Annotated in this window: 42 protein-coding genes and 1 pseudogene; 24 read left to right on the top strand and 19 right to left on the bottom strand. The window is 70.3% G+C overall.

The genetic code is table 11. The annotated features are described in order from the left end of the window. Nucleotides 1–297: 297 nt before the first annotated feature. Nucleotides 298–1,320, bottom strand: coding sequence for a glycerophosphodiester phosphodiesterase family protein (locus IEZ27_RS50705; protein ID WP_229825079.1), 1,023 nt, complete (start codon nt 1,318–1,320; stop codon nt 298–300). Between the two features lie 355 nt (nt 1,321–1,675). Between IEZ27_RS50705 and IEZ27_RS50700 the strand changes: the two genes are divergently transcribed. Further along, entirely contained in the window at nt 1,676–1,981 is a 306-nt protein-coding gene (locus IEZ27_RS50700) for a hypothetical protein (RefSeq protein ID WP_189653837.1), read from the top strand. A gap of 31 nt (nt 1,982–2,012) precedes the next feature. Continuing rightward, nucleotides 2,013–3,524, top strand: coding sequence for a hypothetical protein (locus tag IEZ27_RS50695; protein WP_189653836.1), 1,512 nt, complete (start codon nt 2,013–2,015; stop codon nt 3,522–3,524). Between the two features lie 452 nt (nt 3,525–3,976). On the opposite strand, the gene IEZ27_RS50690 is transcribed toward IEZ27_RS50695, so the two are convergent. Beyond that, on the bottom strand, nt 3,977–4,882 hold the full coding sequence (locus tag IEZ27_RS50690; RefSeq protein ID WP_189653835.1) for a LysR substrate-binding domain-containing protein: 906 nt from the start codon (nt 4,880–4,882) through the stop codon (nt 3,977–3,979). Between the two features lie 75 nt (nt 4,883–4,957). Here IEZ27_RS50690 and IEZ27_RS50685 point away from each other — a divergent pair, with 75 nt between their 5' ends. Genes IEZ27_RS50685 through IEZ27_RS50670 form a run of 4 tightly spaced genes read left to right on the top strand, consistent with a single transcriptional unit; the run spans nt 4,958 to nt 8,927 of the window. After that, nucleotides 4,958–6,136 carry an acyl-CoA dehydrogenase family protein gene (locus tag IEZ27_RS50685; RefSeq protein WP_189653834.1) on the top strand — a complete coding sequence of 393 codons (1,179 nt, stop codon included), beginning with the start codon at nt 4,958–4,960 and terminating at the stop codon, nt 6,134–6,136. Next, the gene (locus tag IEZ27_RS50680) at nt 6,133–7,323 is read left to right on the top strand and encodes a CaiB/BaiF CoA transferase family protein (RefSeq protein WP_189653833.1); all 1,191 of its coding nucleotides are present in this window, start codon (nt 6,133–6,135) and stop codon (nt 7,321–7,323) included. Before IEZ27_RS50685 ends, IEZ27_RS50680 begins: the two co-directional genes overlap by 4 nt. 28 nt (nt 7,324–7,351) lie before the next feature. Continuing rightward, nucleotides 7,352–8,095: an enoyl-CoA hydratase/isomerase family protein gene (locus IEZ27_RS50675; protein ID WP_229825078.1), complete on the top strand. Its 744-nt coding sequence runs from the start codon at nt 7,352–7,354 to the stop codon at nt 8,093–8,095. Then, nucleotides 8,088–8,927 (top strand): 3-hydroxyacyl-CoA dehydrogenase family protein, encoded by an 840-nt coding sequence (locus tag IEZ27_RS50670; protein WP_189653832.1) that lies wholly within the window; start codon nt 8,088–8,090, stop codon nt 8,925–8,927. Before IEZ27_RS50675 ends, IEZ27_RS50670 begins: the two co-directional genes overlap by 8 nt. A gap of 214 nt (nt 8,928–9,141) precedes the next feature. Here IEZ27_RS50670 and IEZ27_RS50665 read toward each other — a convergent pair whose 3' ends face one another. The 7 genes from IEZ27_RS50665 to IEZ27_RS50635 are packed head-to-tail and all read right to left on the bottom strand — an operon-like array spanning nt 9,142 to nt 16,630. Beyond that, nucleotides 9,142–10,950 carry a glycoside hydrolase family 15 protein gene (locus IEZ27_RS50665; RefSeq protein WP_189653831.1) on the bottom strand — a complete coding sequence of 603 codons (1,809 nt, stop codon included), beginning with the start codon at nt 10,948–10,950 and terminating at the stop codon, nt 9,142–9,144. Beyond that, nucleotides 10,947–11,459 carry a hypothetical protein gene (locus tag IEZ27_RS50660; protein ID WP_189653830.1) on the bottom strand — a complete coding sequence of 171 codons (513 nt, stop codon included), beginning with the start codon at nt 11,457–11,459 and terminating at the stop codon, nt 10,947–10,949. The genes IEZ27_RS50665 and IEZ27_RS50660 overlap by 4 nt, the downstream gene beginning before the upstream one ends. Beyond that, on the bottom strand, nt 11,456–12,802 hold the full coding sequence (locus IEZ27_RS50655) for a molybdopterin-dependent oxidoreductase (RefSeq protein ID WP_229825077.1): 1,347 nt from the start codon (nt 12,800–12,802) through the stop codon (nt 11,456–11,458). The genes IEZ27_RS50660 and IEZ27_RS50655 overlap by 4 nt, the downstream gene beginning before the upstream one ends. Nucleotides 12,803–12,839: 37 nt before the next feature. Continuing rightward, nucleotides 12,840–14,312, bottom strand: coding sequence for a glycosyltransferase family 87 protein (locus tag IEZ27_RS50650; protein WP_229825076.1), 1,473 nt, complete (start codon nt 14,310–14,312; stop codon nt 12,840–12,842). After that, nucleotides 14,309–15,319, bottom strand: coding sequence for an NAD-dependent epimerase/dehydratase family protein (locus IEZ27_RS50645; RefSeq protein WP_229825075.1), 1,011 nt, complete (start codon nt 15,317–15,319; stop codon nt 14,309–14,311). Before IEZ27_RS50645 ends, IEZ27_RS50650 begins: the two co-directional genes overlap by 4 nt. Then, a complete protein-coding gene (locus tag IEZ27_RS50640; RefSeq protein WP_189653829.1) occupies nt 15,316–15,969 on the bottom strand; it encodes a TIGR04282 family arsenosugar biosynthesis glycosyltransferase in 654 nt (217 codons plus the stop codon). The genes IEZ27_RS50645 and IEZ27_RS50640 overlap by 4 nt, the downstream gene beginning before the upstream one ends. Before the next feature lies 1 nt (nt 15,970). Further along, the gene (locus IEZ27_RS50635) at nt 15,971–16,630 is read right to left on the bottom strand and encodes a glycosyltransferase family 2 protein (protein WP_189653828.1); all 660 of its coding nucleotides are present in this window, start codon (nt 16,628–16,630) and stop codon (nt 15,971–15,973) included. A gap of 342 nt (nt 16,631–16,972) precedes the next feature. Between IEZ27_RS50635 and IEZ27_RS50630 the strand changes: the two genes are divergently transcribed. Continuing rightward, nucleotides 16,973–17,584 (top strand): methyltransferase domain-containing protein, encoded by a 612-nt coding sequence (locus tag IEZ27_RS50630; protein WP_189653827.1) that lies wholly within the window; start codon nt 16,973–16,975, stop codon nt 17,582–17,584. Nucleotides 17,585–17,988: 404 nt separating this feature from the next. Here the strand turns inward: IEZ27_RS50630 and IEZ27_RS50625 are convergent, their stop codons facing one another. After that, nucleotides 17,989–18,462: a hypothetical protein gene (locus tag IEZ27_RS50625; RefSeq protein WP_189653826.1), complete on the bottom strand. Its 474-nt coding sequence runs from the start codon at nt 18,460–18,462 to the stop codon at nt 17,989–17,991. A 177-nt stretch (nt 18,463–18,639) separates the two neighbouring features. Here IEZ27_RS50625 and IEZ27_RS50620 point away from each other — a divergent pair, with 177 nt between their 5' ends. The 8 genes from IEZ27_RS50620 (at nt 18,640) to IEZ27_RS50585 (ending at nt 33,979) form a co-directional block, all read left to right on the top strand. After that, a complete protein-coding gene (locus IEZ27_RS50620) occupies nt 18,640–21,165 on the top strand; it encodes a TPR end-of-group domain-containing protein (RefSeq protein WP_189653825.1) in 2,526 nt (841 codons plus the stop codon). A 135-nt stretch (nt 21,166–21,300) separates the two neighbouring features. After that, entirely contained in the window at nt 21,301–21,870 is a 570-nt protein-coding gene (locus IEZ27_RS50615) for a hypothetical protein (RefSeq protein ID WP_189653824.1), read from the top strand. Nucleotides 21,871–21,964: 94 nt separating this feature from the next. Beyond that, on the top strand, nt 21,965–24,826 hold the full coding sequence (locus IEZ27_RS55405; RefSeq protein WP_308427372.1) for a helix-turn-helix transcriptional regulator: 2,862 nt from the start codon (nt 21,965–21,967) through the stop codon (nt 24,824–24,826). A 201-nt stretch (nt 24,827–25,027) separates the two neighbouring features. Further along, complete coding sequence (locus tag IEZ27_RS50605; protein WP_189653823.1) at nt 25,028–28,966, top strand: S8 family peptidase; 3,939 nt, start codon at nt 25,028–25,030, stop codon at nt 28,964–28,966. 142 nt (nt 28,967–29,108) lie between these two features. After that, nucleotides 29,109–29,420, top strand: a complete 312-nt coding sequence (locus IEZ27_RS50600) for a hypothetical protein (RefSeq protein WP_189653822.1) — start codon at nt 29,109–29,111, stop codon at nt 29,418–29,420. A gap of 262 nt (nt 29,421–29,682) precedes the next feature. Next, nucleotides 29,683–29,979, top strand: a complete 297-nt coding sequence (locus IEZ27_RS50595; protein WP_229825074.1) for a hypothetical protein — start codon at nt 29,683–29,685, stop codon at nt 29,977–29,979. A gap of 657 nt (nt 29,980–30,636) precedes the next feature. Next, on the top strand, nt 30,637–32,529 hold the full coding sequence (locus tag IEZ27_RS50590) for a CocE/NonD family hydrolase (RefSeq protein ID WP_189653821.1): 1,893 nt from the start codon (nt 30,637–30,639) through the stop codon (nt 32,527–32,529). 208 nt (nt 32,530–32,737) lie between these two features. Continuing rightward, on the top strand, nt 32,738–33,979 hold the full coding sequence (locus IEZ27_RS50585; RefSeq protein WP_189653820.1) for a serine hydrolase domain-containing protein: 1,242 nt from the start codon (nt 32,738–32,740) through the stop codon (nt 33,977–33,979). 278 nt (nt 33,980–34,257) lie between these two features. Here the strand turns inward: IEZ27_RS50585 and IEZ27_RS50580 are convergent. Beyond that, nucleotides 34,258–34,533: pseudogene (locus IEZ27_RS50580) on the bottom strand (integrase core domain-containing protein); the annotation flags it as partial. A 693-nt stretch (nt 34,534–35,226) separates the two neighbouring features. Here IEZ27_RS50580 and IEZ27_RS50575 point away from each other — a divergent pair. Together IEZ27_RS50575 and IEZ27_RS55200 are read left to right on the top strand one after the other, a co-directional pair. Continuing rightward, nucleotides 35,227–36,135, top strand: coding sequence for a helix-turn-helix domain-containing protein (locus tag IEZ27_RS50575; RefSeq protein WP_189653818.1), 909 nt, complete (start codon nt 35,227–35,229; stop codon nt 36,133–36,135). A 103-nt stretch (nt 36,136–36,238) separates the two neighbouring features. Continuing rightward, nucleotides 36,239–36,370: a hypothetical protein gene (locus tag IEZ27_RS55200; RefSeq protein ID WP_268246136.1), complete on the top strand. Its 132-nt coding sequence runs from the start codon at nt 36,239–36,241 to the stop codon at nt 36,368–36,370. 282 nt (nt 36,371–36,652) lie between these two features. On the opposite strand, the gene IEZ27_RS50570 is transcribed toward IEZ27_RS55200, so the two are convergent. The 4 genes from IEZ27_RS50570 to IEZ27_RS50555 are packed head-to-tail and all read right to left on the bottom strand — an operon-like array spanning nt 36,653 to nt 41,786. Beyond that, nucleotides 36,653–39,412 carry an ATP-binding protein gene (locus IEZ27_RS50570; protein WP_189653817.1) on the bottom strand — a complete coding sequence of 920 codons (2,760 nt, stop codon included), beginning with the start codon at nt 39,410–39,412 and terminating at the stop codon, nt 36,653–36,655. Between the two features lie 16 nt (nt 39,413–39,428). Next, complete coding sequence (locus IEZ27_RS50565) at nt 39,429–40,301, bottom strand: alpha/beta fold hydrolase (RefSeq protein WP_189653816.1); 873 nt, start codon at nt 40,299–40,301, stop codon at nt 39,429–39,431. A 13-nt stretch (nt 40,302–40,314) separates the two neighbouring features. Continuing rightward, complete coding sequence (locus IEZ27_RS50560) at nt 40,315–40,950, bottom strand: VOC family protein (protein ID WP_189653815.1); 636 nt, start codon at nt 40,948–40,950, stop codon at nt 40,315–40,317. A gap of 5 nt (nt 40,951–40,955) precedes the next feature. After that, on the bottom strand, nt 40,956–41,786 hold the full coding sequence (locus IEZ27_RS50555; RefSeq protein WP_189653814.1) for an alpha/beta fold hydrolase: 831 nt from the start codon (nt 41,784–41,786) through the stop codon (nt 40,956–40,958). A 168-nt stretch (nt 41,787–41,954) separates the two neighbouring features. Here IEZ27_RS50555 and IEZ27_RS50550 point away from each other — a divergent pair, with 168 nt between their 5' ends. After that, nucleotides 41,955–43,289 (top strand): dihydrolipoyl dehydrogenase family protein, encoded by a 1,335-nt coding sequence (locus IEZ27_RS50550; RefSeq protein WP_189653813.1) that lies wholly within the window; start codon nt 41,955–41,957, stop codon nt 43,287–43,289. 1 nt (nt 43,290) lies between these two features. Here IEZ27_RS50550 and IEZ27_RS50545 read toward each other — a convergent pair whose 3' ends face one another. Further along, a complete protein-coding gene (locus IEZ27_RS50545; RefSeq protein ID WP_189653812.1) occupies nt 43,291–43,632 on the bottom strand; it encodes an SbtR family transcriptional regulator in 342 nt (113 codons plus the stop codon). Nucleotides 43,633–43,749: 117 nt separating this feature from the next. Here IEZ27_RS50545 and IEZ27_RS50540 point away from each other — a divergent pair, with 117 nt between their 5' ends. From IEZ27_RS50540 to IEZ27_RS50530, 3 genes are all read left to right on the top strand, one after another. Further along, a complete protein-coding gene (locus IEZ27_RS50540; RefSeq protein WP_189653811.1) occupies nt 43,750–44,655 on the top strand; it encodes an NmrA family NAD(P)-binding protein in 906 nt (301 codons plus the stop codon). A 1,027-nt stretch (nt 44,656–45,682) separates the two neighbouring features. Then, entirely contained in the window at nt 45,683–46,042 is a 360-nt protein-coding gene (locus IEZ27_RS50535; protein WP_189653810.1) for a hypothetical protein, read from the top strand. Between the two features lie 455 nt (nt 46,043–46,497). Then, complete coding sequence (locus tag IEZ27_RS50530) at nt 46,498–47,109, top strand: LysR substrate-binding domain-containing protein (protein ID WP_189653809.1); 612 nt, start codon at nt 46,498–46,500, stop codon at nt 47,107–47,109. Here the strand turns inward: IEZ27_RS50530 and IEZ27_RS50525 are convergent. Together IEZ27_RS50525 and IEZ27_RS50520 are read right to left on the bottom strand one after the other, a co-directional pair. Beyond that, nucleotides 47,097–47,456 carry a hypothetical protein gene (locus tag IEZ27_RS50525; RefSeq protein WP_189653808.1) on the bottom strand — a complete coding sequence of 120 codons (360 nt, stop codon included), beginning with the start codon at nt 47,454–47,456 and terminating at the stop codon, nt 47,097–47,099. The genes IEZ27_RS50530 and IEZ27_RS50525 overlap by 13 nt on opposite strands. Nucleotides 47,457–47,584: 128 nt before the next feature. Then, the gene (locus IEZ27_RS50520) at nt 47,585–47,884 is read right to left on the bottom strand and encodes a putative quinol monooxygenase (protein ID WP_189653807.1); all 300 of its coding nucleotides are present in this window, start codon (nt 47,882–47,884) and stop codon (nt 47,585–47,587) included. 150 nt (nt 47,885–48,034) lie between these two features. Here IEZ27_RS50520 and IEZ27_RS50515 point away from each other — a divergent pair, with 150 nt between their 5' ends. From IEZ27_RS50515 to IEZ27_RS50505, 3 genes are all read left to right on the top strand, one after another. Continuing rightward, complete coding sequence (locus IEZ27_RS50515; protein WP_189653806.1) at nt 48,035–48,901, top strand: helix-turn-helix domain-containing protein; 867 nt, start codon at nt 48,035–48,037, stop codon at nt 48,899–48,901. 106 nt (nt 48,902–49,007) lie between these two features. Continuing rightward, on the top strand, nt 49,008–49,604 hold the full coding sequence (locus tag IEZ27_RS50510; protein ID WP_189653805.1) for a cadmium resistance transporter: 597 nt from the start codon (nt 49,008–49,010) through the stop codon (nt 49,602–49,604). A 119-nt stretch (nt 49,605–49,723) separates the two neighbouring features. Continuing rightward, entirely contained in the window at nt 49,724–50,245 is a 522-nt protein-coding gene (locus tag IEZ27_RS50505) for a hypothetical protein (RefSeq protein WP_189653804.1), read from the top strand. Nucleotides 50,246–50,293: 48 nt separating this feature from the next. On the opposite strand, the gene IEZ27_RS50500 is transcribed toward IEZ27_RS50505, so the two are convergent. Continuing rightward, a complete protein-coding gene (locus tag IEZ27_RS50500; protein ID WP_189653803.1) occupies nt 50,294–51,055 on the bottom strand; it encodes a hypothetical protein in 762 nt (253 codons plus the stop codon). Between the last annotated feature and the right edge of the window lie 135 nt (nt 51,056–51,190).

Here is a 51,190-nt window from a genome sequence, read left to right as displayed (position 1 = left end):
TCTGCCTCCGGCCTTCGACGACTTCTCCCGAAAGGCCCGGAAACGCCACCGCCGACGTCCCGGAAATCCGCAATCGTCCGAATTATTTCTCTGAGATCACCTCACTGGATGGCTCACCGTCTGGTTGAACGAGACGGACTTCTGGATCGCATGGTTGAAGCTCCCGGCAGGAGCTGTTCGGAGAGTGAGGGTGCGGCCGACGGGGGTTCTCCGCGCCGGCCGCGGACCGGCACGATGGCCTGACAAGGCCTCGGGCGAGCCACCTGCTTCGCGAGACCGCTGAAGGGCGGTCGACGGTTACTTGGCGTAGGACTTGGGCAGGCGCATGCCGCGCTCGGCCATGATCTGCCGGACCCGGTCCGGGTAGTCGGTGATGATGCCGTCGATGCCCATGTCGATGAGGGCCGCGATGGTGGCCGGGTCGTCGCACGTCCACGGGATGACCTTCAGACCGCGCTCGTGCGCGTCCGACACCATCTTCTCGGTGACGTAGAAGCGGAAGGCGGGATCGCTGATCGTGCCGTTCTGGGGGAAGCCGTACACCGGGGACAGGGCGGTGACGCCCGGGATGCCGGCGGCGGCGCTGACGAAGTCGCCGCCGAAGTCGTCGGCGTCGATCCCGCCGAGCCAGGGGGAAGCGCCCGGCTTGCCGATCTGGAGGAAGTCGTAGTTGGTCAGGGCCACCAGCGGCCATTCCGGCGCGAGCCGGTGCATCTCCATCAACGCGCCCCAGTCGAAGGACTGGATGGTGACCTGGTCCTCGATACCCGAGGCGCGGATCTCCTCGAACACGCGGCGTACGAACAGCTCGCGCGGCGCGGTCTGCTGCGGTGCGCCCGCTTCGACCTTGGTCTCGATGTTCAGCTTGACCTGCTTGGCCCGGTGAGCCCTGACGAGGTTCAGCACGTCCTTGAGTTCGACCATCCGGAAGCCGTCGACCACCTCCTGTTCGGGGAAGCCGGGCAGCTGCCGGTACCCGCAGTTCATGGTCTTGATCTGGGCCAGGGTCAGGTCCTTGATGAACTTGCCGACGTAGGGGAACATCGGGTCCCCGGGGGTGAGGGGCGCGGTGTCCTGGCACTTCTGGGCGCTGATCTGCCGGTCGTGGTTGACCACCACTTTCAGGTCCTTGGTCACATGGGTGTCCAGCTCAAGAGTGCTGACCCCGAGGCGCAGGGCCTTGGTGAACCCCTCAAGTGACTCCTCGGTCGTCATGCCGAGGCCGCCGCGGTGGGCTTGCAGGTCGAAGTGGGTCTTTTGGGGCAGCACGCCGGGGCCGCCGGCCGTCGAGGCATGGGCGGCCGCCGGAGCGGCGAGCACGGAAACGAAAGCCAGACTTGCCAGGGCATGGCGACAACGCACGGGATGTTCCGCTCTGTAAGTGTGAAATGACCTTGGCGAGGCTAGAGGCCCGTCCGCCCTTCGCTGCGGCGACGGCGTGATGAGGTCATGAACGTTCGCAGAATGCCCGGGAACGCCGTCGGCGGGCGGCCTCGGACGGCGCGGTGACCGTTTGACGGTGGGTTCCCGTCCACCCTGGTGAACCTGTCACCGGGTGCCCGCGGCGTCGGCGCACCCGAATGAGTAGGGACTACTCATGCCGGGCGGCGTCCGGCGGCGGAGGCTGGTTCTGGAACGACTCCAGAAGATCAACAGCTGTCGGGCAGGAGAATCCATGGACACGCATTGGGGCACGATGCGCCGCCGCTACACGCGGGCCGCAGCGCGGGCGCAGGCGATGACCGCGCTGAGCACGGCCGGATACGAGGTCTGGAGCGACCCGGCCGGCGACGAGTACTTCGTCCTGGGCGGCAACGACCAGGTGAACGTGACGATCGTGATCGTCCCCGAGGGGGAGGACGAGTGCTTCCTCGCCGTCATCGCCAACAGCTCCAACGGCACGGCCGAGAGCGCACGTAACAGGGTCCGCAGCCTCATCCCGGACCTGGCGGCTCCCGCGCCGATGCCCCACCTGCCGTAGGTCCGGTCGTCCGACAGAAGGGAGCACGGTCATGGCTCAGGTGGCCCCGACATTCGGCCCGTGGTCGAGCAACTCGAACAGCGTCGTCAGCACCTGGGTGCCCAACGGCGACACGCCGCTGGGCTACCGCATCTGGGTGAACCCGTTCGACCTGCGGGTCACGATCGACGTCGACCTCGCCGTGTTCACGGCCGATCCCTCGATCGGCGGGTGGGGTGGCCGGTACACCTGGACGAACCTGCCCAGCGACCGTCAGATGACGTTCATCGTGGCGTGCGTGTACCCGGGAGGAGTGATCGCGGCCAACAGCTTCCAGGCGCGTACCCTGCCCTCGGCGACCGTTCCGGTGGAGCCGCCACCGCCGCCCGCCGGCCATTTCCGCGCACTCGGGAGCATCGGCGGGACCGTCGAACTGACCTGGGACCGCGTCGACGCGGCGGCCGTGAGGGAGCTGTTCGTGGTCCGGCTTGGGCCGGAGGTGAGGTTGTTCAGCTCGCCCGGGGCCTCCGACCCGGGACGGTTCACCGATCACGTGGGCGGGCCGGGCGACTACACGTACATGTTGCGGACCATCGCCCCGCACGGGGCCTTCACGGACGTACGGGCGACGGCGACGGTCGTCCCGGCTCCAGCTCCGATGCCACACTTGCCGGGCTGGTCGGAGCGGCGCGGGATCGGCATGAGCCACGGTGTCCCGATACCGGCGATGACCGCCGTCTCATGGGGGACCAACCGCATCGACGCGGCATGGAGCTCGTTCTCGGACTTCAAGAAGATCGCCAGGTCGGCCTGGACCGGGGCGGCGTTCGAGTCCCAGCCGGGGCCGGCGGGGCCGGGCGACGGGAGCGGTGACTCCCCCGCCATCGGCTCGATGGCCCTCAGCTCGCTGGGCCCGGGGCATCTGGACTTCCTTTACGCGCACCCGGGAACGGGCCCCTGGCATCGCTGGTGGAACGGGCAGTCGTGGACGGCGCCCGAGAACCTGGGCTGGGGGTCGATCAACGGGCTCTGCGCCGTGGGGTGGCCCGCGTCGGACCAGTTGCACGTGTTCTACACCACCGCGAGCGGAGGCAGCCACCTCCTGCACCGCCGCTGGAGCGGCGGTGTCTGGTCCGGCGAGGAGGACTGGGGCGGGACTGTGCAGGGGCGGCCCACGGCCGCGTCCTGGGGCGAAGGACGGCTGGACGTCTTCTACCGATCCCCCGCGAACCATCTCATGCACCAATGGCTGGATGCCGGGGCGCGGGGTGCGGAGGAGGACCTGGGCGACTCTCTCACGTGCGACCCGGCAGCGGTCGCCGACCGGTTCGGGTCGCTCCACGTGTTCTACAACTCCGGAGGGCGCCTGGTCGATCGGCGATGGAACACCAGCGGCCACGGCTGGGACCGTCCTGCCGAACCGCTGGACCACACCGCCACCGGGCCCCTCGACGAGCAGCGCGCCCCAGCCGCCGCGTCCTGGGGGCCGGGCAGGGTGGACGTGTTCTTCGTCCGCTTCGACCAGGGGGCGGTCCCGTACGTCTATCACATGTCCTATCACTGACCGGTCCAGGCCGCCGGCCTCCACCAGTGGCCTTCAACACCAGCCGGCCCGCCCGCTCGGCAACCTCCCCGGATCCGGAGCCCGCGCTCGCGGCGGGAGCGGTGCTCGCGCCGTCCGTCGGCGGATCGGCTGCGTCAGGTTCGGCAGGTGTGACGGCCTCGCGGACGCCGTCCGGAACATCACCGAACACTTCCAGCAACCCGTCGTACGCGCTGCGCCGGGTGATGGAGTCGACCAGCAACAGCCGGGCCGGCCTCGCCCGGGCTCCAGCGTCGACTCGGGCGGACACCAGTGTGAAGAACCCGCGGTTCACCTCGGTGTCGCGGTTCTGGCGGACAAGGCAGGTGTGTCGCGGGCCGCGTCGATGGCCTGCCTGAACGAGAGCACGATCGGCTCACCGTTCACCCGCTACAAGACCGACAACGTGGTCGGCCTGCGGTTCCCGCCCTCATTCACGCCAGAGGGCCAGCGGCTCCTTCGAGCGTCAGCAGCTCGTCCAGCACTGCCCGTAGCGCGGGGCTGCGATCGTCACGGCGCCAGGCCGCCCGCAGGTCGACGTTCTGCGGCGGCGCGTGGAGAGGCACGAACACGATGTGCGGGTCGGTGACGTTCCGCGCCACCGACGAGAGCGTCAGATGGCATCCGACCTGCGCGCTCACGAGCGCGAGCGCGGTCTGCGTATCGGGTGCGACCTGGACGACGTTCGCGACGAATCCCGCGGCATGGGCCAGGCGCCGCAACCGGTCCGGCAACACCGCGCCCTCGTACGGCGGCAACGACACGAAGCCGTCGTCGGCCAGTTGTCCGATCTCCACCCGGCGGGCGCCGGCCAGAGGGTGGGTGTCCGGGAGCGCGACCGACAGCGCATCGGGTACGACGACCCGGGCGACCACCTCGGCGGGGACGACGTCCCAGCGGCCGAGGGCGATGTCGGTGTCGCCCTGCACGAGCTTCTTCATCGCCGGTTGCGCGAAGTTCTGGCTCGACAACTCCAGCTGGATGCCGGGGCGCCGCGATCGCACCACACGGGCGAGCTTGGCGACCAGGGAATGGGTCGACACCCCGGCGAACGCGATCCGGACCAGCCCGACCTGACCGTCCCCGGCCGCCCGTACCGCTGCCTCTGCTCGACGTAGCGCGTCCAGGACGTCCTTCGCCGGGCCGGCGAGCGCCTGACCGGCGGCGGTCAGGCTCACCGACCGGGTGTTGCGCTCGAACAGCTGGGTCCCGAGTTCGCGCTCCAGCTGCTTGATGGTGCGGCTCAGCGGGGGCTGGGCCATGTGCAGCCGCTCGGCGGCCCGGCCGAAGTGCAGTTCCTCGGCCACCGCGAGGAAGGAGCGGAGCTGCTGTACGTCCATATTTACCAGAACAGTATCACAGAGCACTCGATTAGGTATTGGACTGGTCTTAATCAGCGTTCGATAGTGGGAGCCATGTACACCGGCAATCCCGACGTCCCCGACGACGTCTTCGCGGACGTCCTCAGCCAGATCAACGACTTCGTGCGCACTCGCGTCATGCCTCGCGAACTGGAGATCATGACGACGGACGCCATTCCCACCGACCTGCGAGAGCAGGCCGCCGCCATGGGGTTGTTCGGGTACGCGATCCCCCAGGCCTGGGGCGGGCTCGGCCTCGACCTCGTCCAGGACGTCGAAGTCGCCATGGCGCTGGGCTACACGTCACTGTCGCTGCGGTCGATGTTCGGCACGAACAACGGCATCGCCGGACAGGTGCTGGTCGGCTTCGGCACCACGGAGCAGCAGGCGCGGTGGCTGCCCGGCCTTGCGTCCGGTGAGGTGGTCGCGTCCTTCGCGCTCACCGAGCCCGGCGCCGGGTCCAACCCGGCCGGGTTGCGGACCATCGCGAAACCGGACGGCGAAGGCTGGATCATCGACGGCGGCAAGCAGTTCATCACCAACGCCACCGAAGCCGGCCTGTTCGTGGTGTTCGCCCGCATCCGGCCCGCGTCGGACCCCGGCACGGGTATCGCGGTGTTCCTGGTGCCCTCGGACGCGCCGGGCGTCCAGGTCGGCGCGAAGGACGCCAAGATGGGGCAGGAGGGCTCGCGTACGGCGGACGTGACCTTCTCACAGGTCCGCGTGGGACCCGAGGCGCTGGTGGGCGACGACGGAGAAGTCGGGTACAAGGCGGCGCTGACGTCGCTGGCCCGCGGCCGGATCCACATCGCCGGCGTCGCCGTCGGCGCCGCGCAGCGGGCGCTGGACGAGTCGGTCGCCTACGCCGCCACCGCCACCCAGGGTGGCACGCCGATCGGGGACTTCCAGCTCGTACAGGCGATGATCGCCGACCAGCAGACCGGCGTGCTCGCGGGCCGGGCACTGGTCCGTGAGGCCGCACGGTTGTACGTGACCGGCGAGGACCGCCGGATCGCGCCGTCGGCGGCGAAGTTGTTCTGCACCGAGATGGCCGGCCAGGCCGCCGATCTGGCGGTACAGGTCCACGGCGGCAGCGGCTACATCCGCGAGGTCCCGGTCGAGCGCATCTACCGCGATGTCCGGCTGCTGCGGTTGTACGAGGGCACCAGCGAGATCCAGCGTCTGATCGTCGGCGGCGGCCTCGTCCGGGCCGAGAAGAGGAGGCGGTCATGAATCGCCCGCTCGACGGGTTCACCGTCGTCGCCGTCGAGCAGGCCGTCGCCGCTCCCCTGGCTACGCGCAACCTCGCCGACCTGGGTGCGCGCGTCATCAAGGTCGAGCGTACGGACGGCGGCGACTTCGCCCGGGGCTACGACCACGCCGTGCACGGGACGGGGGCGCATTTCGTCTGGCTCAACCGCGGCAAGGAGTCGATCGCCGTCGACCTGAAGACGCCCGAGGGATGCGACGTCGTCCGCCGGCTCGTCGCCAGGGCCGATGTGTTCCTGCAGAACCTCGCTCCTGGCGCCGCCGATCGTCTCGGCCTCGGAGATCTCCGTGCCGGGCAGCCTGAGCTCGTCACGGTCAACCTGTCCGGATTCGGCGCGGGTGGCCCGATGGAACAGCGTAAGGCCTACGACATGCTGATCCAGGCCGAGGCCGGCCTCATCTCGATCACCGGCACCCCGCAGTCACCGGCGAAGACCGGCATCCCCACCGCGGACATCGCCGCCGGCATGTACTGCTCTCAGGCCGTGCTGGCGGCGCTGCTGCGCCGGTGCCGCACCGGTGCGGGGGCCACCATCGAGGTCTCGATGTTCGAGGCCACCGTCGAGTGGATGGGGTACGCCCTCTACACCCAGATGTACGCCGGGACGCAACCTGCGCGGATGGGCTTGAGCCACAGTTCGATCGCTCCGTACGACGCGTTCCCGACCCGCGACGGGCAGGTGCTGATCGGAGTCCAGAACGACGCCGGATGGCGCGCCCTCGTCACCGCCGTCCTCGACGCCCCCGAACTCGCCGACGACCCGCGCTTCGCCACCAATGTCCAGCGGGTGCGCAACCGCGCTGAATGCGACGCCGCAGTCGCGGCCCGCACCTCTCGCTGGACCACCCCCGAGCTCGACGCCCGGCTGGCCGCGGCCGGCGTCCCGGCTGCCCAGCTCAAGGAGATCGACCAGGTCGTCGACCACCCTCAGCTACGTGCCCGGGACCGCTGGCGGGCGGTCGGCACCGAGCACGCCCAGGTCAACGCCCTTCTGCCGCCTGTGACGTTCGCCGACGTCGAGGCGCGCATGGGTGACGTCCCCGCGCTCGGTCAGCACACCCGCGCCCTTCTCGACGAGGCCGGCGTCGACGCGGACGACCTGATCGCCCGCGGGATCGCGGCGCAAGCCCCTCCGAACAGACACTCCTGACGTGTTCATCCCCGCTCCTGGAGCCTGTGTGCGAACCCTCATCCTCGACGAGCGCGACGACCGGGTCGTCGTCACCCTGAACCGCCCCGCCGCCCGCAACGCGATCAACGCGGCCATGATCGATGATCTGCATGCCGTCTGCGACCTCCTGGAACGTGTCCCCCGGCCACTGCTGCTCACCGGCGCCGGCGGGGTGTTCGCCGCCGGCGCCGACATCGCCGAACTGCGTGCCCGCGGCCGCGACGACGCCCTGCGGGGCATCAACAGCAGGCTGTTCGACCGCATCGCCCGGCTCCCGATGCCCACCGTCGCCGCGGTCGACGGCTACGCGATCGGCGGTGGCGCCGAACTGGCCTATGCCTGTGACATCCGCTTGGCCACGCCCGCCACCGTGTTCGGCAACCCCGAGCCGGGCCTGGGAATAGTCGCCGCGGCCGGAGCCTGCTGGCGGCTGGCCGAGCTCGTCGGCAGGTCCGTGGCCAAGCAGGTGCTGCTCGCCGGCCGGCAATTGCCCGCGGAGGCGGCGCTGGCCTGCGGCCTGGTCGCCGACATCATCGCTCCCGAGGAGCTGTCCGGTGCCGCTCATCGGCTGCTGGACCGGATGACCGGGTGGTCTCCCACGGCGCTGCGGCTGACCAAGCTGGTTCTGGACGCCCCTGGCGGGCACCCGCTTGCCGACGACCTCGCCCAGGCCGTCCTGTTCGAGACCGAGGACAAGCACGACCGCATGACCAAGTTCCTGGAACGGAGAAAACGTGACTCAGATGCCTAAGACGGTCGGCGTGCTCGGTGGTGGCCGGATGGGGGCCGGTATCGCTCAGGTCTTCATCGCGGCGGGCGCCGAGGTGTCGGTGGCCGAAACCGGCGACGCCGCGGCCGCCCGTCGACGCGTCGCCGACGGCCTCGCCAAGGCTGCTGCGCGTGGCAAGCTCGCTGACGCCGTGGACGTGGCGCTCAGCCGCCTGAGCGTCGTCGACGACGTCTCCGCCATTCCGCCCACCGCCGAGCTGGTCGTCGAAGCCGTGCCGGAAGTGCCCGCGCTCAAGGTCGACGTGCTCACGAAGGCGGAGCAGGTCATCGGCGAACATGCCGTACTGGCCAGCAACACCAGCTCCCTGTCCATCGCCGGGCTCGGCTCCGCCCTCAGCCGTCCGGACCGATTCCTCGGGCTGCACTTCTTCAACCCGGTCCCCGCGTCCAGCCTGGTCGAGGTCGTCACCGCGCCCAGAACGGCAGCAGGCGTCATCGAGCAGGTCCGCGGTTGGATCAGCGGCTTGGGCAAGACGGATGTCGTCGTGCGGGACTCGCCCGGCTTCGCCACCAGTCGTCTTGGCGTCCTGCTCGGCCTGGAGGCGATCCGGATGCTCGAGGAAGGCGTGGCCGACGCCGAAGCGATCGACACCGCCATGGAACTCGGCTATCGCCATCCGATGGGACCGCTGCGCTCCACGGACCTGGTCGGCCTCGACGTCCGCCTCGCCATCGCCGAGTACCTGCATGCGACGCTGGGTGACCGGTTCGCGCCCCCGCAACTGCTGCGGGACAAGGTTGCCGCCGGACAGCTGGGCCGCAAGACCGGTCAGGGATTCTATTTCTGGGGCTGAAAGCCCTCCGGGTGCCAGTTCGATTCTCGTCCGGCGGATGTGACCGCTGAGGTGACGTTCGGCGTCCACGGCGTCCTGACGCTGCAGGGCGTCGAGTTTACTCGGTCCCGCCCGTGCCGATGGTCAGGTCAGTGACGGCTACGTAGGCAGAAGCGCACACCCAGCCGTGCGTGTAATGCCCGCCGGCCGATGACATTGCCGGCAAGCGCAGGGCTCAATGCCGGGCCTCCCCGATGGCGCGGGCGGCGTTGATCAGGCCGATGTGGCTGAGGGCCTGGGGGAAGTTGCCGATTGCTTCTCCTGTGATGGGGTCTGCCTCTTCGCTGAGCAGGCCGACGTCGTTGGCGCAGGAGGCGGCGGTCTCGAACGTCCGCCTGGCCGCGGCGTCCTGACCGGTGAGGGCCAGCGCGTGGGCGAGCCAGAAGGTGCACAGCAGGAATGGGCCCTCCTGGCCTGATAGCCCGTCGGCGGAACGGTAGCGGTACACCAGCCCTCTCGCGTCAGTCAGCTGACCGGCGACGGTCCGCACGGTGGAACAGATCCTCGGGTCGTCCGGCGGCAGGAATCCGACCAGGGGCATCATCAGGGTGGCGGCGTCGATTTGGGTGCCGCCGAACGTCTGGGTGAAGGCACCCGCCTGCTCATTCCAGCCGTGGGTCAGGATCGCGGCGTGGATCTCGTCTCGGACGCGCGTCCAGTCGGCGACCCGGTTGGCGGCCCCCAGCACGGGGGCCAGGGTGATTGCCCTGTCCAGTCCCACCCAGCACATCAGCTTCGAGTGCGTGAAGTGCCTGCTGGGGCCACGGACCTCCCACAGGCTCTGATCCGGCTCCTGCCAGCGGCGCGCGGCGGTCTCGGCCACTCCGATCAGCAGCGAGCGGGTGAGGGGGTCGAACGGGCCGATGTCCCGGTAGGTCTGGTGGGCGGCGTCGAGCAGTTCGCCGTACACGTCGAGCTGACGCTGGCGCCAGGCGTCGTTGCCGACCCGCACGGGTGCGCTGTCCCGCCACCCCCGCAGATGCGGTAGCCGCCGTTCACTCAGGTCGCGTTCGCCGCCGATGCCGTACATGATCTGCAGGTCCGGATCCGCATCGACCTGGGTCGCGCATGCGCGGGACAGGAAGGCGAAGAAGGCGGTCTCTTCCTCCTCGCAGGTGGCCGTGTTCAGGGCGTGCAGGGTAAAGCTGGCATCGCGGACCCATGTGTAGCGGTAGTCCCAGTTGCGCTCCCCGCCGATGCTTTCCGGCAGGGAGGTGGTTGCTGCAGCCACGATGGCCCCCGTCGGGGCGTAGGTCATCGCACGCAGAACCCTGCCACTGTGGTTGACGTGCCAGCGCCAGGGTCCCTCATAGTCGGCGTGGCCACGTGACCAGGAGCGCCATCCCGCGACGGTGTCACGGATCCGGCGCGCGACGGCCCAGGAGGTACGGCACGGCGGGTCGGGCGCCCAGGCCCGACCGGCCTGCAGGGCCAGACCGGCGTTCTGTCCTGCGCGCAGGGTGAGCCGGGCGTCCGCGACCGAGCCGCCGGCCCGGAATTCCACCGGACTGGACAGGGTGAGCACGTCGGCGCCTCCACGGGCGATCAGGCCGCCGCGGACCGTTTGCATCAGCGGGCGGACGAGACCGAACTCAGGCCGGGGCGCATACACGATCTCCACAGGCACCTGCCCTTCGGTGCAGGCGATCCGGCGGAGAAGCAGGCCGGGGGATGACGTGCCCAGCGCGTGCTCACGTTCGCCACGGCCCAGCGCGAGAGCGTCCAGAAGCACCAAAGTGCCGCCGCGCGTCCGGAACGTGGTCTCCAGCACAAGGGTGTCCTCGACGTACCGGCGAGTCACCTCGGCCGGACATCCCGGCCGGATCGTCCAGCAGCCGGCCTCTTCGTCCAACAGCCGGGCGAAGATCGCCGGACTGTCGAAACGCGGCAGGCACAGCCAGTCGACAGAGCCGTCGGACGTGACCAGCGCGGCGGACCGGCAGTCCGACAGCATCGCGTAGTCGCCGATCGGCCGGGCGCTCAACGGCCGAACCGCCCCGCAGCCAGGCGTCGCAGCACGTAGAGCAGTGCTGAGGCGGCGAAGAGCACCAGGGTGACCAGAATCCATCGGTTGAGATAAGGGAGGGTGCTCAAGCCGACCGCCGCCCTGTAGTTGGGCTCGGCGCCGCTCAGGATGAGTGGGAACCACACCAGCAGCAGCAGGCCGGAGAACGCGGTCGGCACGCGCAGGTAGTTGATCGGAGCCGGCCGCCGCCCCGGCGGCCGGCGCCGAGGCCGAGCAGCCGTACGACCACGGCGACGGGCACCGGCGGTGGAAGATCGGGCGGCGAGGTCGGCGGCGGAGTAAAGAGGGAACAGCACCAGATCATGGAGGATGACGGCCCCCACGAACCACACCAGAAAGCCCGGCCAGATCCCCGCTTCGACCACCCGGGTGGCGGCGTAGGCGGCGACCAGGAAACAGAGGGCGAGTGCGAGCAAGTGCCATGCGGGGGCGCCGTAGGTCCTGGCCCATCGGCCGTGGCCGTTCAAGATCGTTCCTGGGTGAAGTCGAGCTCGCGTACCCACTTCGTGTTGTGGACTCCGGGAGCGTTGGGGACGATGACCCGCGCCGGGTAGCCGTGGTCGAGGGACAGGTCGGCGCCGTTGACCCGTAGCGCCAGCAGCGAGCGCGGGTCGGCCACCTGCGCGGCGCTGAGCGAGGCCTGGCCGAAATAGCCCCCGCGTTGCAGAGACCTGGTGGTGACACCTGTCGAGCCGGTCCGGATCCCGGTGAGGCGGGCGAGGTCGGCCAGCCGTACGCCGGTCCAGGTCTGGACGGTCGACCAGCCTTCCACACAGGCGATCGGCAGGGCGTAGGTGTACAGCGGCATCGCCAGCAGGTCCGCGCGGGAGAGTTCCAGCCGGTTCGGTCCGGTGAGTGTCAGCCGCCAGGACTCGCCTGTCTGGGCCGGTGTGACGCCGAGGCTCGCCGCCGTCTTGTTGACCTGGAAGTCGTTGGGGCCCGTACCGTAGAAGCGCCCGTGGGGAGCGAGCAGCGCGGTACGGCGCAACGGCCCGTCGACGCACTGGCCGACGGACAGGCCGAACATGACCAGCGAGCCGCCGCCGGCGAAGGCCAGCAGGCCGCGCCTGGACATCGTGGGAGGCGCCGGGTCGGTGGCGACCAGGCCATCAGGGTCCGGCGGCTCCGGGCGAGTGTCCGCCACGGAGGTGCGCAGGTGGTCGCGCAGGCCGTACGTCCGCAGGGTGTGGATGACGCGGGGCAGCTTGATGACGACGTGTACGACGAACGCGGCCAGGAAGATCCACGCGCCATAGAAGTGGGCCGGGTAGAAGGAGAACGGGAAGACGTAGAAGAGCTGGACGTTGAGGATCCCGGTCACGAACTGGAATACCGCGCCGCCGACCAGGAGCAGCAGGCTGGCCCGCTCGACGGCCTCCGCCACGGAGCGGGCGGGCGGCCAGGAGAACAGCTTCGGGATGACCGACCACAGCTTGGCCAGCAGTATCGGCACCAATGTCAGCCCGCCGATGACGTGCGCGCCCTGGGTGACCCGGTACAACCAGACCGGGTCCGTGGGCCAGTCGAACAGGTAGAAGCCCAGCAGGCCCCTGCCGGGGGTCGTGTCGTTGCCCGGCAGTCTCGGCTCATAGGCGGCGTACGACACCAGCCCGGTGATCGCGACGATGGTGATTCCAGCCAGCAGGATCAGTCCGAGCACCGAGGTCAGCCAGGGACCGCGCAGCGGGCTGCGCCAGAACTCTGGCCGGAACGGCCCGGGCGGCCCGCTCCACCTCCTGAGGCGCGCGGCCAGGCGGCTCTCCTTGTCGGGCTTGACCTCACGATCGCGCCCATGCGACGCATCCGGCACCGATCCCCCTGAAATCCAATGTCGGCTGTCGGTCTCCTTACCGGAAGCGGTCTTTCCAAAGCCACGTCCCGGCACCCATTCGGCAATGTCCGGCCGCTCTTCGCAGTCTCAGGGAGTTGTACGCGCTGCCTGTTGGAGGACGGACCACGCGTGCGACGAACCCGGCGGTCACCATCAGTGCGGCGAGGGCGTAGGCGATGGTCCCGACGCCGGCGCCGGTGCCCATGTAGGCCGCGCCACTCGCCAGCGGGACGCCGAGCCACTCCCACCGGCCGTCGAGGGCGACCAGCGCGACGACCAGTACGGCGTACCAGGAATAGCCGGGCGTGAACACGAGGAACCCCACTCCGGTCACCACCAGGGCGCCTCGCCACGGCCGGTCCGCGTCACCGTGCCGGAGCACGTGGAAGATCACGATCCCGAGGATGACGAGGGCCGCGGGGAACGCCCACGAGTCGGGAAGGACCAGCCGCAGCAACGCGTACCGGTCCCTGCTGCCGGCATCGTCGTACCCTTCCTCGGTCAGGTAACCGAAGAGGAATCCGAGTACCGACCCGCGCGAGGCGAGCACGTACGGCAGGTAGGCGAGCGCCACGACGAGTGCGGCGGGGCCGACGACGGCCAGGGCATCGACCACCCGGCGCTTCGGCGTCCTTCCGCCTGACGCGAGAAGCCCGGAGAGCGCTCCGGGGACGGTGACGGCGGGCAGCAGCTTGACGGCGGTCGCCGCGCCGAACAGCGCGCCGCCGAGCACCCTGTACCTGTTCGCGGTGGTCAGGGCGATGACGGCGAGCAGGACGCCGAGCGCGTCGACGTGGGCGTTGTTCACCAGTTCGAGCGGGACGGCGGGACACCACGCGTAGCAGGCGGTGTACGCCGGAGCGTTGTCCCGGGTGCCGGCCCGGCTGCTGAGCGCGATCAGCAGCACGGCCGAGGTCGCGAGCGCCAGGAGCGCACCACCGATCTGCAGCGGCTTGTGCCGAGCCCCCTCAGGCGAGAGCCCGTGCACCAGAAGGAAGTACGCCTCCGCCAGGGGCGGATAGATCGTGTGCACGCCGGGGCGGTTGATCCGCGTGCACCACGTCATCGGGTCCGCTGACGGCAGCGGGTATCGATCGGGTCCCTCGCAGCCGGCATCGTGCGGGAAGAGCCAGGAATCGCGCAGCGGCACCAGCTCCGCCTCGGCCGGAGCGTGATCGTAGGGCGAGACGCCCGCGGCCTGCACCCGTCCATCCCAGGCGTAGCGGTAGGAGTCGGTGCTGGTCGCGGGGGGAGACAGGAGGCCGGTGACGGCTACGGCGATCCCCCCGACGATCACCAGGGACATCGCCTGACGCCTGGGCAGCCCGCGCACGGCCCACACCGCCGCGTAGAAGATCGCCCACGCGAGCACGTAAGGCCAGAACAGGCCGTGGCGATCCGCGGGAACGGCGTCCTCGCCGACCGCCAGCATGAGCGTGCCTGCAAGGGCGAGCAGCAGGACGGCCGTTCCCGCCGCGCGGGAGGTCACGCCGGACGGGCCAGGGGCGCGGTGGCGAACTCCTTCATCCCCTCGTCGAAACCGACCCGGGCGCGGAATCCGAGCTCCGCAGCCGCCTTGTGCGGTGCGGCCACGATGTGCCGGACGTCGCCGAGCCGGTACTCCCCCGTCGTCACCGGCTCCGGCCCGCCATGGTGCGTGGCCAGCGCCCGCGCCATGTCACCGACGGTGCGCGGCTCTCCGCTGGCGATGTTGTACGCGGCCAGTAGCCCCGGCCGGCCGCCGAAGAGCGCGGCGACGTTCGCGCGAGCGACATCGCGGACGTGGACGAAATCCCGCAACTGCCCGCCATCCTCGAACACCCGAGGAGCTCGACCGGCCTCCAACGCGGACCGGAAGATCGCCGCCACCCCGGAGTACGGCGTGTCCCGGGGCATCCTGGGCCCGTACACATTGTGGTACCGCAACGCGACGACCGTGCCGCCGGTCTCGCGCGCCCAGTTGGCGGCCAGATGCTCCTGCGCCAGCTTGCTGGTGGCGTACCCGTTGCGCGGATCGGCCGGCGCGTCCTCGTTGATGGTGGCGCAGACCACCTCCGAGTCGCACCGAAGGCAACGGGGCTCGAAAAGACCACGTGCCAAAGCGGCGGCGGATCGCGGCGCGGGCCGTACCCGGCCGTGTCTCGGACAGTCATAGGCGCCCTCGCCGTAGACCACCATCGAGGAGGCCAGCACCAGCCGCCCGACCTCATGCCTGGCCATCGCGGCCAGCAGCACGGCCGTGCCGTACACGTTGACCGAGGCGTAGTCCGGCAGGTCGGCCACGTTCACGCCGAGCCCGACCTTGGCCGCTTGGTGCACGACGACGTCGACCCCTGCCATCGACCGGTCGAGCGCGGCGGCGTCGCGCACATCGTCGCCGGTCCTGAGGTCGAGGCGGACCACCTCATGTCCGGCCGCTTCCAGCGCCTCCGTCACATGACTCCCGATGAATCCGGCCGCGCCGGTGACCAGTACCTTCGCCTCGCCATCGATCACGACAACACCGCCGTTCCGGCGAGCGCGGCGGCGAAGCGGGAGTGGGGAGCCAGGGCCGCCACCTCGACCGCGTCCGCCATGGTGTCCACATCGGTCAGGCAGGGCATTCGAGCGACACTCAGCCCTGCCTCTCTCAGTCTGTTCAACTGGATCTCTCCCGTGGTCGGCTCGGACATCGGCACGCCGAGCAGCAGATCGGGGTCGGGGGCGCGCAGTCCGAGAAGCCAGAACCCACCGTCCGTCGCGGGGCCGAACACCGCGTCATGGGCGCCGAGCAGCGATACGGCACCGGCCAGCAGGCCTGCGGACACCTGCGGGGTGTCCATGCCGATGAGCACGATCGGGATGGGCGACGCCCGGTAGGCGTCGTCGAACGCGGCCGCGAGCCGTTCGTCCAGACCGTCGCCGCGCTGCGGAAGGACCGTGAACCCGGCGGGCAGCCACGCCCCAGGAGCCCCGTCGAGAGCGATCACGCGGCGGGTCACCGGAGCCCGGGCAACCTCCCGCAACGTGTCCTCCAGCGCGGCGCCGGCCAGTGCCGCGGCCTCGCGCGGAGTACAGGGCGGGGTCAGGCGGGTCTTCACCTTTCCCGGTACGGGCTCCTTGGCGATCACCAGGAGTTGCGCGCTCTCGACATGGTGTGAACTCACGTCATATCGTCCTGTCGGCCATGACCCGGCGCATGTCACCGATCGCCCGGAGCGTGCCGCGCACCGTACCCGTCACCTTCGACCTCCCCGTACGGGCCAGATAGTCCACCTCGACCTCGGCGATCCGCCAGTGGGTCGCGCCGGCGCGAAGCACCATCTCCAGGGGGTAGCCGAACCGGCGGTCCGCCAGCTCCAAGGCCAGCAGGGCGGCACGTCCGCACGCCCGCATCGGCCCCAGATCGTGCAGGTCGGCACCGGTACGGCGGCGCAGCTTCCGAGCCAGCACGGCGTTGCCGAGCCGGGCGTGCACCGGCCAGGAGGCGCCCCGACCAAGGACGCGGCGGCCGAGCACCAGATCGGCCTCACCCGCCAGGACCGGCCCGGCGACGCGCGGCAACTGCCCGGGATCGAGGGACGCGTCGGCGTCCATGAAGCACACCACGTCCGCCGTCGCGGCCGTCAGCCCCGCATGACACGCGGCGCCGAATCCGGGCCGAGGCTCTGTCACCACCGTCGCGCCGAACTCCGCCGCGACCCTCGCGGATCCGTCGGTTGAACCGTTGTCGACCACGATCGGGCGGAAGCCGGGCGGCATCCGCCCGAGCACCCAGGGCAGGGCTGCCTCCTCATTCAGGCAGGGCAGCACCACGTCGATCTCCATAGGTGGACGCTAACGCGGCATCAGCGCCCCTTCCCTTACGAAAGTATGACGTCATTCCGAGAAATGACCAGTTCGGGTCCCCGAAGATACGATTCCCAGGGCGGCCGGTCGCGCGATATGGCCGATGTATCCTGCACGCCCGGAAGGCATGCACCAGATCTTGACTTTTCACTTGAGGCGCGCTGGACGTGTTTTTGCAAGGCTGTTGCGACTCCGCGCCCATAACAGCTTCGTAAGAATCGGCACCGACCTGCCGAGGTAATGTTGCGACATGATCAACAGTAGTCGCGGCAACATTCCAGCAGCCCCTTTTCCCAGCACCGGCCGCTGTGGAAGAGTCGCGTGATCGGCGCTTTCTACGAGGATTCTCTCAACGGCGAAAGCGTAGAAATCGAATATGCCGACGGCCGAATGCAGCCACTCTCCGCCATGCGCTGGCTCCGGTACAACGAGGGCGACGAGCACATTCTGGCCCGATGCGGCGGACCCACTCTCGATGTCGGTTCGGGGCCAGGAAGACTGACTGTGGCGCTTACCCGGATGGGGATTCCCTCTCTGGGCATCGACATCACACCTCTGGCCGTGGAGCTGACCCGCCGCGCGGGCGGCCTGGCGCTGCGCAGGTGCATCTTCGAACCCCTTCCGGGAACCGGGTGGTGGGCGGAGGCGCTCCTGGTCGACGGCAACATCGGCATCGGTGGCGACCCGGCGGTCCTCCTCCGGCGCCTGCGCGAGCTGGTCAGGCCGGAAGGAAAAGTGATCGCCGAACTCTCGCCACCGGGTTCACAGAGCGGGGTTCACACCCTGCGGCTGCGCCAGGCCGGGCGCACGGGCGACTGGTTCACCTGGGCAACCGTCTCGATCGACGATATCGGCCCCCTAGCCAGGCGATCCGGGTTCCCCACCGTCGAACGCTGGAACGCGGCGGGGCGATGGTTCGCATCCCTCTCATGACCTACCCTGCCGCGGGGCCCGGCCTCGCCGGGCGGGAAGATCCTGCACGAGGTGCAGGCATCTCGGGGCATCAGGCCAACCCGCCAGCTCGTTGACCACACGGCCCGCTTCGAGCAGGTCCAGTACCTTGCGCCGGAACTCCGCCTCTGCCCACCCCGGGGCGCACCAACTCCGTGCCCACCGAGATGGCAGATCGCTCTTCTTGAGCAGAGCGACTCGGACGGTAACGGCCCCTACACCGGTCCGACGTCTGGCTTCGCGTCCGTGTTCGCGGAACCATGCGCATAAATCGTTGCCGCGGAGGGGGCCGCCCCTTCCTTTCGCCCCTGGTGATGACGAGGCGGGCCGCGATGTCGTGCAGGTTGAGGTTCTGCGCGCGCAGGTGGGTCACGGAGAGCATGGCCTCATCGGTTACGGCGCCGCCGATGGTCTTGCGGACCCGAGCGAAGGGCCGTCCAGTCGCTGCCGAGGCCCTCCTCCCGATCAGTCCCTGAATCAGGAAATCGGCCGAACTCCACCGGCCCGCTCCCATGGTCGAGGGAGGAGTCCATGGGAGGACGGGCGCCCGGAGCGGGCACCGGCCGCCCGTCCTCGGTGAAGGCGTACTCGTCGCCGCCGACGCGCACCCGCACGTATCCCTCAGCGAAGACTTTGAGCTCGACGGCGGGCGCATCACCCGCCCCCTCCCCCAGCGAGCGCAGCGACGTCAGCGGACGTGTCCAGAGCTGCCGCAACGTGGCCGGGTCCGTCGAAGTGACCCGCACACCGCCCGGGCAGTCATCGGCGAACACGACCGACCGCGCCAAGGCGCCGCCCCGCAGATCACAGCCGACGGGACGGACCACGCGGGCGAGCGTCCGACCGTTGCGCACGATCACGGGTCACGATCCTGTCAGACTGCGCCGGTGGGCTCAGCCGGCGGAGCTGCCTGTCGTCAGCTACCCGTCCGGCACGCGCTCGACGAGGCCGAACGATGTCGCCTCCCGTTGTTGAACGCCCCGCCATCTGACTAAAAGTCCGTCATGGGTGATCTTGGCGTCCCATAATCGGGTGCCATGACGGAGGCGAGGGTGCGCGAGCGGCTGGCGGCCGCGGGCTGGGAAGGGCGCAGGAGCGGGACGATGGAGCGCGTCTGGCCGGACGGGACGTTCTGGCGCTGCACCTACGGAACCACCCGGGCCGGGCGGTGCGAAGGCGACATCCCGGAAGGGCTGATCTTCGCGACCGGCGACGAGGTCTTCGTGGTCGACGTGCTCGGCTTCACCGATCCCGCGGGGATGGGCTTCGAGGGCGTCGACCGGACAGCCGCCGGGCTCGACCTTCTTGCCGCGGCGTCACCAGGTGGGACTCTCGCCAAGAACGTTCTGAAGCCGCTGATGGCCCGTGCGGCGGTGTTCCGGGAACGGTCGGTGCGGCCGATCGGGCTCAGCGGGTTCATGCTGGAGGAGATGCCCCGGCGCCCAGCGGGGCCGCTGATCCCCGCGATCGCCGCCGCGGACGGCTCGTCCGATCGCTGGCTGGACGTCGCGTTCGCGGCGTTGGACGCGGGGATGCTGCACGTGGCGCTGGAGTCGTTCGATCGGGCGTTGGCCGCCGGGGCAGAACCCGGACTCGCCGAGCTGTGGCGTGGCTGGCTGCTCATGGAGGCCGATCCGGCGGAGGCCGCCACGGCCATGGAACGGGCGGCGGACGGCGGCATGGCAGGGCCCGCGACCTGTCTGCTGGCGGGCATCCGGCCGGTGGACTGGGAGCGCGCCACCCGGGAGGACCCCGGGTATCTGCTCGGCTGGCTGTCCCGGGTGCTGGAGCTCGGCGAGTCCGGGCGTGCCCGCGAGGCACTTCGGGTGATCGACGAGGCCGCGGCCCTGCACCCCGGCGCCAAGGTGTACCACTACCGCGGGTGGGTCCATGCGTTGCTCGGTGACGAGGACGCCGCGCTCGACAATCTCGCCGAGGCGGTCCGGCTCGCCCCGTGGATCACCGAGGAGATCCTCGCCGACCCCGACCACGACGGTCTGCGCGGCCATCCGGACTTCTGGCGGTTGACCGGCCGCCGGGCCGCGGAGAACGAGCAGGCCCCCCAGACTACCGAGGTGCTGCGGCTCCTGGCGGTACAGACCGCCGCCAGGGCCCCGGACGGCTGGCGACGCGCCACGTTCACCATCGGCGGAGGTACCAAAGGCTGTTACACCCTGCCCGACGGCACCCTCAAGAACCTCGGTCTCCCGTTCGACCTGCGCAAGGCGCTGCGCCTCGGCCGTGGTACGGCGGTCACGATGGTCGTGCATCCTTCGGGCTGGTTCGAGGCCGCCGTTGGCGGTCGCGCGGAGAACTCGGGCGCCGCCTGCGTCCGCGACGAGGAGGCACTGCCCAGTGGTCCCGGCGATGAGGTGGACGGGCCCGCCGATCCGACGCAGGCCGGGGATCCCGCCGAGGCGGTCCGCCTGCTGCGCGCCTACCTCCAGCGCCGTGAGGAGATCCTCGGCCACTCCGATGAGCTGCCGCCGCCGGCGGCGGATCGGGAGGAGATGTTCGCAGACCTGGATCACCCGCTTCCCGACGATCTGCGCGCCCTCTACGACGTGATGGACGGCGATGATCACCTGGGACTCATCGACAATGGCTACGACTGGCTTTCAGCGTCCTTCGTGTCCGAGCTGGGAAGTGATCATTACTGGATGCACAACGTGCCGCTGTTCGACCCGGACCCATGGAGGATCATGCTGGACGACGGCCCGCCCGGGGCGGTCCGGCGTTCTGTCGACCGGGATAGCTGGATCCCGTTCGCCGACGGTGGGAACAACGAGTACCTCGCCGTCGACATGAACCCCGGGCCGGGAGGCCGTCCCGGCCAGGTCATCCGCATCGGCCTGCGGCGAGACGGCCCCACCTACGTCGCCGACTCAGTCACCTCGCTGCTGCGCCGCCACGTGGAGGCACTCGAGCGAGGCGACTGGACGTGCGAGGACGACGACCTGCGGATCGATCTCGGCGACATGGCCCTCGCCCGGGAGACCGAGAACGAGCCCGACGCGTCCATGGTCTGGGCCTGTCGTGAGGTGCTGAATCCCGGCCACAACACCCAGAGTTTGTGGGTGCGGGGCGGAGGCGACATCGATCTGGGCACCGTCCGAGGCACCCGGCTCCTGAAGTTGGAGCTGACGCAGTGCCGGTCGGCCGATCTCGGCCCGCTCCGGGACACAGCCGTCGAGGCGTTGACGCTTCAGGACGTGGAGGCCCTCGACCTGGCGCCGATAGCGGGCCATCCGACGCTGCGCGCGGTGCGGGTGCGCGCGCGCCACGCCGTCGACCTCGAACCGCTGGTCACCGCGCCCCGGCTCTACGCGCTGGACCTGTGCGGATCGCCGGTCATGGACCTGGCCGCGCTGGGCCGGACGAGCCGCCTGCACTACCTGTCGTTGCGGTACGAACAGTGGCAGGAGCTCTGGCAGCAGAACGTCACGCTGCCCGGCCTGGCGATGGCCGTCCTGTCTGACGACCCGTCCCCGAGCAGGATCGCGGAGTGGGCGCGGCGGCTCCCCAGGGGCGGCGGCGTCCAGCACTACATCGGGCAGTATTGACGCACCGTCAGGGCCCAGGACCCCTGAAGAAGAAGGCTACGGCGAGCCGCAAAGCAGGCCCCACTGACGGTACTCCGCCGTCAACTCGGTGGCCGGCCACGGTGGAACCATGCCGACCGACTCTGGCTCGCGGCGTTGGCGCGACTGATCCCCCGCCATCGATGGACGGAAGTCTTCCACGTCACCCCAGCAACGATCTTGCGCTGGCACCGCAACCTGGCAGCGCGGAAGTGGACCTTCACCGACAGGCGACGCCCGGGACGGCCCTGTACCCGCCGGGACGGGCCGACCGGGGGGCAGTTCCTGACCGCTCAAGCCCACGCGATCATCGCGTGTGACTTCCTCGTCGTCGAAACGGTGCTTCTCAAGCGGCCGTACGTGCTGGTGTTCATCGAGCACGGCACCCGGCGCCTGCACCTGGCCGGAGTCAGCAGACACCCGACCGGAGCATGGACCACGCAGCAAGCCCGCAATCTGGCCATGGACCTTGGCGACCATTTCGCCGGGCTTCGATTCGTGATCCACGATCGGGACCCGCTCCTCACCTCCGCCTTCCGGGAGGTCTTCCAAGCCGAAGGGCTACGGAACATCACCGCGCAGCCCACAACGACCTGTCATCCGTCCACCGAAAGCCCGTCATCACAGGCACGATCAACGAATACCACCACGTCGCCTGACCGCAGCTCAGATCATGTAACCCAATAATCGAGCGGCACAGCCCTGCCAGACCAGGGCTGAAACCGGGCGAATCCCGACTAGTAGGCTGAACCTCGTTCTGATCTCGAACGAGGCCGGTGACGTGACCCCCCGAATCGCCAGCAGCGCACAGATCGTCTCGCCGAAACTGGTCGCCCGGGCGACAGAGCTGTCCGCGCTGTTGTCCACGCTCGGCAGCCCCCCGGCAGTCGCGGTCGTCGAGGGCGAGGCGGGGATCGGCAAGACCCGGCTCGTCAGGGAGCTGACCACCGAGCTGGCCGGGACGCTGGTGCTGACCGGCGGCTGCGGGCACATCCGCGAGCCGTTCCCGCTCGGCCCGGTGCTCGAAGCGCTGCGCGGCACCGGCGAACGGCTGGCGGCCGTCTCCCTGTCACCGGTGGCGGGGGCGTTGCGGCCGCTGCTGCCCGAGCTCGCGCACGTCCTCCCGCTCGCCCCTGAGCCGCTGGACGACCGGGTCGGCGAGCGGCACCGGGTGTTCCGCGGGCTGGCCGAGCTGCTGGCCACCCTCGGCGCGGTGGTCCTGGTGCTGGAGGACATGCACTGGGCCGACGAGCAGACCGTCGAGTTCCTCGGCTACCTGCTGTCGGATCCCCCGCCGGACCTGAGCGTGGTCCTCACCTACCGCGGCGAGGAAGTGGGGGTCGGCGTGCGGGCGCTGACCTCCCGGCTGCCCACGGCCGTGGCCAGGACCCGGGTGGCGCTGACCCCGTTCGGCACGGCGGAGACGCAGGAGCTGGCCGCCTCGATCCTCGGCACCGCGCGCGTGTCCGAGGACTTCGCGCTCTACCTGCGGGAGCGCACGTCGGGCCTGCCGTTCGCGATCCAGGAGCTGCTGGCGCTGCTGCGCGCCCGCGGCAGCCTCGTACGGCGCGACGGCGGCTGGGCGCGCAAGACGATCGACGAGCTCGACGTCCCCGCCGGGGTGCGCGACTCGGTGCTCGAACGGGTCAGCCGCCTGTCCCCCGCCGCCCGCGCGGTGGTCGAGTCGGGCGCGGTGCTGGAGGCGCACGTCCCGATCGGTACGCTGCTGGCCACCTGCCGGATCCCGGCGGGCGAGGCGGAGACCGGGCTGGACGAAGCCCTCGAACGCGGCCTGCTGGTCGAGCGGTCGGGGCTGGTCGGGTTCCGGCATCTGCTGGCCGTACAGGCCGTGTACGGCAGCGTGCCGCTGTCGCGGCGGCGGGACCTGCACGCGCGGGCGGGTGCGGCGGTGGGGCGGCTCAGCCCGGTGCCGCTCGGGCAGCTCGCGCACCACCTGCGCCACTCCGGGCAACTGGACGCCTGGGTGTCGGCGGCCGAGCAGGCCGCCGACCAGGCGACCGCGCTCGGTGACGACGACGAGGCGGCGCACCTGCTGGAGGCGGTGCTGCGTGAGGCCCCGCTCGACCCGGTACGGCGGGCGGAACTCGCGGTCAAGCTCGGCTGGGCGAGCACCAGGACGCTGAAGGTGGTCGCCGAGCTCGACGCCCTGTCGGCGGCGCTCGCGCACGACCCGCCCCAGCCGCTGCGCGGGGAGCTGCGCTTCCTGTACGCGCTGGGTCTGGACCGGACGGCGGCGGAACCCCTGCTGCAGTGGAGGGCCTTCACCGACGCGGTGGAGTCGTTGGACGGGCGGCCCGACCTGCTGGCACAGGCGATGGTGGGGCTCGGCCTGCCGACGACTCCGGACGTGCCGCTGGCCGAGCACGTCGGCTGGCTGGAACGGGCGCTGGAGCAGCTGCCCGCGATCGATGACGCGCCCCTGCGCGCGTTCGTGCTGGGCAAGGTCGCCATGGTGCTGACGGCGGTGGGCGATCCCCGCTGGGCGGAGCTGTCGGACCGGCTGCTGGCGCAGACGGGCGGCAGGCCCGTGCACCGCAGGGAGGTGGGCGCGTTCAGCTCACTCGGCGAGGACGCGTGCTACGCCGGGCGGTACGAGATCTCCGACCGGATGCTCTCGGCCGCGCTGCTCGGGGCTCCGGGCTGCGACCTGACCCGGTGGATGGAGTTCGAATGCCGGGCGTCGTACGCCGTCCTCGCCTACGCGCGCGGTGCGTGGGCGGGCCTGCGGGAGGAGGTCGAATTCCTGTCCGAACGGCTGGCCGGGCACCCGCGCCAACTCGCCATCCTGGACATTGTCAGGGCCTGCCTGACGCTCGCCTCCGGCGAGGTGGAGGAGGCCAGGCTCGGGCTGCTCGACGTGGTGGGGCGGGCGACGCGGATGGGCGCGATCGACGTGCTGCCGATCGCGATGGGCGCGCTGCTCAGGCAGGGCGGCGAACCACCCGCCGGGGTCGCGGCGGCCATCGCGGTGTGGGACACGCAACGGCTCTGGCCGGTGGCCGTACGGGTGCTGCCGCCGCTGGTCGACGCGCTGATCACGGCCGGGCGCCTGGACGAGGCCGAGGCACTGACCGACCGGCTCGGCCGTGAGCTCGCCACGCTGGACGCGCCGCTCGCGCCACCGTCGCTGGCCCACGCCCGCGGCCTGCTGGCCGCCGCCGCGTCGGACCCGGCCACCGCATCCGCCGAGTTCCTGGCCGCGGTCGACGACTACGACCGGCTCGGCTGCCCGTACGAGGCCGCCCAGGCGCGCGAGCTGGCCGCCGCCGGCCTGTTCGCGCTCGCCGACGAGCGCGCCGCCGACCTGCTGAACGCGGCCCTGACCGGGTACGCCTCGCTCGGCGCCCGCTGGGACCTCGACCGTGCCTCCCACCTGGCCAGGCGGCGCGGCGTCCCGTCGCCGGCCCGGCACCGGGGCGGGCCGAGCGGCTACGGCGACGACCTGTCGCCCCGGGAGCGGGAGGTCGCGACGCTGGCGGCGACCGGGCTGACGAACAGGGAGATCGCCAAGGAGCTCTTCCTGTCGACGAAGACGGTCGACAAGCATCTCAGCGCGGCACTGCGCAAGCTCGGGCTGCGTTCGCGGGCCGCGCTCGCTCGACGGCTGGACGGAGGGGCATAGATGGGGATTTTTACCCATAGGTAGGTAGAGGGCGCGCCGCAGACGATGGGTGTCATGTCCGGAACCGATCCACAGCGTGCCCCTGAGCCGCCGGAGGAGGGCGACCAGGAGCCCGACGAGGACCCCGCTGCCCTAGCGCCCGATGACGGATGGGTCGACGTCTGACCGCCCGCCCGCCTGACCCACCTCCCAAGGAGCCCCATGCCTAGTTTCTCGCGCCTGTTACGGCGCGGATCCGCCGTCGCCGTCACCGCGGTGACCCTCGCCGGCTCGCTCTCCGCCGTCTCCACGCCGGAGGCGCTGGCCGTACCGGCCGCGCAGCCCGATCTGGACCAGTTGCCGGCGGGCACGCACAAGATCACGCTCATCACCGGCGACACCGTCACCCTGTCGGACCGGGGCGGCGCCCACCAGGTCGACGTGGACCCCGCCGCCCGTCCGGGCGGTCCGGCGCCCGCCTTCCTGACCAGGGCGACGCCCAAGGGCGTGTACGTCTTCCCGACCGACGCCATGGCCGCCGTGAACGCGGGCAACGTCGACAAGGAACTGTTCAACGTCGAGTACCTGGCCGAGAACGGCTACACCGACGCCGAGACCAAGCAGCTGCCGGTCATCGTCCAGTACCCCAAGGGACAGCGCGGGGCGAAGGCGGCGGCGGACGCCCTGCCCGCCACCACCACCGCCACCGACCTGACCAGCATCAGCGGCGCCGGACTACAGGTCGACAAGGCCACGGCCGGCGACTTCTGGAGCGCCGTCCGCGACGGTGGTACGGCCGCGCGCACCCTCAAGCAGGGCGTCACCAAGCTCTGGCTGGACCGGAAGGTGCAGGTCAACCTGGCCGAGAGCGTTCCGCTGATCGGCGCGCCCCAGGCCTGGGCCGCCGGGTTCGACGGCACCGGGGTGAAGGTCGCCGTCCTCGACACAGGCGTCGACACCAAGCATCCCGACCTGGCGGGCGTGCTCGCCGAAACACACTCGTTCGTCCCCGGCCAGGACGTGACCGACGGCCACGGCCACGGGACCCACGTGGCCTCCACGATCGCGGGCTCGGGCAGTGCGTCCGACGGGAAGAACAAGGGCGTCGCCCCCGGCGCCAAGCTGCTGATCGGCAAGGTGCTCGACAACGCCGGCCGGGGCGAGTCGTCCTGGCTCATCGACGGCATGGAGTGGGCCGCGAGCAGCGGCGCCAAGATCGTCAGCATGAGCATCGGCGGCGGCGTCAGCGACGGGTCCGACCCGATGTCGCAGGCCGTCGACGAGCTGACGGCGAGCACCGGCACGCTGTTCGTGATCGCCGCGGGCAACAACGGGCCCGGAGCACGGACCGTCAACACGCCGGGAACCGCCGAGGCCGCGCTGACGGTGGCGGCCACGACGAAGACCGACGAGCTGGCCGGCTTCTCCAGCCGCGGCCCCCGCCTGGACGGGGCGCTCAAGCCGGACATCGCCGCCCCGGGCTTCGGCATCGTCGCCGCGCGGGCCGCGGGCACCGCGATGGGCACGCCGGTGGACGACTACTACACCTCCGCCAACGGCACCTCGATGGCGACCCCGCACGTGGCGGGCGCCGTGGCGATCCTCGCCCAGCGCCACCCCGACTGGACGGCGGCGCAGTACAAGGCCGCGCTGATGAGCACCAGCAAGCAGGTCGGACTGACCGTCTACGAAGAGGGCGCCGGCCGGGTCGATGTGGCCAGGGCGGCCTCCCAGCAGGTCGTCGCCACCACCGCGAACCTGGACTTCAGCGACGGCAAGACCGCCACGAAGCAGGTCACGTACGCGAACCTGACGGACCAGCCGGTCACCCTCACGCTGACCCCGACGCTGTCCGACAGCAGGCGCAAGCCGATCGAGGGCGCGCTGAGCGCCGACAAGACCCTCACGGTCCCCGCCGGCGGCACCGCGTCCGCGACGGTCACGCTCGACGCGGCCGACCTCGGCTTCGGCGCGTACGGCGGCGCCATCACCGCCCAGGCGGGCGACGTACGGCTCAGCACCCCGGTCGGCCTCTTCATCGCGGGACCGAGGGTCACGCTCACCGTCAAGACGATCGGCCGGGACGGCGCCCCGCTGACCCCCACGGGACTCGACGTCATCAGCGTGACGGACTCGGACGAGGAGCCCGACGGCGTCGCCATCCCGGAACCGGGCGTGGTGACGATCCGGGTGCCTCCGAGCACCTACAGCGTGATGGAGCTGGCCAGCTGGATCGACGACGACTCGCGCACCAACTACGCCTGGCTGAGTGACCCGGAGGTGAACGTCACCGAGGACACCACGATCACGCTCGACCTGCGCAAGGCCGGCCAGGTGCGGTTCGGCACGCCCACTCCCGCCGGACCGCTGAACAACACCGTGATCGAGACCTACCAGCGCACGACGGAGAACGGCGCGCAGTACGCGGGCATGCTCGACCACAGCCCCTGGGACCTGGTGTGGGCCCTCCCCACCAAGCGCGTCACCAAGGGCACGTTCCGGTTCGCCCAGCAGACGATTCTCGGCCAGTCGGAGGTGAGCATGTCCCTCCTCGGCAAGGGCATGCCGGACATCCAGGCCGTCCCGGGGATGCACTGGGAGTACGAGGGGGTCGAGAGCCAGAACGGCCATCCCGGCTGGGTCCCGTTCACCGGAACCCAGGATCTCCCGGCGGTGAACGTGGGAACGGGCACTCCGGAGGAACTGGCCGCCCTCGACCTCAAGGGCAAGCTGGCGCTGCTGGAGACCGGCTTGCAGGCGAACATCTTCGGCACGGCCTGCGGGGTGCCGATCGAGGTGGTGCAGAACCTGCGTGCGGCCGGGGCCGCCGGTGTGGTGGCGTTCCCGAGTGCGCCGTCGGAGGCGATGCCCCGCTGCTCCCTGCCGCTGCCGATCTCGCAGACGCCGTTCACCGGTGAGCTCAAGGAGCTGGGGATCGCCAACGTGTCCCTGTCCGCCCGTGACGGCGCGGCGGTACGCGACCGGCTGACCAAGGGCCCGGTCACGATCCGGGTGACGGGAACGCCGGACACCCCCTTCACGTATGCGCTGAAGGAGTACCAGGAGGGCAGGATTCCCGAATCGCTGAACCACACCTACAAGCGCAACCAGCTCGCCCAGGTCGACGTGGTGCACGTGGCCCCGGACCCGGCCACCAAGTTCTCCGACCACCGCCTGGCCTGGAAGCAGGACGAACGCCTCCTCGTCGCGCAGGCCGTCGAACTCGGCACCTGGTCGGCCGTCGGTCCGCACACCCGGCGCGACTACGTCGGGCCGCTGGCGGCGGATGTGATGCAGCTGAACATCAGCGTGGCCAGGCCGTCGGACAACACCGTCGAGGTGAGCGACGCTCTGGACATCTACGACAAGCCGGTCCGCACCCAGCAGCGGATGTTCGCCGGACCGCGCACGCCCGGTGGTTACACGGCTCCGGACAAGGTGTACCGGGTGCCCGACCCCGCCAGGCCGTACCCGGCGACCCTGGGTCTGAACACCCCGTGCGACCTGTGCAGGCGCGGCGACCTGCTCTTCCCCGTCTTCCACACGATGAGGGTGAACGGCGGGCTCCAGCAGCACGACGACATGGGTGGGATCTACAGCTACACCTACCGTCTCACCAAGCAGGACGGGACCGACGTGCCGTTGACCAACATCAACCGCGTCCCCCTGTTCAGGCTGCCCCCGGAGAAGGCCACGTACCGGCTCTCGGCGACGAGCAAGACGATCAACGCCGTCTGGACGTTCACCTCGTTCCGTGCGGAGAAGGACACGGTGAAGCCCGGCCACATCTGTGCGGTCGTGTCCACCGATCCGTGCCGTCCCGAGCCGATGGTCACCGTCGGCTTCGACCTGGATGACACGCTCGACCTGCGGAACACCGTGGCCACCGGGCGCCACCGCTTCACCGTCAACGCGGGACACGGTCCTTCGCTGAAGGCGATGCCGAAGATCGCCGGGCTGAAGGTGTGGGCCAGCACGGACGACGGCAAGACGTGGAACCCGGTCCAGCTCTCGAAGAAGAAGGGCGACTCCTACACCGCGACCGCGACCTACCCGTCCCGTGACAACACCACGGGCACCGTCAGTCTCAAGGCGGAAGCCTGGGACACCGACGGCAACCGGGTGGAGCAGACGACGCTGAAGGCGTTCGGACTGCGCTGACGAAGAAGGAGCACCGCCCGGACCGGGGTCCGGGCGGTGCTCCTTGCCCGGCTTATGACGAGGTCATGCGCAGCCGATGACACGCGCCTGGTTCGTTTCGTGTCCCGCTCGGAAGCATGGTTTTATGCTGTGAGCTGGGTTTTTGCTGCGCGATCAGGACGGCGGCCGCCACCACGGCGAGGTGTTGTCGTCGCTCGTCCACCGGTTGGTGAGGGGCATATTCGGCCTGCCGGTGATCCTGATCCGTGCCGATCTGTCCAAGGACGTTGAGCTGCTTGTGCTCCGTCACGAGAACCAGGTGCTGCGCCGTCAACTCGGTGGCCGACTGCGGTGGGATCACGCCGAGGTTGGCCGGCGCTCGGTGGTCAACCCTCAGCAGGCCCGCGAACTGCTCACCGCGGTGACCTACTTGGGATGCTCACGCGGGCCGATGCCGGCCGCGATGTTCGCCTGACCCCAGAGCAGCAAGCGGTTCACCGACTCCGGGCAGGCCCACGATGAACCCGGCCTGAAGCACTGGGACGTGAAGCAGACCCACACCGTTCCCAGCGATCGTCAGATGAACGCGCCGGACGACTACGGAAGGTCGTCCGCGTCCAAGCGCCGCCGCGCCCAGATCTGTCGGGCAGAGCAGGCCCTGATCAATCCAGGTCCTCCCAGTCCCAGGGATCGGCGGCGGTCCCATCAGGTTCCCGCCCGAATCGGAACTGCTCTTGGTGATCATCGATCCCGCCGAACTCCTCGAACAGCCCTGCGGCAGGCAGCCTCTTGGCCAGTGCCCGCACCTGGTCCCCAGCCCCAGCCATCCGCACGGCGACGGCTGGACCCTGCACCAGCTTCGCCACAGCGCGCTCCAGCACCTGGCCCAGGCCGGCCGAACCGCGCCGGAACTGCAGGCCAAGTCCCGCCACCAGCAGCTGTCCAGCCTCGGCCACTACGTACGACTCGGTGAGGAAACCTCCGCCCGCATCACCGCCGAGCACGCCCCTGCGGCTCGGCGACGCAAGCGCTGAAGTCGGGCTTTCCTGAACGACCGGCGAGTTGGTCGGTGCCAGCGCCAAAATCCGGTCCGATCCTTCCCGGGGTCCTCCCCTCTCGCCCCGCACAGCTATTCGGTGTTGCTATGTACCGGTAGTCAGTGTTACTTTCTACCGGTACATAGCAACACTAGATAGCAAGACGGGGCTGTTCCATGGGAGGCAGGTGACGGAGATGCTGAAGGGAACGTCGGAGGGCGTCGTCCTTGCGGCCCTTTCGGCCGACCCGCCGTACAGGTGATGACCACCAACCGCATGACGCCCGAGGAGACAGCCCGCGCGCACCTATCGCGCCGACTACGCCTCCATCGACCGGTTCGGCCGGGACGACGAACCCGGGCCTCAGGCCGTCCTCGACTTCTGGGCCACGCTCCACCGGGCACTCGACGACAGACAGTGAGCCGAGCTTCCTGGCCCTGTCCGCCCGTGCCCCCTCGATGATCTCGCCGGCGACGCCGCCCTTGGGCCGGCGCCGGTCGCCTACCCACCACGCCCCTCCTCCTTCACAGCCCGGCGGCACACTCGCCGCCATTTCAGCGTGCTCCGCGAGCCGTCGCCGGAGCTCCGCACCGACACGCCGAACCGCACCATGCCGCTATTGATCGGCAACCATCAATCCCCGAAGGGAAGCACATGTCCAACGCGCGACGGCGAGGGTTCCTCGCCGCAGTCACACTCGCGATCCCGCTCGTGGTCACCGCCGCTCCCGCTGCTTCCGCGAAGGCGGGGCCGAAGATCGAAGTCTCCGGCGGAGTGACGCAGCCCGTCTTCTCCTACCAGGACGCCATCCGTGAGCACGTCCGGGTGAAGTCGACGGTAGACAGTGACAACGACGGCAAGAAGGATCTGATCCGGGTGGACATCATCCGGCCGAAGGAGTCCGGCTCCGGGCTCAAGGTCCCGGTGATCATGCACGAGAGCCCCACCTTCGACGAGCCGGGCGCCGGCTACGAGAATGACCACAAGAAATACGACGCGAGCGGGAACGCGACGAAGTTCCCGCTGTATTACGACAACTACTTCGTGCCGCGCGGGTACGCGTTCGTGTCCGTCGACATGGTCGGCACCAGGTTGTCCGACGGCTGTCCGACCTCCTACGGCGCTCCGGACGTGCTGGGCGGCAAGGCTGTCATCGACTGGCTCAACGGCCGGGCGACCGCCTACGACGACAAGGGCGAGCCGGTCGAAGCCACCTGGACCACGGGACGCACCGGAATGATCGGCCACTCCTATGAGGGAGCGCTCGGTGTCGGGGTTGCCGGCACCGGCGTGCAGGGGCTGGAGACGATCGTGCCGCTCGCGAGCTACACCAACGGCTACGAGGCAAGCCGCATCAACGGCACCATCTCCTGGTTCAAGGGCGTTCAGGAGTTCATGGCCAAGCGGTTCGACACCGATCCGGACGAGAAATGCGCGGCTGAGCACCAGCGCCTGCAAGAGGGCGAGGACGACGCCACCGGTAACTACAACGCCTTCTGGGACGAACGCAACTACCGGACCGGGCCGATCTCGAAGGCACGCAACATCCACGCCAGCGTCTTCGCCGTTTACGGCATGCAGGACCGGGCCGTGGTGGGCAGCCAGTTCGCCCAGTGGTGGGCCATGTTGCCCCGGAACGTGCAGCGCAAGGCATGGGTGACGCAGTACGGCCACCTCGACCCGTTCTGGGCCCGCCGCGAGGTGTGGCTCAAGACCCTCAACAAGTGGTTCGACCACGAACTCATGGGCATCTCCAACGACATCATGCGCGAGCCACGCGTCGACCTTCAGCTCGGCCCGAACCGGTGGATCAGCCAGGCCGACTGGCCGGCGCAGGGACGGATGACGACCCTGCGGCCGCAGCAGAACGGCTCGCTGGGCCGCAAGCCCTCGACCGGCTCCGGCACCTATCTCGACACCGCCCAGACCGAGATCGCGATGGCCGACAACCCCGCCATCATCTCCCCCGACCGGCTCGCCTTTCTGACTCCGGCGCTGAAGACGCCGATGCGGCTGTCCGGAACGCCGTCGGTGAGCCTGAAGGTCAAGCTCGACAAGCCCACTGCCAACCTGGGCGTGCTGCTCGTCGACTACGGCACCGACACCCGCATCAACTACCGCGAACGCACCGCCACATCCGCAGAGGGCCTCAAGTTCCTCGACGGCAAGGACTGCGTCGGCCAAGGCACGGCCGACGACGACGGCTGCTACCACAAGGTCGGCGACAACACGGCGACCACCTCCTTCCACGTGGTCACCCGCGGACTCATGGACGCGCAGAACCACAAGTCACTCAGCCGCCAGACGCCGCTGACGCCGGGCAAGTCGTACCAGATCACCTGGAAGACGCTGCCGCTGGACTACGAGTTCAAGGCCGGACACCGGCTGGGCCTGATCCTGACCGGAACCAACGACGACTTCAACATCGACGAGACCGGCCAGGGCGGCGCAGACGACGCGGAACCCGGCACCGGGGCCAAGGTCACCGTCGATCTGGCCGGCACCTCGATCTCGCTGCCGGTGGTCACCGGCACGTCCATCAAGTAAGAGCAAGATCGATCTTCGCCTACGGTCGCGACCGACGTGGCCGTGACCGTAGGCATGACATCCCAAACGCATCCTTTCCCCGCGCGTGCGCGCAAGCAGCTGACCGACGCCATCGCGCGTCGCCATCTGAGACCGCCTGGCTCCCGGCTCTTGTACGCGCCGCGCCGGGACAGGTCTTGCAAGATCGAACACTGTGCAAAGGAGATTCATGATGGGACACAGCAAGAGCGGCTTCTCCAAGACCGGGCTGGCCAGACTGCGCGACGTGCTGGCACGGCATGTCGAGTCCGGGAAGGTCCCCGGGCTGGTCGCTCTGGTCAGCCGGGGCGAGGAGACCCACGTTGAGACGATCGGGACGATGCGCCATGACGGTGGCGCGCCGATGCGCCGCGACACCATCTTCCGGATGGCCTCCACGACCAAGCCGGTCGGGGCGGCGGCGGCGATGGTGCTGGTGGACGAATGTCGGCTGCGGCTGGACGACCCGGTGGATCCGTGGCTGCCCGAGCTCGCCGACCGGCAGGTGCTGACGCGGCCCGACGGACCGCTGGACGACACGGTGCCGGCGCGGCGGCCGATCAGCGTGCGGGACCTGCTCACCTCCACCAACGGGCTCGGCATGGACATGACCGCGCCGGGCACCCCGATCATGGGCGCGCTCTTCGAGCGGGGTGTCTACGGCCAGGAGGACGGATGGCTGTTGCCCGCGCCGGACCCGGATGAGTGGATGCGCCGCCTGGGCACGTTGCCGCTGATCTGCCAGCCCGGCGAGCGGTGGATCTACAACATCAGCAACGACGTGCTCGGCGTGCTGGTGGCCAGGGTCACCGGCCAGTCGTTCGAGGAGTTCCTGTGTGAACGCATCTTCGACCCACTGGGCATGAAGGACACCGGCTTCCACGTGCCCGCCGACAAGATCGACCGGCTGCCGCCGCTGTACGCCCCCGACTGGCAGACCGGAGAGTTCAACGTGGAGGACCCTGCCGAAGGGGGACACCACAGCACACCTCCGGCGTTCCAGTCCGGCGGCGGCGGACTCGACTCCACCGCCGACGACTACCACGCCTTCTTCCGGATGCTGCTGGGCGGCGGGATTCACGACGGCGAACGCATCCTGTCCCGGCCCGCCGTCGAGCTGATGACCACCAACCAACTTCCGCCCGAGCAGCTGGCCGCCCGAGTGGCCTTCGGCCGCGACTCCGTCCATCGGGGGTACGGCCTGGGGCAGCACGGCGGCTGGGGCTTCGGCATGGCGGTGCGCACGTACCGGGGCGACTACGCGCCCGTCGGCCAATTCGGCTGGGACGGCGGCAGCGGCACCACCGTCTACGCCGACCCGCACCACCAGCTCGTCGGCATCCTGCTCACCCAGACCGGCATGTCCACCCCGGATTCGGCGCGAGCCATCCACGACTTCTGGACCACGCTCTACCAGGCCATCGACGACTGACAGCCCATCCTGCCTGGTCGAGCCGGTCCGACAGAAAGACCTGACCAGGCCCCGGCCTGCGAGCGCGCACCCTTGTCGGGTAAGTCCAGGAAAGGGAACTGTGGCGCAAACGATCGACAAGCTGCCGCGATACGCCGCCGAGCGAGCCGAGAGCGCCGACGCTCAACCGAACGCTCTGGCACTGGCACCAGCGCCCTCTTGACCAAGCGGCCAGCTCGATGTCGGCGAAGTCGACCTCCTTCAGCAGGGGATCGAACGGATCCGGCCGATGACGTGGCTCATCGGTGGCGTACGCGCCGAAGGTTGGGTACGCGGCTGGCGGGTGGCAAGCCGTTCAGGGCGGTGTGTCCGCGGTGGTGATTGTAGGTGTGCAGCCACGCCGGCAGGGCTGCTCGGCGTGCCGTTTCTGAGGCGTATGGCTGGGCGTAGGCCCGTTCGTCGAGCAGGGTGCGGTTGAAGCGTTCGGCCTTGCCGTTGGTCTGCGGCCGGTAGGGGCGGGTGCGCTTGTGGGTGATGCCGGCTTTGGCGAGGGTGTCGGGCCACAGGTGGGAGCGGTCGGCCCAGCGGCGGGCGGTGGTGACGGCGACCTGGAAGCGTTCAGCGGCTCGGCGCAGCGGCCATCCGTCCTCGACGACACAGCGGGCCAGGCGCAGGCGTCCGAGTTCGGTCAGCGGCGCGTTACGGTGGGGCATGAGGGCCTTTCTGGTCGGCGTGTAGATGTCGCAATCCACACCGAACCGAAGGCCCTCACCCCTTTATAAGATCATCGACATCGTGTCGTGCCCGTACCTAACCTCTGTGGTCAGTACACCTAGATGCCTGGTCAGGGCATGTTTTCGGCTCTAGGGCAGCCTCCGGACCCAGAGGGGCCAGCCTGTCGAGGCGGAACTGGCCAAGCTCGACACCAGCGGCTGGCGGCCTCTGCGGCCCGCCCAACTGCGGGAGCTGGGGCTGACCCCGTGAACTGAGGTCCCTGAGAAAGGCGAGAGCCCCGTCCCACCCCAAGGCAAGCCAGGTGAGGGTGGGGCCCAGTGGGTTGGTGGCGCACGGGTTTTTGGGCTCGGCGCGGGCGGGGCAGGAACGGCGAGTTCGATCTCGATGACCAGCGCACCGAGGGCTTCCTTCCCGGGGGCCGTAGATGCGGCGGATGTTGCACTCGGTCCGCGCCCCGTCAACGGCTGCTCTACGGCGAGAATTTCTGACAAATCGCTTGAGGTTCCACCAGATGGAAGGTGCACATTCAAGCCATGAACGACGTGACGGGTCTTTACACGATCGGGCAGTTGGCCCAGCGTACGGGGCTGCAGGCGCGCACGATCCGCTTCTGGTCCGATAGCGGCGTCGTCCCTCCGGTCCAGAGGTCGGAGGGCGGGTACCGGCTCTATGACGCGGAGGCGGTCGTCCGGCTGGACCTGGTCCGGACGCTTCGCGATCTCGGGCTCGGTCTTGATGCCGTCCAGCAGGTGCTGGAGAAGCGAGCCACGCTGAGCGAAGTGGCGGACCTGCACGTCAAAGCGCTCGATGCCGAGATCCGTACCCTCAAGATTCGCCGGTCCGTCCTGCGCATACTCGCCCACCGTGACAGCTCTACCAAGGAGATCGCATTGATCAACGCGCTAGCCCGGCTCTCGGCACGGGAACGCCAGCAGATCATCGACGACTTCGTCGACCGCGTGTTCGCCGACGTCGTCGATGAGGACGCCACGCTCGTCGCGGGATGGATGCGTGATCTCCCGTCCGATCTCCCGGAAGACCCGACCTCCGAACAGATCGACGCGTGGGTGGAACTGGCCGAGCTGGCGGGAGAGGAGAGCTTCCAGCAGACGGTCCGCCGAATGGTCCTCAGCGGCGAGGAGAACAACCGCCTGGAGTACGGTCTCAACCTCCGGCCCCTGGTCCTCGAGCACGCGGGCGCCGCTCTGTCGCGCGGCATCGCGCCGGAGTCGACCGGGGCGAGCCTGATCCTGAAGCGGATCATCCCCGACGACCTTCCCGCAGAGGAGACCGCCGCCCTGATCACGTGGCTGGACATGGTCGCTGAGCCCCGAGTTGAGCGGTACTGGCAGCTCCTGAGCATCCTCAAGGGCCAGAAGCCATCCCCACCGGCGGTCCCGGCCTTCGCATGGCTGCTGGCCGCACTGCGCGCCCACCGCTGATCCATCCCCCGCACCTTCCGACCCCGTATTCTTCACCGCACCCGCCAGGCAAACCCGTGTCTCCGTTCTCGGCACGATCTTCTTCTCCGTTTCGGACTCCCGGATGAGCGAGGGGGCTGCCGCGCTCAGGGCCGCGACCTCGTACGCCATCGTGGTGGCCGTCGCGTTGGTGGTTGGCGCGGCGCTGTTCACGTTGCTGCTGCCGAAGAAGGCGGTGCGGCACGGCGAGGTGTGACATCCGCCTGAACCAGACCGGCGATGAGGTCCCGGCCGCCGCCCGCCAGGCAGCGCCCACGATCAGACCTACACGCGCGAAGGCCAGCTCCATCTCCGACTGGACTCCGGCCACCCGCAGAATCCGGCATCCGGCGGCCACTCCGGCGAGGTGCTCGATCAGCGCGGTCCTACCCACGCCCGGATCGCCGCGCAGGACCAGGACCCGGCTCTCGCCCGTCTTGACCGCGTTGACGACCTGCACGACGACGTGGCGCTCTTTGCTCCTGCCGTACTCGGTCAATCAACGCATTCTGCGGGGCGGACGGAGCGGCGCGTCGCGGAGTTCCCTGCGCGAGGTGATGCCGAGCTTGCCGAAGACCTTGCGTAGGTGCCATTCGACGGTGCGGGCACTGATGTACAGCTCGGCGCCGATCTCGGCGTTGGTGCGCCCGTCTCTGGCCATCCGGGCGACCTGCTCCTCTTGCGGGGTGAGGTCGTCGGCGGTGTCGGCGGTGCGCTTGCGGACCTTCTCCCCCGTCGCCAGCAGCTCGTGCCTGGCCCGTTCCGCGAAGCCGTCGGCGCCCATCGCGATGAACTCCTCGTAGGCCTGCTTGAGTTGCTGACGGGCGGCCACCCGGCTGCGCTCACGGCGCAGCCACTCGCCGTACACCAGCCGGGTGCGAGCCAGCTCGAACCTCAACCGGGTACGGCTGAGCCGCTCAACGGCCTCGGCGTAGGACCGGTCGGCCTCGCCGCCGTGGCTGACGAGAGCACGAGCGCGGGCCTGCAGGCCGAGCCCCCACTCCAGGTCCGAACCTGCGGTGTAGGTGCCGAGACGGGCAAGGGCCGTTTCCGCGGTCGCGGTCGCGCCGCTGCGGACCGCGGCTTCGACCAGGTCGGGCAGGGCCTGTGCGGTGAACGGGCCGAGGTCGCCGCTCGCGGCCTGTTCGGCGGCGGCCGTCGCCTCGGCGTAGTGCCCGAGGCCCAGGTGGAGCAAGGCGGTGGCGCGCTCGGTGAAGTACAGGCCGAGCCCTTCGCCACGCGCGCTCGCCTCGGCGGCGGCTTCCGTCAGCAGCGGCAGTGCCTGCGCCGCGCGGCCTTGATAGGCGAGGAGGAAGAAGTCGCCGTATGAGGCCCTGCGAGTGCCCGTGGCCTCCTTGACCGTCGACTCCTCCAGGCCCAGCTCACGGGCGTACGTCACGTCGCCGCGCCACAGCGCGATGACCCGGCGGACGTTCAGCGCGTTGATGAGCGGCACGAGCGCGCCGCCGGCGCGAGCCAGGTCGGCATGCCGGGCATTGGCCGCCTCCCAACCCTCGTAGTCCCACAGCGACAACGCGGCGTTCGCGACCAGCACGCCGTACCGCAGCCACAGATCGGCCGGCACGGCGTCGGCGAGGAACCCGGTGACCGCCTCGCGCAGCGAGGGCCGTCCCGCCTCGGTGCCGGCGGTGATGAGGGCGGCCAGGCCGTCGAGCAGATGATCGGCGGCGGTCGGCGTGCCGTTCAAGGGCGGCGTCGCGGCGGAGACGGCGGGCAGGTCGCCCCCGGGAACGGCGAGACGACCGGCGACGAGGGCCGCGCTCCAGGCGTCGAGCAGCGTGTGCCTGGCGAGGCTGCCGTCCAGGGGTTCGAGCCGTTCGGCGGCGCGCAGCAGCGCCGCCGGAGCCTCGCGCCCGGAGTGGGCGGCGCGGTCGGTGAGCCCGCGGATCAGGTAGATCCGGGCGCTCTGCAGATCGTCGACCGGGAGGGCTTCGGCGCGGGCGAGCATGGCGAGCACGGATGCGAAGTCACCCGCGTCGAGCGCGGCCCGGGACGCGGCGAGCGTGCGCTCGATCTTGAGCCCGGGGTCGATGGTCAGCTCGGCAGAGCGCCGCAGCAGCGCCGCGGCGGCCGCGATCCCGCCCCGGGACTCCGCCCCTTCCGCGACGTCGGCGAGTTCGGCCGCGAGCCGCTCGTCCGGCCCTGTCGCCGCCGCGGCCAGGTGCCAGACCCGGCGCCGTCGATCGCCGCCGCTCTCCGACGCGCCGGCCAGCGCACGGTGTACGGCCCGCCGCGCCTCGGGGTCGCCGGCGGCGTAGGCGGCGGAACGCACCAGCGGATGCCGGAACCTGACGTTCCCGCCGATCTCGACGAGCTGCGCCTCCTGCGCCGGGACCGCCTGCTCGGCTCCGAGGCCGAGGGCCTGCGCGGCGCGCCAGAACAGGGCGGCGTCACCGGTGGGGTCGGCCGCCGCCAGCAGGAGCAGCAGCCGGGTGGGCTCCGGAAGCGCGCGGATGCGTTGTTCGTACCGCTCCTGGAGCGCACCGGTCCCGACGGACGGGAGCGCGAAGCCGCCGAGCAGTTCGGCCCGGCCGCTGTGTGACAGCTCCAGCAGGGCCAGGGGGTTGCCACGCGTCTCGGCCACGATGCGGTCGGCGACCCTGGCGTCGAGGAGGCCAGGAGTGGTCGCGGTCAGGAGCGCCCTGGCGTCCTCCTCGGCCAGCCCGTCGACGGTCAGCTCGGGCAGTCCGGTCAGCTCGGGCAGTCCGGTCAGGAGGGTGTCCTGGCCGGGCTCCCTGACCGCGAAGACCAGCAGCACCGATTCGGCGTGCAGCCGCCTGGCGACGAAGCCGAGCACCTGCCGGGTGGCCACGTCGAGCCACTGGGCGTCGTCCACGAGGCAGACGAGCGGCCGTTCCTCGGCCGCTTCCGCCAGGAGGCTCAGCACCGCCAGCCCGAGGACGAGCTTGCCGGGGGCCGCTCCTGAGGCGTTGCCGAACGCCACGTCGATCGCTTGCCGCTGCGGCTCGGGGAGCGTCGCGGCCGAGGCGAGCACGGGGGCGCAGAGCTGGTGGAGCGCGGCGAACGGCAGGTCGAGCTCGGACTCGACGCCGGTGATCCTGGCGATCCGGCAACCGGAAGCCCGCTCCTCCAGATAGCGCAGGAGCGTGGTCTTGCCCGCGCCCGCCTCGCCGCGCAGGACGAGGACGGCGCTCTCGCCGTCCTCGACGCGAAGCAGCGCCTGATCCAGCCGCTCACGTTCGTGCCGGCGGCCTTGGAGGATCGGCGCTGCTGCCACGCCTCGATTCTAGTGATCACCCTCGGGCCGGGACCAGATCGTTGAGGAACCCCTCGACGAGCTCCGCGAACTGGCGCGGGTACTGGAACAGGAACCCGTGCCCGGCGTCGGAGAAGATCCGCAGCCGCGCGTTCGGCAGATGGTCGGCGAGCACCTGCGAGTTGATCGTCGGGATCATCGGATCGTTGTCGCCCGCGGCCACCAGCGTGGGCTGGGTGATCCCGGCCAGTCGGGCGAGACGGCCCGGATCCGGGATGCCCCACTCGACGATCGCGTCGTACTGGGCGCGGGCCACCCCGGGGCCGTTGGCCTTGTCGGGGTTCTCGGTCCTGCTGAAGACCCGCTGGGCGTACTGCACGCCGAGGGCGCGACTGCTCTCGGTGACGCCGAAGAAGATGTGCAACAGATCGTCGAGCTCAGCCTCGTCCTTGTTCGCGGCGCGCTCGATGTCGAGCGTCCAGCCGTGCATCTGGCGTCCGCCTCTGGGGCCGGTTCCCGCCAGCACGATCCGCCTGACGCCGCGCGGCCTGAGCAGGGCGATCTCCTGGGCGACCATGCCGCCGAGCGAGAAGCCGAGCAGGTCGACCCTGGCGAGGCCGAGCGCGTCGAGGAAGGCGATGGCGTCCCTGGCCATCTCCGTCACCGTGGCGGGCACCTCGCCGCTGGAGCTTCCGACCCCGGCGTTGTCGAGCAGGATGACCTCTCGGCCGGCGGCGAGGGTGTCGACGAGGATCGGGTCCCAGTTGTCGAGGGTGCCGCGGAAGTGCTGGAGGAAGACCAGCGGCGGAGCGCCCGAGCCGGTGAGGCCGAAGCGGCGGTAGGCGTACGTCACGCCGTTGGCGGCGGTGACGTCGAGGATGGGCGCGGTGAGCTGCGTAGATGTGGTCATGATGAGTCCGTCCTTACCGGGGAAGTTCGTCGCCGTGCTGCTCCGCGGCCATGTAGGTCGCGTACCATTCCGGCCAGTTCTCGTCGTGGGCGCCGCCGTTGCGAGTCTCGTGCTCGCCGTGTGCCGCCGCCGCCCGCTTGAGCGCCTCGACCAGGTCGCTCCGCGAGACGTACGAGGTGGTGGCGGTGTCGACGCGGCCGGGGAAGCGGACCGTCACCTCCTGGAGCAGGAAGGTGTTGCCGTCCGGGTCGCGGAAGGTCGCGAAGGATCCGTAGCTGGCGCGGTCGGCGGCGAGCCCCTCGGCCTGGCCGTCCATGATCTGGCCGAACTGGGCTCCGGGAGCCTGCGGGTGGAATATCTCGCCGACCTCGGCGCCGAGGGCCACGAGCTGGTCGCGGGCGGCGGCGAGGTCCGGGACCACCAGGTAGACGCCTTCGGCGGTGCCGGGCTTCTGACCGGTGATCAGCGTGCCGAACTGGATGGACGCCGGCGAGCCGGGAGGCGTCACCTGAACGACCCGGAATCCGTTGTCGAAGGCGAAGTCGGCGTCGAGCCGCCAGCCGAGCGCCTGGTAGAACCGCTTCGAGCGGTCCACGTCGGCGACCGGGATGACGACGGCTTCGAGCTTGAGGTCCGCTGTGCTGTTCATGGTTGTCACCTTTCGGGGTTGGCGCGGTTGAGGTCCCACCACTCAAGGACCAGGGAGGCGTAGGTTTTCGGGGCTTCTTCCCAGATGAAGTGGCCCGCGTCGACGACGGCGAGGCTGCTGTGGGGCAGCCGGGCGGCGAGGAACTCGGCGTGGGCGGGCGGGACGACCTGGTCCCGCTCGGGGGCGATGATCCGCACCGGGGTCGGGATGGACGGCAGCAGCCGCTCCAGGGCTCTGAGCTCTTCGGGGTAGGCGCGGACGTACCGCATCGACTCGGCGAAGCGGCGCCCGCCGTAGGAGGTGAGGTAGTCCTCGCGCACGTGGTCAGGGAGCGGCGTCGCCGGGAAGATGTTGTCCAGGGTCGCGGCCATGATGGCGTCGGCGTTCTGCTCGTACCAGGTGAGGTCGGGGTCCTTCACCCAGCCCGCGAGCGGCTCACCGAGTTCGAGGTCGGCGGAGGCGCCGCCGCTGCCGATGACGACGCTGTGGAAACGGTCAGGCCGCAGGGCCGCCGCGAACAGCGAAGCGCTGGTGCCGATGTCGGGGCCGACGACGTGCACCTTGTCCAGTCCGAGCGCGTCCAGGATCCCGTGCACGAACGCGCCCGCCGCACGGGGAACGAGCACGTCGGGACGGCCCTGCGACTGCCCGAACCCGGGCAGGTCCACGGCCACCAGATGCGTGTCGGCCGCCAGGTCCGTCCAGGTCGGCTCGAAGGCGTACACACTCTCGGGCCAGGGGCTGAGCAGCAGCGCGTGCGTGTCGCGCGGCTCGCTCTCCGCGTACCGGACGGTGAGCCCGTCCACGGTGACGGTCTTGGTCTTGATCGGTTTCATGCCCGCTCCTTCTCGGTCGTGCTGCAGTGCTGTCAGCCTCGTCCGGCGGCGGTGGCGTCGCACCAGGGATGACCCCTGGCCCGGACCCGTGGGTGCCACGGGGGCGAATGCCCGGCATATCCGAGATGGTCGGAGCAGGAGGACGACACGAGCGGAAGGTGAGAGACCATGGAATGCGATGTCGTGGTGATCGGCCTGGGACCCGGCGGCGAACACGCGGCCACGAGCCTGGCCAAGGCCGGACTGTCAGTGGTCGGCGTGGATGAACGCCTCGTCGGCGGCGAATGCCCCTACTACGGGTGCATCCCCACCAAGATGATGATCGCCGCCGCCGACCGCCTCCGAACGGCACGCCACGCCGGCACGGCAGACGTCCGCCCCGACTGGAAGCCCGTCGCCGACCGCATCCGCGACGAGGCCACCGACGACTGGAACGACCAGGTCGCCGTCGACCGGCTCGTCGCCGCGGGCGCCCACTTCGCCCGAGGCCGAGGCCGGATCACCGCACCCCGCACGGTCACCGTCACCGCCCCCGACGGCGCGGCCACGTCCTGCACGGCCCGGCGCGGCATCGTGCTCAACACCGGCACCACCCCGTCTGCCCCGCCCGTCGCCGGCCTGGCCGACACCCCGTACTGGACCAACCGGGATGTGGTCCAGCTGACCGAGCTCCCCGCTTCTCTGGCGGTCCTTGGTGGTGGCGCGATCGGCAGCGAGATCGCCCAAGCCTTCGCCGCCTTCGAGGTGAAGGTGACCGTGATCGAAGCCGCCGACCGTATCCTCGCCGTCGAGGAGCCCGAGGCGTCGGCGGCCGTGGCGCAGGCGTTCGCCGAGGACGGCATCACCGTGCTCACCTCCGCACGCGCCGAACGGGTCGAGCACGACGACGACGGCTTCCGCGTTCAGCTGGCCGATCGGGTGGTCACCGCGGACCGGCTGCTGGTCGCGGCGGGACGCCGCAACAACCTCACCGGTCTGGGCCTGGAACACGTCGGCCTGGACCCGCAGTCCCGCGTGCTGGAGCCCGACGAGCGGATGCGGGTCGCCGACGGTGTGTGGGCCATCGGCGACATCACCGGCAAGGGCGCCTTCACCCACATGTCGATGTACCAGGCCGACCTCGTCATCCGCGACCTCACCGGAGCGGACGGCCCCTGGGCGGACTACCGCGCCGTCGGCCGCGTCACCTTCACCGCCCCCGAAGTCGGCTCCGTCGGACTGACCGAGGCCGCCGCCCGCGCCCGCGGCCTCGACGTCAAGACCGCCACCGGCGACCTCGGCACCCGAGGCTGGATCGCCGGCGAGTCAGGTCCCATCAAGCTGGTCGCCGCGCAGGGCGTGCTGGTCGGCGGCACCGTCGTCGGCAGCATGGGCGGTGAGGTGCTCTCCGCGCTGGTGACCGCGATCCACGCCCGGGTCCCGATCACCACTCTGGCCGACATGCACTTCGCCTACCCCACCTTCCACCGCGCCCTCCAACCCGTCCTGCGCGCCCTGCTCTGAGCTACGACCGCAGGCCGTCCATGGTGAGGTCCAGGAGCCGCCCGGCCTGGTCGCGCTGTTCCGGTTCGCCGGAGGCCGGCGCGATCCCGGTGAGCGCGGCGAACATGTCGGCCGCGCTGATGTCCGCCCGGATGCTCCCGGATCGGGCCCCTGCTTCCAGGAGGGACTCCAGCGTCAGCTCGTGGCTGTGGGCGTTCGGCGCGTCGCGCAGTTCCTTTCGGGAACCGAGGCCGAGGTTGGCCAAGACCTTGCGCAGGTGCCGTTCGACGGTGCGGGCGCTGAGGCACGGCTCGGCGCCGACCTCCGCGTCGGTGCGGCCGGTCTGTCTCCGCTCCTGGCTCATCGGACTCGGGCGTGGGTACACCTGCCGTGGGATCACGTTGCGCGATTCAGTGACACCCATATGCCCGTGCGATCGCACCTTCGTACAGATGGTCAACTACCAGGAAGAGATCGGCCGATGGTCGTCAGCAACCTTGTTCTCATCGCCGGGGTCGGCGGCGTCGGCCGTACGGTCCTGGACCGCCTGCGCGCGCAGGACGTGCCGGTGCGCGCATTGGTTCACCGGGACGATGACCGTGCCGCGGACCTGCGTGCGCGGGGCGCGGAGGTGGTCGTCGGCGATCTGACCCGGCCGGAGAGCGTCGCCGCCGCGCTGGAAGGAGCCGGGCGAATGTACTTCGCGATGCCCGTGTCGCCGGACCACCTGCTGGCGGCGACCGTGGTGGCCACCGTGGCCAAGGAGTACGGCAAGCTGGCGGGCCTGGTCGACATGTCGCAGATGACGGTGTCGCAGATGACCGCCACCAGCACCGCCGAGTCGCACCAGCAGCGGCTGCACTGGCTGGCGGAACAGGTGTTCGACTGGTCCGGCCTGCCGGTGGTGCACATCCGGCCGACGTCGTTCCTGGACAATCCGCTGTTCACCACACTGGCGGCCCGATCGATCCGGGAGAGCGGAACGATCGCTCTGCCGTTCGGCACCGGCCGCACGTCGCCGATCGCCGCAGACGACGTCGCCCGGGTGGTCGCCACCGTGCTGGCCGATCCGGTTCCGCACGTGGGGCACGTCTACGAGCTGACCGGGCCGCGCACGGTCGACATGACGGAGATGGCCGAGGAGTTCTCGCGAGCCTTGGGACGTACGGTGTCCTACCTCGACGTGCCCCTGGACCAATGGCGAACCGAGGTCCTTGCCAAGGCGGGCCTGCCGCCGCACACCGAGGAGCACATCGCCACCATGGCCCGGCTGCACCGCGAGAACCGCTACGACCGCGCCTCCGACGACGTCGAACGGGTGACCGGCGCGCCGGCCGGGACGATCGAGGCGTTCGTGGCCGCTCGCCGGGACTTCTACCTGGGCTGAACCGCCCCGATCGGAGCCCGAGAGGGGCATGTACATTCGGCGATCGCCGCGGGGTGTTCCTGAGCCACGGCGCCGTCAACCGGCACTTACGAGGGTGGCCACCTCGCGCGACGTCCTGACCTCGCTCGTCTCGTCGCCCAGTGGCCGGCCAGGTCAGGACCAGGGGTCGCTACGGGCGCGAGACACGGCGACGGCACGCGATCGTGAACACGTCAGCCCGCGTCACCGAACGGGCCACCCGCCAACCTTCAAGGAGTAGAGATGCTTGAGAAGTGCGCCTGCTTCGGGAACCGGCAAACCGGGACGCCAACTCCGTTCCAGAGTCATCCGCAAACGTTCAGCCTCCTGTTCGCCGCCAACTGTCACTGCTACAGGTACGCCGAGCTGTTCACCGGATACGACTTCTACGGCGGCTGCTTCGAAGTGCAGGTCAACACCAGCTGGCAGGCGATCCCGTCCTACGCCGCCAGGCAGGTCTCTCGGTCCGGAGCTGGGGCCGGTACGGAAGCGAACGGGTGTGGCTGTCCGACTCGGTCTACGGCGACGGCCTGGACTTCCCCGCCGGCAGTTGGTTCACGTACGTGGGTCTCATGGACGACAAGGTAGACGGCGTCGTCTTCCAGTGACCGCACGCCCGGCCAACGACTGAGGTGGCCTCGCCGCGGCACCAGGCCGATGAGCGGGCACTTCACCCCCCGCCTGATATTCCTCGACGGACGCATCGCCCCCACCACGCCCAGTTCGAGGCGCCGTCGCAGGCCACCGTGGACTCGTTCCGGCACAACCTGTCGGCACAGCCGCCTCGGATCCCATCGCTCGCAGAGACGTCATGGCTTTCTCCTACGCCTCGATCCGGACCCGGTCGGAGGATGGCGGACGGTCCGCCACTCTCGATGCTGGCCCACTCAACCTCCTCGGCGTCGATTAGGCCCGCGACCTGGTCGAGCTCGTGAACGCGCTGCACGCCGCCCCAGTGACGTGCGTATCGTCGCGATCGACAGCACCTCGCCGGACTACTTTGCCGCGCATGTGGACTCGCGGCGGTTCCGCAGTACGCGGCGGAGGCGGCGAAGGCCGTCAGTCCCGGCGACGCCTCACTGGGCATGTTGCCGCACAGGCTGGCGCGATCATCGCGTGTGACTTCCTCGTCGTCGAAACGGTGCTTCTCAAGCGGCCGTACGTGCTGGTGTTCATCGAGCACGGCACCCGGCGACTGCACCTGGCCGGAGTCAGCAGACACCCGACCGGAGCATGGACCACGCAGCAAGCCCGCAATCTGGTCATGGACCTTGGCGACCATTTCGCCGGGCTTCGATTCGTCATCCACGATCGGGACCCGCTCCTCACCTCCGCCTTCCGGGAGGTACCACGGCTGCGGTCGATCTGAGCGCTTTCCTGGCAGAGCAGCATGGGCAGAGCAGGCTCATTGTGGACACCGACCCGCAGGGGCAGGCCGCCGTCGGTATCGACGCCTTTGATGTTGTCCTCGTGGACGCACCGCCCTCTGCCGGGGGTGGGGCCGGCCTCGATCGGGCACAGGGCGATGGCGAGTCGTCCTGCGGGTAACGGCTGCCCCGCCGGTTCGGTCTGAACAGACCGCCGAAGCGGACCACCGCGTTCTTCACCCCGACCATGCTCCAGCAGGGAAGCATGGTCGGCGGCCGCCGTTTGAGCAGGTGCTCAAGGCGATCCGCGCCCTGCGCGACCCCGATGCGCCCGATGCCGACGACGACGACGTCTGAAGATCCCTAGGATCGAAGCTCAGTGAATAGTGTCGTTGCCGGCGCCATCGAAGCGGGGACGAATCTCAGCAGATAATTACGCAGGCCACGATCCCGCGAGTTGCTCCGGGTCGCCGAGCGCGCGGTCGCGTCCGTACGGGCGGGCAGCCGTCCGCTGCGCGTCGACGTGCTCGCCTCGCGCAGCGCGGGGTCTGGCCTGATGCGCGGCTTCCACCGGGCGCACCCCGACGTCGAGCTGGACGTGGTGATGCTCTTCGACGTGGACACGGCCGTGGCCGCCATCCGGTCCGGCACGATCGACGCGTCCTTCCGCGCGGTCGGCGTGCCGGGCCGTCCGCTGCCCGAGGACGTCGAGTCCGCCTGGGTGGTCGACGAGGCCCTCCAGCTCCTCACCGGCCCCGGCCACGCGCTGGCCGACGCCCGGTCGGTGCCGCTCGCCCAGCTCGCCGGGCACCGGATCTGGATGCCCGGCCTCGCCCCCGGGACCGAGTGGACCGCCTACTACGACGACCTCGTCGCCGAGTTCGGCCTGACCATCGAGGCGACCGGGCCCGACTTCGGCTCCGACGCGCTCCTCGACACCGTCGCCGACACCCCGGCGCTGGTCGCCCTCCGCGCCCACCTGACCGCCGCGGGGACCGGTCGCCGCGCCGCCGGAACCTGGGTCCCGGCGTGGGCGCGGGCTTCCCGGGGTCCGGCTCAGCCTTCCTGAGGTCCTTGGGTGACCCAGTAGTCCTGGAGAAGGGTGTTCTTGGGACACCACTCCTCGCTGACGGACGTGCCGCCCACCATGGGGCCGGGCCGCTCGGGCTCGATGCCGCAGCGGATGTGCACCTGGTGCCAGTGCTGGTAGGTGCCCGCCGGGCAGACGGACCGGGCTCCGAACTGCTCGTACTTGATGACCGTGCCGCCGACGCGGTGGGTCTGCTCGGCCCGGCAGGGGCCGTCCGCCGCGGCCTGGTGGTGGGGGTTCGGGCCGGCCTGCGCCGGCCGGCCGAGCAGGGTCAGGGCTCCGGCGACGATGACTGCCGTGGTGGCGAGTGCGCCGCGTGCGTACATGGTGGGCTCCTCTGGTCGTGGACTTGCGGTGGACCACAGCGAAACAGCGCCGGGACGGTGTCCAACAGCACCTCGGCCGGACTCGGCCGACCCGGGACACCGCGCCGGCGACGCACGCGCAGCGCCCCTCAGGCCGGGACGTCGGTCAGCCGGCGCAGCGTGAACGGCTCCGCCAGGATCTCCTCCAGCACCTGGGCCACATGCTTGAAGTGCGGCAACGAGAAGTGATGGACGAGCGCGGCGTCGTCGGCCCACTCCTCCACGATGATCATGCGGTCGGGGCGCTCGGGGTCGGCGTAGGGCTGGTAGCCCAGGCAGCCCTCCTCCGCCAGGGACGGCTCGATCATGGCGTTCAGCTCCTGGCGCAGCCGTTCCTCCTGGCCCGGCTCGGCGCGGAACCCGGCGACGATGGTGAGCGTGTTCGACATGGCAGAACTCCTTCTTCGAGGGTGATACCGGCGATGTCCATGGTGGGGGCCTGGTCGCGGGCCACCCAGAGCTCTGTCCAGCCGGGGCCGCCCTTGCCTGGGTCTGACAGAACCAGGCAAGGGCCGACAAACGTCGCGATACTGGACGGCATGGATCGTGCACAGCAGCTCAGCGAGTTCCTCAAGAGCCGGCGTGCCCGGCTCGACCCCGACGCGCTGGGCCTGCCCGGCTTCGGCGGCCGGCGGCGGGTGCCCGGCCTGCGCCGCGAGGAGCTGGCCCTGCTGGCCGGCGTGAGCGTCGACTACTACACCCGGCTGGAACAGGGCCGGGCCCGCAACATCTCCGCCGAGGTGCTGACCGCCGTCGCCGAAGCGCTCGGCCTGGACGCCGACGAACGCGCGTACCTGCACAACCTCGCCAGGCCCACCGCCGCCCGCAGGCGTCCGCCGCGCCCCCAGAAGGTGGGCCCGGAGCTGCGCCAGGCGCTCCAGGCGCTGGCCGGGGTGCCCGCCTACGTCATCGGCCGCCGGCTGGACGTCCTGGCCTGGAACGAGCTCGCCCGGCTGCTGGTCGCCGACTTCGCCGCGCTGTCACCGTCCGAGCGGAACATGGCCCGGCTGGTCTTCCTCGACGACGCGGCCAGGGACCTCTACCCCGACTGGCCGGGCAAGGCCCGCGACACGGTCGCCAACCTCCGGTTCGACGCCGGCCGCCATCCCGACGACCCCGAGCTGGCCGCCCTGGTCGGCGAGCTGTCGCTGCACAGCGCCGACTTCCGCCGCCTGTGGGCCGACCAGGCCGTACGCGCCAAGACCCGGGGCCGCAAACGCTTCGCCCATCCGCTGCTCGGCGAGCTCGCCCTGGACTACGTGGCCATGCGCGCGCCCGACGACCCCGACCTGACGATGATGATCTACAGCGCCCCGCCGGGCTCCGACGCCGCCACGTCGCTGAACCTGCTGACCGGACTGGCCACCCCGCCCCCGCAGACCACGCCATCCCACCGAACCGTCTGATCGGTCACCCACGCCGGAACGACTCCGGCCGGGGACGTCGCCGCCCTCCGCGACGCCCTGGATAAGGTCATTCCGGGCACCCTCGGACAGAAAGAGCACCCCTCTGGTGAACCTGGGCATCGTCGGACAGGCCGCAGGGCTGTTCGCCGTCACCAACATCGACGACATCCTGATCCTGGCGCTGTTCTTCGCCCGGGGCGCGGGCCTGCGGGGTGCCGCCGGCCGGATCGTGGCGGGCCAGTACCTGGGCTTCCTCGCCCTCGTGGCGGTGGCCGTGGCGGCCGGCCTCGGGGCGACCTTCCTTCCCGAACGGCTCGTCCCGTACCTGGGGCTGCTCCCCCTCGTGCTGGGCGTCAAGGCCGCCTGGCAGGCGTGGAGGAACCGCCGCGACAGTGACGAACCCTCCGGCGGGCGCGCCGACGGGCCGAAGACGCTGGAGGTCGCCGCGGTCACCTTCGCCAACGGCGGCGACAACATCGGCGTGTACGTACCGGTCTTCGCCACCGCCGGGCCGGGCGGCACGAGCGTCCACGTCGTCGTGTTCCTCGTCCTGGTCGCCGTGTGGTGCGCGGCCGGACGGTTCTTCGCCACCCGCCCGCTCGTCGCCGGGGCCCTGAGCCGGTGGGGGCACGTCCTGCTGCCCGTGGTGCTGATCGGCATCGGTCTGCTCATCCTCGTCGAGGGCGGAGCCTTCGGGCTGTGAATCCGCGAAACTCCGGCGCGTCCCCGAGCCAATGATCGTGTGGCGGCGTCCAACGAGATCACGGCGCCAGAAGGGGCTCGGGTGTTCATCCGGTTGGGCGGCGCCTTCGGTGGCCGGGCGTGGTGACACGCAAACGCGCCCCGCGTGCGGCGCAGCGGATCGACGTGGCCCGCGTCCCCGACGACGTCGTGGCGCTCATCGACGCACTCGAACCCGGCGAGAGCCTGGTCCTCACGCGGGACGGCGCGTCGATCGCGACGATCTCCAGCACCGTCGACGTGGTCCAGGGCGCCGTCGTCGATCGCGCCGAGCCGGACGAGCCCGACGAGCCGGCGCCGGTCGACCACGACGCCGTGACCGTCGTGGCCACCGCGATGGAGCTGTCGAACGCGGCCCGCGTCGCGCTGTCCGCCCAGCTCGGGGCGGACTACGTGGTGCTCGACCTGCACGCGGCGCCGGCGACGGCCGACGTGCTGCTGGTACCCGCGGGCAGCCCGCAGCTGATCGCGGGTCTCCGGTCGATGTTCCCGAAGGCCCGCGTCGTCGTCACCGAGATCGAGGATCCCGAGCTCACCGGCGGCGGGGCAACTGGGACACCACTGCAGATCGCGCCTGCCGCGGAGGCCGACGAGAGCGAGTGAGGCCGCACGGCCCGGCCGCCGATGTCTCTCCTTCGGTTGAGCCGTCCGTCACTTCGACGGCGGCTGGGACGGCGGGCCGAACATGGTGGCGGTGTCGATGGTGGCGACGGCGCCCGAGCCCGTACGGATGGGTTCGCCGTCGGCGCCGATGAGAGGCAGGCGGTCCGGGAGCCTGCTCGGGTCGACCGCCCCCGTGCCGGTGATCCAGGACGGGCGCGGCGGCTGCGCCTGTGGCGTCTTCGCCTGGAGGCCGTACTTGGACGTGAGCCACACGTTGCCCGACGGCAGGGAACCGCCGTACCAGCCGCCGTCCCAGACGTATCCGAAGGCCAGCGTCGCGTACCAGGCGGTGCCGCAGGGGGCGGGGTTGGACCCCTCGCCGCTCCACATGTACCAGTCGGCGTGAGAGGTGGTGTTGGGGGTGTAATGCAAGCCGGAGTCCAGGCCCGGGCAGGCGCCCCAAACCTGGGTGTTCAGGTTGTAGACGAGCACGACTTGACGTATCGCGAGATTGCCGGCGGGCACGGCCCATCCACGGCCGCACGGGATGCCGTTGTTCGGCCCGTAGACGTTCGCCGCGGACGTCTGGTAGGAGCCGGCGTTGCCGTCGGAGAGGTCGAGCATCTCGGCGTAGACCAGGAGGCACAGGGAGTCCGAACGGTAGACCCAGTCCTCGTTGTGGCGGCCGTTGTCGGCGGCGTATGCCGGGGTCGTCGAGGTGGCCGCGACCAGGACGGCAGCGGCGGCGGCGCACAGGGCGCGGCGGGCCCGCCGGCCTGTCGCGCCGGGCTTCGGGGGGTGTCTTCGCATGACGTTCTCCTCAGCGGTGTGCGGGGGTGGCGGCCCCTCGGACGCCGGGGGCGGGCCGTTCGCTGTCATGATCGAGGGGCGCCGGGGTGCGCACAATCTCTTCGGCCAGGCACCGAACAGTTCCGCAGTCAACCG

Origin of the sequence: Nonomuraea spiralis (assembly GCF_014648435.1) — a bacterium.
Lineage (GTDB): Bacteria > Actinomycetota > Actinomycetes > Streptosporangiales > Streptosporangiaceae > Nonomuraea > Nonomuraea spiralis.
This window is presented reverse-complemented; position numbering and strand designations above follow the sequence as displayed.

Coding starts and splice junctions, on each gene's coding strand:
- IEZ27_RS50540 (WP_189653811.1), top strand. CDS start 43,750: ATGGTCGTCAGCAACCTTGTTCTCATCGCCGGGGTCGGCGGCGTCGGC.
- IEZ27_RS50690 (WP_189653835.1), bottom strand. CDS start 4,882: ATGGACGTACAGCAGCTCCGCTCCTTCCTCGCGGTGGCCGAGGAACTG.
- IEZ27_RS50550 (WP_189653813.1), top strand. CDS start 41,955: ATGGAATGCGATGTCGTGGTGATCGGCCTGGGACCCGGCGGCGAACAC.
- IEZ27_RS50560 (WP_189653815.1), bottom strand. CDS start 40,950: ATGAACAGCACAGCGGACCTCAAGCTCGAAGCCGTCGTCATCCCGGTC.
- IEZ27_RS50520 (WP_189653807.1), bottom strand. CDS start 47,884: ATGTCGAACACGCTCACCATCGTCGCCGGGTTCCGCGCCGAGCCGGGC.
- IEZ27_RS50620 (WP_189653825.1), top strand. CDS start 18,640: ATGACGGAGGCGAGGGTGCGCGAGCGGCTGGCGGCCGCGGGCTGGGAA.
- IEZ27_RS50525 (WP_189653808.1), bottom strand. CDS start 47,456: ATGTACGCACGCGGCGCACTCGCCACCACGGCAGTCATCGTCGCCGGA.
- IEZ27_RS50565 (WP_189653816.1), bottom strand. CDS start 40,301: ATGACCACATCTACGCAGCTCACCGCGCCCATCCTCGACGTCACCGCC.
- IEZ27_RS50590 (WP_189653821.1), top strand. CDS start 30,637: ATGTCCAACGCGCGACGGCGAGGGTTCCTCGCCGCAGTCACACTCGCG.
- IEZ27_RS55200 (WP_268246136.1), top strand. CDS start 36,239: ATGAGCGAGGGGGCTGCCGCGCTCAGGGCCGCGACCTCGTACGCCATC.
- IEZ27_RS50685 (WP_189653834.1), top strand. CDS start 4,958: ATGTACACCGGCAATCCCGACGTCCCCGACGACGTCTTCGCGGACGTC.
- IEZ27_RS50635 (WP_189653828.1), bottom strand. CDS start 16,630: ATGGAGATCGACGTGGTGCTGCCCTGCCTGAATGAGGAGGCAGCCCTG.
- IEZ27_RS50555 (WP_189653814.1), bottom strand. CDS start 41,786: ATGAAACCGATCAAGACCAAGACCGTCACCGTGGACGGGCTCACCGTC.
- IEZ27_RS50695 (WP_189653836.1), top strand. CDS start 2,013: ATGGCTCAGGTGGCCCCGACATTCGGCCCGTGGTCGAGCAACTCGAAC.
- IEZ27_RS50575 (WP_189653818.1), top strand. CDS start 35,227: ATGAACGACGTGACGGGTCTTTACACGATCGGGCAGTTGGCCCAGCGT.
- IEZ27_RS50700 (WP_189653837.1), top strand. CDS start 1,676: ATGGACACGCATTGGGGCACGATGCGCCGCCGCTACACGCGGGCCGCA.
- IEZ27_RS50535 (WP_189653810.1), top strand. CDS start 45,683: ATGTGGACTCGCGGCGGTTCCGCAGTACGCGGCGGAGGCGGCGAAGGC.
- IEZ27_RS50515 (WP_189653806.1), top strand. CDS start 48,035: ATGGATCGTGCACAGCAGCTCAGCGAGTTCCTCAAGAGCCGGCGTGCC.
- IEZ27_RS50670 (WP_189653832.1), top strand. CDS start 8,088: ATGCCTAAGACGGTCGGCGTGCTCGGTGGTGGCCGGATGGGGGCCGGT.
- IEZ27_RS50605 (WP_189653823.1), top strand. CDS start 25,028: ATGCCTAGTTTCTCGCGCCTGTTACGGCGCGGATCCGCCGTCGCCGTC.
- IEZ27_RS50585 (WP_189653820.1), top strand. CDS start 32,738: ATGATGGGACACAGCAAGAGCGGCTTCTCCAAGACCGGGCTGGCCAGA.
- IEZ27_RS50545 (WP_189653812.1), bottom strand. CDS start 43,632: ATGAGCCAGGAGCGGAGACAGACCGGCCGCACCGACGCGGAGGTCGGC.
- IEZ27_RS50500 (WP_189653803.1), bottom strand. CDS start 51,055: ATGCGAAGACACCCCCCGAAGCCCGGCGCGACAGGCCGGCGGGCCCGC.
- IEZ27_RS50680 (WP_189653833.1), top strand. CDS start 6,133: ATGAATCGCCCGCTCGACGGGTTCACCGTCGTCGCCGTCGAGCAGGCC.